Origin of the sequence: Sphingomonas sp. TZW2008, from assembly GCF_002117915.1 — a bacterium.
Classification (GTDB): Bacteria; Pseudomonadota; Alphaproteobacteria; order Sphingomonadales; family Sphingomonadaceae; genus Sphingomonas.
The window spans coordinates 1-54,022 of the sequence record NZ_BDJB01000006.1 but is presented as its reverse complement, the minus strand read 5'-3'; the positions used below and the strand labels follow the sequence as shown (position 1 = coordinate 54,022).

Annotated in this window: 63 protein-coding genes, 1 pseudogene and 1 riboswitch (1 of these 65 cut by a window edge); of the genes and pseudogenes, 35 read left to right on the top strand and 29 right to left on the bottom strand. The window is 65.3% G+C overall.

The window, feature by feature from the left end:
- A protein-coding gene (locus tag B7L05_RS08570) for a ParB/RepB/Spo0J family partition protein (protein ID WP_085809873.1) crosses the window boundary here: on the top strand, nt 1-20 show its 3' end. The gene continues 1,819 nt to the left of window position 1, outside the view; only the last 20 of its 1,839 coding nucleotides appear in the window; its start codon lies beyond the left edge, outside the window; its stop codon occupies nt 18-20.
- A gap of 191 nt (nt 21-211) precedes the next feature.
- Here B7L05_RS08570 and arsH read toward each other — a convergent pair whose 3' ends face one another.
- The 7 genes from arsH to B7L05_RS08535 form a co-directional block, all read right to left on the bottom strand.
- Nucleotides 212-967 (bottom strand): arsenical resistance protein ArsH, encoded by a 756-nt coding sequence (arsH, locus tag B7L05_RS08565; protein ID WP_041043294.1) that lies wholly within the window; start codon nt 965-967, stop codon nt 212-214.
- A complete protein-coding gene (gene arsN2, locus B7L05_RS08560) occupies nt 967-1,404 on the bottom strand; it encodes an arsenic resistance N-acetyltransferase ArsN2 (protein ID WP_052490788.1) in 438 nt (145 codons plus the stop codon). Before arsN2 ends, arsH begins: the two co-directional genes overlap by 1 nt.
- Nucleotides 1,401-2,480 carry an ACR3 family arsenite efflux transporter gene (gene arsB, locus B7L05_RS08555; RefSeq protein ID WP_058733679.1) on the bottom strand — a complete coding sequence of 360 codons (1,080 nt, stop codon included), beginning with the start codon at nt 2,478-2,480 and terminating at the stop codon, nt 1,401-1,403. Before arsB ends, arsN2 begins: the two co-directional genes overlap by 4 nt.
- A 4-nt stretch (nt 2,481-2,484) precedes the next feature.
- Nucleotides 2,485-2,928, bottom strand: a complete 444-nt coding sequence (arsC, locus tag B7L05_RS08550) for an arsenate reductase (glutaredoxin) (protein WP_058733678.1) — start codon at nt 2,926-2,928, stop codon at nt 2,485-2,487.
- Between the two features lie 11 nt (nt 2,929-2,939).
- Entirely contained in the window at nt 2,940-3,272 is a 333-nt protein-coding gene (locus B7L05_RS08545) for a helix-turn-helix transcriptional regulator (protein WP_041043227.1), read from the bottom strand.
- A 72-nt stretch (nt 3,273-3,344) separates the two neighbouring features.
- Entirely contained in the window at nt 3,345-3,827 is a 483-nt protein-coding gene (locus B7L05_RS08540) for a hypothetical protein (RefSeq protein ID WP_058733677.1), read from the bottom strand.
- Between the two features lie 69 nt (nt 3,828-3,896).
- Entirely contained in the window at nt 3,897-4,634 is a 738-nt protein-coding gene (locus B7L05_RS08535; protein ID WP_144037199.1) for a hypothetical protein, read from the bottom strand.
- A 213-nt stretch (nt 4,635-4,847) separates the two neighbouring features.
- Here B7L05_RS08535 and B7L05_RS08530 point away from each other — a divergent pair, with 213 nt between their 5' ends.
- From B7L05_RS08530 to B7L05_RS08520, 3 genes are all read left to right on the top strand, one after another.
- Nucleotides 4,848-5,234 carry a DUF3768 domain-containing protein gene (locus tag B7L05_RS08530; protein WP_041043230.1) on the top strand — a complete coding sequence of 129 codons (387 nt, stop codon included), beginning with the start codon at nt 4,848-4,850 and terminating at the stop codon, nt 5,232-5,234.
- Nucleotides 5,235-5,361: 127 nt separating this feature from the next.
- Nucleotides 5,362-5,619 carry a hypothetical protein gene (locus B7L05_RS08525; protein ID WP_041043231.1) on the top strand — a complete coding sequence of 86 codons (258 nt, stop codon included), beginning with the start codon at nt 5,362-5,364 and terminating at the stop codon, nt 5,617-5,619.
- A gap of 2 nt (nt 5,620-5,621) precedes the next feature.
- The gene (locus B7L05_RS08520; RefSeq protein WP_085809872.1) at nt 5,622-6,914 is read left to right on the top strand and encodes a Fic family protein; all 1,293 of its coding nucleotides are present in this window, start codon (nt 5,622-5,624) and stop codon (nt 6,912-6,914) included.
- A gap of 7 nt (nt 6,915-6,921) precedes the next feature.
- Here the strand turns inward: B7L05_RS08520 and B7L05_RS08515 are convergent, their stop codons facing one another.
- Both B7L05_RS08515 and B7L05_RS08510 read right to left on the bottom strand, forming a co-directional pair.
- On the bottom strand, nt 6,922-7,554 hold the full coding sequence (locus tag B7L05_RS08515; protein WP_085809871.1) for an SOS response-associated peptidase family protein: 633 nt from the start codon (nt 7,552-7,554) through the stop codon (nt 6,922-6,924).
- A 32-nt stretch (nt 7,555-7,586) separates the two neighbouring features.
- Nucleotides 7,587-8,018 carry a helix-turn-helix domain-containing protein gene (locus B7L05_RS08510; RefSeq protein ID WP_235904173.1) on the bottom strand — a complete coding sequence of 144 codons (432 nt, stop codon included), beginning with the start codon at nt 8,016-8,018 and terminating at the stop codon, nt 7,587-7,589.
- Nucleotides 8,019-8,086: 68 nt separating this feature from the next.
- Here B7L05_RS08510 and B7L05_RS08505 point away from each other — a divergent pair, with 68 nt between their 5' ends.
- From B7L05_RS08505 to B7L05_RS08470, 8 genes are all read left to right on the top strand, one after another.
- The gene (locus B7L05_RS08505) at nt 8,087-8,749 is read left to right on the top strand and encodes a cation transporter (protein WP_085809869.1); all 663 of its coding nucleotides are present in this window, start codon (nt 8,087-8,089) and stop codon (nt 8,747-8,749) included.
- A 19-nt stretch (nt 8,750-8,768) separates the two neighbouring features.
- Nucleotides 8,769-9,104 carry a hypothetical protein gene (locus tag B7L05_RS08500; RefSeq protein WP_066779386.1) on the top strand — a complete coding sequence of 112 codons (336 nt, stop codon included), beginning with the start codon at nt 8,769-8,771 and terminating at the stop codon, nt 9,102-9,104.
- A gap of 63 nt (nt 9,105-9,167) precedes the next feature.
- On the top strand, nt 9,168-10,433 hold the full coding sequence (locus B7L05_RS08495) for a TolC family protein (RefSeq protein ID WP_085809868.1): 1,266 nt from the start codon (nt 9,168-9,170) through the stop codon (nt 10,431-10,433).
- Nucleotides 10,430-11,602 carry an efflux RND transporter periplasmic adaptor subunit gene (locus B7L05_RS08490; RefSeq protein ID WP_085809867.1) on the top strand — a complete coding sequence of 391 codons (1,173 nt, stop codon included), beginning with the start codon at nt 10,430-10,432 and terminating at the stop codon, nt 11,600-11,602. Before B7L05_RS08495 ends, B7L05_RS08490 begins: the two co-directional genes overlap by 4 nt.
- A gap of 3 nt (nt 11,603-11,605) precedes the next feature.
- Complete coding sequence (locus B7L05_RS08485) at nt 11,606-14,833, top strand: efflux RND transporter permease subunit (RefSeq protein ID WP_085809866.1); 3,228 nt, start codon at nt 11,606-11,608, stop codon at nt 14,831-14,833.
- A complete protein-coding gene (locus tag B7L05_RS08480) occupies nt 14,830-15,438 on the top strand; it encodes a cation diffusion facilitator family transporter (protein ID WP_085809865.1) in 609 nt (202 codons plus the stop codon). Before B7L05_RS08485 ends, B7L05_RS08480 begins: the two co-directional genes overlap by 4 nt.
- On the top strand, nt 15,435-16,352 hold the full coding sequence (locus B7L05_RS08475) for a cation diffusion facilitator family transporter (protein WP_066779372.1): 918 nt from the start codon (nt 15,435-15,437) through the stop codon (nt 16,350-16,352). The genes B7L05_RS08480 and B7L05_RS08475 overlap by 4 nt, the downstream gene beginning before the upstream one ends.
- Nucleotides 16,353-16,676: 324 nt before the next feature.
- Entirely contained in the window at nt 16,677-17,012 is a 336-nt protein-coding gene (locus tag B7L05_RS08470) for a four-helix bundle copper-binding protein (RefSeq protein WP_085809864.1), read from the top strand.
- Nucleotides 17,013-17,048: 36 nt separating this feature from the next.
- Here B7L05_RS08470 and copD read toward each other — a convergent pair whose 3' ends face one another.
- On the bottom strand, nt 17,049-17,978 hold the full coding sequence (copD, locus tag B7L05_RS08465) for a copper homeostasis membrane protein CopD (protein WP_066779366.1): 930 nt from the start codon (nt 17,976-17,978) through the stop codon (nt 17,049-17,051).
- A 1-nt stretch (nt 17,979) separates the two neighbouring features.
- Nucleotides 17,980-18,351: a copper homeostasis periplasmic binding protein CopC gene (copC, locus tag B7L05_RS08460; protein ID WP_041043251.1), complete on the bottom strand. Its 372-nt coding sequence runs from the start codon at nt 18,349-18,351 to the stop codon at nt 17,980-17,982.
- 120 nt (nt 18,352-18,471) lie between these two features.
- On the opposite strand from copC, the gene B7L05_RS08455 reads away from it, so the two are divergent.
- The 9 genes from B7L05_RS08455 (at nt 18,472) to B7L05_RS08415 (ending at nt 25,311) form a co-directional block, all read left to right on the top strand.
- On the top strand, nt 18,472-18,744 hold the full coding sequence (locus tag B7L05_RS08455; RefSeq protein WP_041043252.1) for a hypothetical protein: 273 nt from the start codon (nt 18,472-18,474) through the stop codon (nt 18,742-18,744).
- On the top strand, nt 18,741-19,181 hold the full coding sequence (locus B7L05_RS08450) for a periplasmic heavy metal sensor (protein ID WP_041043253.1): 441 nt from the start codon (nt 18,741-18,743) through the stop codon (nt 19,179-19,181). The genes B7L05_RS08455 and B7L05_RS08450 overlap by 4 nt, the downstream gene beginning before the upstream one ends.
- The gene (locus tag B7L05_RS08445; protein WP_041043254.1) at nt 19,178-19,747 is read left to right on the top strand and encodes an RNA polymerase sigma factor; all 570 of its coding nucleotides are present in this window, start codon (nt 19,178-19,180) and stop codon (nt 19,745-19,747) included. The genes B7L05_RS08450 and B7L05_RS08445 overlap by 4 nt, the downstream gene beginning before the upstream one ends.
- Nucleotides 19,748-19,813: 66 nt before the next feature.
- Nucleotides 19,814-21,784: a copper resistance system multicopper oxidase gene (locus B7L05_RS08440; RefSeq protein WP_058733720.1), complete on the top strand. Its 1,971-nt coding sequence runs from the start codon at nt 19,814-19,816 to the stop codon at nt 21,782-21,784.
- A 23-nt stretch (nt 21,785-21,807) separates the two neighbouring features.
- Nucleotides 21,808-22,986 carry a copper resistance protein B gene (locus tag B7L05_RS08435; protein WP_174236674.1) on the top strand — a complete coding sequence of 393 codons (1,179 nt, stop codon included), beginning with the start codon at nt 21,808-21,810 and terminating at the stop codon, nt 22,984-22,986.
- Nucleotides 22,977-23,714, top strand: a complete 738-nt coding sequence (locus B7L05_RS08430) for a PepSY domain-containing protein (RefSeq protein ID WP_052490783.1) — start codon at nt 22,977-22,979, stop codon at nt 23,712-23,714. Before B7L05_RS08435 ends, B7L05_RS08430 begins: the two co-directional genes overlap by 10 nt.
- Nucleotides 23,715-23,761: 47 nt before the next feature.
- Complete coding sequence (locus B7L05_RS08425) at nt 23,762-24,361, top strand: DUF305 domain-containing protein (protein WP_201279660.1); 600 nt, start codon at nt 23,762-23,764, stop codon at nt 24,359-24,361.
- 75 nt (nt 24,362-24,436) lie between these two features.
- On the top strand, nt 24,437-24,811 hold the full coding sequence (locus B7L05_RS08420) for a DUF305 domain-containing protein (RefSeq protein WP_174236673.1): 375 nt from the start codon (nt 24,437-24,439) through the stop codon (nt 24,809-24,811).
- A gap of 59 nt (nt 24,812-24,870) precedes the next feature.
- On the top strand, nt 24,871-25,311 hold the full coding sequence (locus B7L05_RS08415) for a DUF411 domain-containing protein (protein WP_058733718.1): 441 nt from the start codon (nt 24,871-24,873) through the stop codon (nt 25,309-25,311).
- Nucleotides 25,312-25,343: 32 nt separating this feature from the next.
- Here the strand turns inward: B7L05_RS08415 and B7L05_RS08410 are convergent, their stop codons facing one another.
- Both B7L05_RS08410 and B7L05_RS08405 read right to left on the bottom strand, forming a co-directional pair.
- Entirely contained in the window at nt 25,344-25,565 is a 222-nt protein-coding gene (locus B7L05_RS08410; protein WP_058733717.1) for a hypothetical protein, read from the bottom strand.
- Nucleotides 25,566-25,980: 415 nt separating this feature from the next.
- Nucleotides 25,981-26,733 carry a MauE/DoxX family redox-associated membrane protein gene (locus B7L05_RS08405; protein ID WP_041043302.1) on the bottom strand — a complete coding sequence of 251 codons (753 nt, stop codon included), beginning with the start codon at nt 26,731-26,733 and terminating at the stop codon, nt 25,981-25,983.
- Between the two features lie 62 nt (nt 26,734-26,795).
- On the opposite strand from B7L05_RS08405, the gene B7L05_RS08400 reads away from it, so the two are divergent.
- Nucleotides 26,796-27,203, top strand: a complete 408-nt coding sequence (locus tag B7L05_RS08400; protein ID WP_041043303.1) for a MerR family DNA-binding protein — start codon at nt 26,796-26,798, stop codon at nt 27,201-27,203.
- An 11-nt stretch (nt 27,204-27,214) separates the two neighbouring features.
- Here B7L05_RS08400 and B7L05_RS08395 read toward each other — a convergent pair whose 3' ends face one another.
- From B7L05_RS08395 to B7L05_RS08375, 5 genes are all read right to left on the bottom strand, one after another.
- Entirely contained in the window at nt 27,215-27,793 is a 579-nt protein-coding gene (locus tag B7L05_RS08395; RefSeq protein ID WP_085809863.1) for a recombinase family protein, read from the bottom strand.
- Nucleotides 27,794-27,994: 201 nt separating this feature from the next.
- Complete coding sequence (locus tag B7L05_RS08390; protein WP_007406258.1) at nt 27,995-28,477, bottom strand: cytochrome c; 483 nt, start codon at nt 28,475-28,477, stop codon at nt 27,995-27,997.
- A 14-nt stretch (nt 28,478-28,491) separates the two neighbouring features.
- Nucleotides 28,492-29,727 (bottom strand): molybdopterin-dependent oxidoreductase, encoded by a 1,236-nt coding sequence (locus B7L05_RS08385; RefSeq protein WP_007406293.1) that lies wholly within the window; start codon nt 29,725-29,727, stop codon nt 28,492-28,494.
- A gap of 89 nt (nt 29,728-29,816) precedes the next feature.
- Nucleotides 29,817-30,968 (bottom strand): TDT family transporter, encoded by a 1,152-nt coding sequence (locus tag B7L05_RS08380; RefSeq protein ID WP_007406242.1) that lies wholly within the window; start codon nt 30,966-30,968, stop codon nt 29,817-29,819.
- Nucleotides 30,965-31,837, bottom strand: coding sequence for a LysR family transcriptional regulator (locus tag B7L05_RS08375; RefSeq protein ID WP_007406272.1), 873 nt, complete (start codon nt 31,835-31,837; stop codon nt 30,965-30,967). The genes B7L05_RS08380 and B7L05_RS08375 overlap by 4 nt, the downstream gene beginning before the upstream one ends.
- A 146-nt stretch (nt 31,838-31,983) precedes the next feature.
- Here B7L05_RS08375 and B7L05_RS08370 point away from each other — a divergent pair, with 146 nt between their 5' ends.
- Nucleotides 31,984-33,051, top strand: coding sequence for a molybdopterin-dependent oxidoreductase (locus B7L05_RS08370; RefSeq protein ID WP_085809862.1), 1,068 nt, complete (start codon nt 31,984-31,986; stop codon nt 33,049-33,051).
- On the top strand, nt 33,012-33,560 hold the full coding sequence (locus B7L05_RS08365) for an MgtC/SapB family protein (protein WP_179510735.1): 549 nt from the start codon (nt 33,012-33,014) through the stop codon (nt 33,558-33,560). The genes B7L05_RS08370 and B7L05_RS08365 overlap by 40 nt, the downstream gene beginning before the upstream one ends.
- Nucleotides 33,561-33,611: 51 nt before the next feature.
- On the opposite strand, the gene B7L05_RS08360 is transcribed toward B7L05_RS08365, so the two are convergent.
- From B7L05_RS08360 to B7L05_RS08345, 4 genes are read right to left on the bottom strand one after another with little or no spacing between them, the layout of a single operon-like run.
- Complete coding sequence (locus B7L05_RS08360) at nt 33,612-34,382, bottom strand: anti-sigma factor (RefSeq protein WP_007406229.1); 771 nt, start codon at nt 34,380-34,382, stop codon at nt 33,612-33,614.
- Complete coding sequence (locus tag B7L05_RS08355) at nt 34,379-34,888, bottom strand: RNA polymerase sigma factor (protein ID WP_007406239.1); 510 nt, start codon at nt 34,886-34,888, stop codon at nt 34,379-34,381. The genes B7L05_RS08360 and B7L05_RS08355 overlap by 4 nt, the downstream gene beginning before the upstream one ends.
- A gap of 1 nt (nt 34,889) precedes the next feature.
- Complete coding sequence (locus B7L05_RS08350) at nt 34,890-36,329, bottom strand: YncE family protein (RefSeq protein ID WP_007406255.1); 1,440 nt, start codon at nt 36,327-36,329, stop codon at nt 34,890-34,892.
- A gap of 1 nt (nt 36,330) precedes the next feature.
- Nucleotides 36,331-36,696 carry a DUF305 domain-containing protein gene (locus B7L05_RS08345; RefSeq protein WP_219994278.1) on the bottom strand — a complete coding sequence of 122 codons (366 nt, stop codon included), beginning with the start codon at nt 36,694-36,696 and terminating at the stop codon, nt 36,331-36,333.
- Nucleotides 36,697-36,859: 163 nt separating this feature from the next.
- Nucleotides 36,860-36,936: riboswitch (Fluoride riboswitch) on the top strand.
- Nucleotides 36,937-36,959: 23 nt separating this feature from the next.
- Between B7L05_RS08345 and B7L05_RS08340 the strand changes: the two genes are divergently transcribed.
- The 3 genes from B7L05_RS08340 (at nt 36,960) to B7L05_RS08330 (ending at nt 39,435) form a co-directional block, all read left to right on the top strand.
- On the top strand, nt 36,960-38,318 hold the full coding sequence (locus tag B7L05_RS08340; RefSeq protein WP_007406263.1) for a voltage-gated chloride channel family protein: 1,359 nt from the start codon (nt 36,960-36,962) through the stop codon (nt 38,316-38,318).
- A gap of 25 nt (nt 38,319-38,343) precedes the next feature.
- Nucleotides 38,344-38,727, top strand: a complete 384-nt coding sequence (locus B7L05_RS08335; protein WP_007406288.1) for a DUF190 domain-containing protein — start codon at nt 38,344-38,346, stop codon at nt 38,725-38,727.
- 141 nt (nt 38,728-38,868) lie between these two features.
- On the top strand, nt 38,869-39,435 hold the full coding sequence (locus tag B7L05_RS08330; RefSeq protein WP_085809861.1) for a recombinase family protein: 567 nt from the start codon (nt 38,869-38,871) through the stop codon (nt 39,433-39,435).
- Here the strand turns inward: B7L05_RS08330 and B7L05_RS08325 are convergent.
- Nucleotides 39,402-40,691 carry a transposase gene (locus tag B7L05_RS08325; protein WP_144037198.1) on the bottom strand — a complete coding sequence of 430 codons (1,290 nt, stop codon included), beginning with the start codon at nt 40,689-40,691 and terminating at the stop codon, nt 39,402-39,404. The genes B7L05_RS08330 and B7L05_RS08325 overlap by 34 nt on opposite strands.
- A 335-nt stretch (nt 40,692-41,026) precedes the next feature.
- On the opposite strand from B7L05_RS08325, the gene B7L05_RS08320 reads away from it, so the two are divergent.
- From B7L05_RS08320 to B7L05_RS08310, 3 genes are all read left to right on the top strand, one after another.
- Nucleotides 41,027-41,887, top strand: coding sequence for a replication initiator protein A (locus tag B7L05_RS08320; RefSeq protein WP_085809860.1), 861 nt, complete (start codon nt 41,027-41,029; stop codon nt 41,885-41,887).
- Between the two features lie 469 nt (nt 41,888-42,356).
- Nucleotides 42,357-43,160: an RNA replicase gene (locus tag B7L05_RS08315; protein ID WP_256926667.1), complete on the top strand. Its 804-nt coding sequence runs from the start codon at nt 42,357-42,359 to the stop codon at nt 43,158-43,160.
- A 531-nt stretch (nt 43,161-43,691) separates the two neighbouring features.
- Nucleotides 43,692-44,012, top strand: coding sequence for a single-stranded DNA-binding protein (locus tag B7L05_RS08310; protein WP_085809858.1), 321 nt, complete (start codon nt 43,692-43,694; stop codon nt 44,010-44,012).
- On the opposite strand, the gene B7L05_RS17420 is transcribed toward B7L05_RS08310, so the two are convergent.
- On the bottom strand, nt 44,009-44,170 hold the full coding sequence (locus tag B7L05_RS17420) for a YlcI/YnfO family protein (RefSeq protein WP_161604098.1): 162 nt from the start codon (nt 44,168-44,170) through the stop codon (nt 44,009-44,011). The two genes, B7L05_RS08310 and B7L05_RS17420, sit on opposite strands and share 4 nt — an antisense overlap.
- Nucleotides 44,171-44,305: 135 nt before the next feature.
- Between B7L05_RS17420 and B7L05_RS08305 the strand changes: the two genes are divergently transcribed.
- The 5 genes from B7L05_RS08305 (at nt 44,306) to B7L05_RS08285 (ending at nt 48,129) form a co-directional block, all read left to right on the top strand.
- The gene (locus tag B7L05_RS08305; RefSeq protein ID WP_085809857.1) at nt 44,306-44,497 is read left to right on the top strand and encodes a hypothetical protein; all 192 of its coding nucleotides are present in this window, start codon (nt 44,306-44,308) and stop codon (nt 44,495-44,497) included.
- Between the two features lie 3 nt (nt 44,498-44,500).
- A complete protein-coding gene (locus tag B7L05_RS08300) occupies nt 44,501-45,241 on the top strand; it encodes a ParA family protein (RefSeq protein WP_085809856.1) in 741 nt (246 codons plus the stop codon).
- Nucleotides 45,238-46,251 (top strand): ParB/RepB/Spo0J family partition protein, encoded by a 1,014-nt coding sequence (locus B7L05_RS08295; protein ID WP_085809855.1) that lies wholly within the window; start codon nt 45,238-45,240, stop codon nt 46,249-46,251. Before B7L05_RS08300 ends, B7L05_RS08295 begins: the two co-directional genes overlap by 4 nt.
- A gap of 241 nt (nt 46,252-46,492) precedes the next feature.
- Entirely contained in the window at nt 46,493-47,017 is a 525-nt protein-coding gene (locus B7L05_RS08290) for a hypothetical protein (RefSeq protein ID WP_085809854.1), read from the top strand.
- 38 nt (nt 47,018-47,055) lie between these two features.
- Nucleotides 47,056-48,129 (top strand): relaxase/mobilization nuclease domain-containing protein, encoded by a 1,074-nt coding sequence (locus tag B7L05_RS08285; RefSeq protein WP_256926666.1) that lies wholly within the window; start codon nt 47,056-47,058, stop codon nt 48,127-48,129.
- A gap of 107 nt (nt 48,130-48,236) precedes the next feature.
- Here B7L05_RS08285 and B7L05_RS08280 read toward each other — a convergent pair whose 3' ends face one another.
- The 5 genes and pseudogenes from B7L05_RS08280 to B7L05_RS08260 all read right to left on the bottom strand — a co-directional run.
- Nucleotides 48,237-49,643, bottom strand: a complete 1,407-nt coding sequence (locus B7L05_RS08280; RefSeq protein WP_085809852.1) for a hypothetical protein — start codon at nt 49,641-49,643, stop codon at nt 48,237-48,239.
- Nucleotides 49,640-51,061, bottom strand: coding sequence for an SMEK domain-containing protein (locus tag B7L05_RS08275; protein ID WP_085809851.1), 1,422 nt, complete (start codon nt 51,059-51,061; stop codon nt 49,640-49,642). The genes B7L05_RS08280 and B7L05_RS08275 overlap by 4 nt, the downstream gene beginning before the upstream one ends.
- A gap of 186 nt (nt 51,062-51,247) precedes the next feature.
- A complete protein-coding gene (locus B7L05_RS08270; protein WP_058733696.1) occupies nt 51,248-51,985 on the bottom strand; it encodes an LPD7 domain-containing protein in 738 nt (245 codons plus the stop codon).
- A 1-nt stretch (nt 51,986) separates the two neighbouring features.
- Entirely contained in the window at nt 51,987-53,807 is a 1,821-nt protein-coding gene (locus B7L05_RS08265; protein ID WP_375601253.1) for a type IV secretory system conjugative DNA transfer family protein, read from the bottom strand.
- Nucleotides 53,779-54,022: pseudogene (locus B7L05_RS08260) on the bottom strand (ATPase, T2SS/T4P/T4SS family); the annotation flags it as partial. The gene B7L05_RS08265 and the pseudogene B7L05_RS08260, both read right to left, overlap by 29 nt.

The window sequence follows — 54,022 nt, the reverse complement described above, 5'->3', positions numbered from 1 at the left end:
TCGACGAGGAAACGGCCTGAACAGCAAAGCTGGGGGTCCGGTGATAATCGGACCCCCTTTCCTCTCCTGACGAGCGCAAGGCGGCCCGTCGCCCCGGCGCGCCAGCCCTGGCGGGCTGGCGCGCCGGCTGCCCTTTCAGGTCCGCGTCGCGCCGCCCGACACGAGGTCGGGCGGCGCCGTGGCGACTTCCTTGCCGATCGGGTGGTGCGGCTCACCGCCAGCGGCCTTGTGGCGCGGTCGCGATGCTCGACAGGTCCGTCGTCGTGTCGACCGGCACGCCGGCCTGTTTGCGCTCCGAGTAGCGTTCTACGAGCTGCGTCGCGTGTGGCCGTAGCAGGACCGTGAAGCGGACCAGCTCCTCCATCACGTCGACGATGCGGTCATAATAGCTCGACGGCTTCATGCGTCCGGCCTCGTCGAACTCCTTGTAGGCCATCGCGACCGACGACTGGTTCGGGATCGTGAACATCCGCATCCAGCGGCCGAGCAGCCGCAGCGTGTTGACGGCGTTGAACGACTGCGATCCGCCAGACACCTGCATCACCGCGAGCGTACGGCCCTGGGTCGGGCGCATGCCCTTCATCTCGAGCGGCAGGTGATCGATCTGCGCTTTCATGATGCCGGTGATCTGGCCGTGACGTTCCGGGCTGCACCAGACTTGGCCCTCGGACCACAGCGCCAGTTCGCGCAGCTCATGGACGGCCGGGTGATCGTCTCCGGCCACTTGGTCGGGGAGCGGCAGTGTCGAGGGATCGAAGATCCGCGTTTCCGCGCCGAATAACTGCAGCAGGCGTGCCGCTTCCTCCGTGGCGAGCCGCGAGAAGGAGCGCTCACGCAAGCTGCCGTAGAGCAGGAGTATCCGAGGTGCCGGATCAAGCGGCCCGAGCCCTGTGGCGGGCCGCGCGCGGATATAGGCTGGATCGAGTGCCGGCAGGAGGTCGGGATCGGTGAGCGTACGAAGCGGCATCAAAGAGCTTTCACGAGAAAGGTGGCCGACGCCGGGCAGAGCGCGGTGAACTCGCGCGAGGCGGCAACCGCAGGCGGCGCCGCAGCGCGATCGGCCTCTGCATAGCCGTTCACCCGGAAAAATGGCGCCGCGGTGTCGGTCAGAAGGTGGAGCCGCTCGGCGCCGAGCCGGCGCGCCTCGCCCTCGAGCAGCGCCAGCATCGCACCGCCGATGCCGGCGCCCCGGCGATCGGCCAAGACCACCAGCGAGCGGAGCAGGCGGTCCGACCCTTCGCCCTCGATCCCGCCGAACCCGACCAACCCAGCGTCGTCGTCGAAGCGGACGAAGGCGCGGCCGGGTTCGGCGAGATCGGCGGTCGGCAGCTTGGCGGCTGCCAGCGCGCCGGCCAGATCATCCAGCTCGCCCGGCGCGAGACACGTGACGCGGAGGCCGGTCATGCGTGCGCCCCGCGCTCGTACCAGCCCCGGGATGCTTTCACGATCGAGACGACCGACAGCATCACGGGCACCTCGACCAGCACGCCGACGACCGTGGCCAGCGCCGCGCCCGACTTGAGCCCGAACAGCGAGATCGCGGCCGCCACGGCCAATTCGAAGAAGTTGGATGCGCCGATCAGCGCCGCAGGCGCCGCCACGCACCAGGCAACGCCGAAGCGGCGCGAGAGCCAGTAGGCTAGACCTGCATTGAAATAGACTTGGATGAGGATCGGCACCGCAAGCAGTGCGATCACCAACGGCTGCGCCACGATCGCCTCACCCTGGAAGCCGAACAGCAGGACGAGCGTCGCCAGCAGCGAGACGAGCGACACCGGCCCCAAGCGACCGAGCAGCCGGTCGAGCGCGGCTTGTCCGCCGTTCGTCAGCACGACACGGCGCACGAGCTGGGCGGCGATGACCGGCACGACGATGTAGAGCATCACCGAGATCAGCAGCGTGTCCCACGGCACCGTCACCGAAGCGACGCCGAGCAGCAGCCCGACGAGCGGCGCGAACAGGAACACCATGATGACGTCGTTCAGCGCGACCTGGGACAGCGTGTAGGTCGGCTCGCCCTCGCACAGGTTCGACCACACGAACACCATGGCCGTGCACGGTGCCGCAGCGAGCAGGATCAGGCCAGCGATGTAGGACGGCCCCTCCCCTGCGGGCAGAAGCGGCGCGAACAGCCAACCGATGAACAATGTGCCAAGCGCTGCCATCGAGAAGGGCTTCACCGCCCAGTTGATGAACAGTGTGACGCCCACCCCCTTCCAATGCTGGCGGACCGACCCGAGCGCGCCGAAGTCGATCTTGAGCAGCATCGGTACGATCATCAGCCAGATCAGCACCGCGACGATGAGGTTGACGCGCGCTACCTCGGCCGAGGCAACGCGCGCGAACAGGCCGGGCAAAAGGTGCCCCAAGCCGATGCCGGCAACGATGCAGAGCGCCACCCAGAGCGTCAGGTAGCGCTCGAAGGTGCCGATGCCGGCGCGCGCCGGCGCAGGTCCGGCGACAGGGGCGATCGTCGACATGGGCTCAGCCGACCCGCTCGCCGGACGCGTCCACCACCTGTTCGCCGTCCTCCTTGGCGAACGCGCCGAGCTGCCCGCTCGGCAACAGATCGAGGACGGCTTCGGACGGGCGGCAGAGCTTCACGCCCAAGGGTGAGACGACCAGCGGGCGGTTGATGAGGATCGGGTGCGCCATCATCGCGTCCACCAGCGCCTCGTCGGACAGTGTGGTGTCGCCGAGCCCCAGCTCCGCATAGGGCGTGCCTTTCTCGCGCAGCAGCTCGCGCGGCGAGATGCCCGCCCGCTCAATCAGCTCGACCAGCAGCGCGCGCGACGGCGGGGTCTTCAGATATTCGACCACGTGCGGCTCGATGCCGGCATTGCGGATCATGGCGAGCGCGTTGCGCGACGTGCCGCACTCGGGATTGTGGTAGATGACGATGTCGACGACCGAGTCAGTCCGGCTCATGGGGCGTCCTTTCAGCAGCAGGGAGCGAGTTCGGCGATGAGCGGCCCGCACAATTCGGCGTTGCCGGCACAGCAATCCTTGACGAGGAACAGCGTTAGCGCGCGCAGCCCGTCGAGGTCGGCGCGGTAGATGATCGACCGGCTGTGCCGTTCGGAGCGAACGAGGCCGGCACGGGCCAGAATACCAAGGTGCGCCGACATCGTGTTCTGCGGCACATCCAGCCGGCGGGCGATCTCGCCTGCAGCCAACCCGTCAGGCTCGTGCCGCACCAGCAGACGAAACACGTCGAGGCGCGTGCCCTGCGCCAACGCCCCCAGTGCCGCGATCGCTAACTCGTTTTCCATATATCCAGCATAGCAGATATATCATAGAGCGATAGGCCTTCTCCCTTACCGCGGTTCGAGTGAATGGGGGGCTTAGGCGGTGTGACGCGCAGGTGTGCCACGTGGCACACCCTGCCCCGCCCCGATCGTCGGCAGCCCATCGAGCAGAGCCAAAAGATCGCCCAGCGCACGCCTGCGATAGGCGTTGTACCACCGGCGCCGGCGATGCTCGGCCGCGTCGTGGATCATGTGGCAGCGCTGGCAGAGCGCGGCGAGATTGCGCGGCGCATTGTCGGTCGGGTCGTGATTGAGGTGCGCGCAGGCGATATACACCCGCGTGAGCCGGACGATCGCGGCGACGTCTGCCCCGACGACACGGATGCGCCGTCCCCGCCCGTCGCGCCACTGTCGGCGATCGGCATCCCACCAGCGACCATCGCCAAGATGGAAGACGCGCGCACCGTGCGGCCGTCGGCAATGCTCGCAGCGGCCTTTAGCGCGGCCGAACCGGATCAGCCTGGACAGCTCGGGCCAGTCGATCGGGTACAGCCAGCGATGTTCCGGCATGATCGGCATGACGATTCTATGAGTCAGGGCCGAGCGGAACGAAAGCAGAAAATCACGGTCCGCACCGCGGGCGGCACATCACTCGCGCCAGCGCTGCCCATACTGAGCTAAGCGAGCCTCGATTTCGTCGATCCGGCGCCGCTGCGCCGCGGTGAGCGCCGCCATGACTCGCTTGAAAGCGGCCGGCTTCATCGTTCGGAGCTGGCCGATATCGCTGTCGCGGCGCAGCCGCACCTTCCAGTCGGCCGGGCGATACTCCACCCCGGCCGAGCCGAGCCGCCAGAAGATCATCGCCACCTGGTTGGGGGTGAACGCACCTTTGTCGTCGACGAAGGCGATGAAGTTCTGCGCGTCGAAGTCGGGTGCCTTGCGACCGAGCTTGAGCAGCGCGGTCATGACGCGTTGCTTGCGCGCGTCCTCCACCAGGCCGCGGCGGTGACGGTCCACCAGCTTTCCCGTATCGCGTGCATCGAGCCGTCGCCCTTGCTCGTCAATGCCGGCGATCTCGAAGCGCTTGATGCACTCGGAGCCGACCAGCAACGACGCGGACGTGCCGTCGTTCTCGATCTCGAAATGGTAGCGAAGCTCCTGCTGCCCGCACAGCTCGCAGGTGCCGTCCGCCGCTTCGAGGTCGAAGAAGCGCCCCGTATAGGTCCACTCCTTGAGCGCGGCGCCAAGGGTGCTCGCGCGGCTGAGCGGTAGCAACGACGCCGACGCCCGCTCCGCCCAGTTCGACATTCGCGCTTCCCCCCGAAGTCCCCTCCCGAACCTTATCCGTTTGTCTGGCGCGGGGCGACCCGCGCCGGGGAACGCCAAGGGCGCCGCCCTTTCGTTCCCGAACGACAATCTTGCCGCCCGTGTAAGCCGCCAAGCGCGGCGCCCGGCCCCGTCGGTGCCGGCCGCGCTAGGGCGGCTCGCCCGCGCCAGCTTACCAAGATTCTCGTTCCCCTCCCCATCCCGTCCTCGCCGGACAGGCAGGGCCGTGAGGCCGAACGGCCTTGCGGCCCATGCCAACAAGGAGGATCACCCATGCCGACCCCCGAGCAGATCGACACCATCCGGCGTCTCAACGATGCGGCGCGTACCCACCCTGGCCTCGCGAGCCTCGCCAACGTTACGATGGGATTCCAGGCCCTCCCCGAGCTGGACCGTTTCGCCGCGTTGGTCGCGATCACCCGGTTCACGAAGTTCGATGGCAACAACGACCCTCATGGCGAGCACGATTTCGGCGCGATCTATAAGCTCGCAACCGGCGCGTGGACGCAGGACCGTCCGGACGATGCAAAGGCGGTTGTGCAGACGGTGTTCTGGAAGATCGACTGCTACGACACGAGCCTCACCTACGGCAGTGACGCTCCGTGGAATCCCGAGCAGACTAAACGGGTGCTGACGATCATGCTGGCCAGCGAATACTAACGCCTGTGGCGTAGCGATCCGCGCTCGATTGAGCGCGGATCAACCGTGCCGAAACGGACCTGCGCCAACGTGATTTGTTGAGAAATCGCGGGGGAGCGCGTAGGGTTAACGGCGAAAGGATGACGCGATGGCCCAGATCAATCTCGACACGCTGCGCGAGCGCATCCGCTCCATGGACTTTGAGCGTGGCACCCCCGAGCAGATCGCGCTCTGGCGCGAGGACGTAGCAGAGGCGCGCGCCAACCTCGTCATCGAGGACATGACGCCGACCGGCGACGAGGATGCCATGTTCGCCATGATGCTCGATGAGGGTGTTCCCCCTTCGCTCATGCCGTCCATCATCCTCGGCCTCTACAAGCCAGGAACCCACCAGATCGCGGCCTGACCTTGGCAGACGATCCCTACACCTATCCGGGGACCGACACGCTCCGGAACCGGCTTGGGATCACGGACGACAAGACCCTCATGGAGGCCGAGCGGAGGTTGACCTTGGCGCGCGGCGCAGAAGCCGCGCGCCTCACCTTTCCAGCGACGACGGACGGCTATCGCGCCCTACATCGGCACCTCTTCCAGGACCTTTACGACTGGGCGGGTCAGGATCGCACCGTCAATATCGCCAAGGGCGGCTCCAGTTTCGCGCACGTGCCTTACATCGCGCGCGAGCTCGATAAGCGGTTTGCCGATACGCGGGCGGGCGATGCGCTGAAGGGCCTCGCCCGCGACGAGTTTTTCGACCGGCTCGGCAACCACATCAACGAGATCAATGCCATCCACCCTTTCCGCGAGGGAAACGGGCGGACGATGCGCCACCACGCGGCGCAGCTCGCCCGCGATGCCGGCCATCCCATCAGGATCGCCTCGATCGACAAGACCGCGTGGATGGACGCGTCCCGGCATGGCTTCCTCACCGGCGATCATCGGCCTATGGCCGCGGTGCTCGCCGAGGCGGCGATCCGTCGCGACCTTGCGCCCGAAGCGCGGATCGGTCCCGCCGGGATAGCCTTGCTGCCTCAACGTGCGCCGCCCGAAGGGCAGCGCTACCGGGTGACGCTGACCAAGGCCCGCGAGGAACTGGATCGCTATCTCCCGGCCGCCCGCCAGCAGGCGGCCGACCGGCTACGCAGCCTCATTCGAGAAGGCGCCCCCTCCCCGGTCATCGCCAACGCCCGCACCGAGCTGGCCTATGTCCGCCACGCCAAAGGCCCGATCTACCAGTCACACCTTCTCACCTATCTTGGCGTGCGTCAGGTCGATGCGGTCATCACCCCGCAGCAGACTCCGCTTGAGCGCGTCCGCGAGATCGGCGCGGCTCTCGGCGTCCAGATCAATTCGCAGCAGCCAGCGCAGCTCCAGCGCGCCGTTCGCTCGCTGGAGCGGCCGATCCTGCCGCCTGGGGCTTCGCCAGGCCAGGAGCGGCTCGCCGAGCTGTTCCTGAAGAACACGGCCGAGAAGAACCACGCCGACCCACGTCTCGCGCCCGCCCAGACGATCGTCGACGACGCCATGCAGAAGGCGCGCGAGCGCGGCGAAAGCGCGCGCATGGTCAACACGGTCGGGGAATCCACTCGCCAGCTTGTCGCCGACCGGATCAAGATCGGGGCCGCGCTCGAAGGGGCGTCCGCCCCGCCTTCCTCACCGGGTACACCGCCCCCGGATCGCGGGAAGGATCGGAGCCGCTAGGCTTCGCCTAGCGTTCGGGGCGTCGGGTCGGGAAGACTGGTCCCCTCACCGTCATCTTGGCGGGGTCATAGGGCTTCTGCAGCGCGACGATCTCGTCATAGCTACCGCGCAACCAGGTATCGATGTCCTCAGGTTCGAGGATCGTAATCATCGCCTTCGGGTGGATCGGCGCGACGAGCGTGTTGGGGTCACACGTCACCATCGTAAAGCCGTTCCCGCCCTCGACACGCTGCCAGAAGCCCGCGACGGCGAATACAGGCTGGTCGGTCACGCCGAACCACATCTCCCCTTTCAGCGGCGGTTTGCCGTCGCCCAGATCGTGCTTGTCAGGCGTGAACTCGCAGAACTCGGTCAACGGCACCAGACAGCGGTTCTCCGGCTTCTCTGCCAGCCTGCGCCATTGCGGGAGGCCGAGCTGGCGCACGTTGGTCATCGGCCACGCCGCCTTCCCGCCGAGCACGTCCCAGGTCATCACGTCCCAGGCTCGCTCCCCGCCCTGTTCGCGGATGACATAGTTGCGGCTCTTGGGGCGCAGCTCGCGCGGGTCAAACCGGTTGTCGCGGGGCCGCTCGCTAAACAGCTTCGCGGCCGATCCCCATAGGGTTTCGGGCTCATTCGACATGCGAGCGCGGTTGCACATGACCTCAGATATACCGATCCGATCGACTTCGCCTAGCGAGCCACCGGGAACTCCTCGACCTCCGCGCTCGGACCCAAGGCTTCGATGATCCTGCAGTCGGCCACGGTGTTGCGGCTACAGGAGTCGATCAGCACGTCCAGCTCGCCCGCGAGCGCCGTCAGGTCGGCGATCTTCCGCGTGATCGCATCCCGATGTTGGTTGGCGATCACGTCCACGGCCATGCAGGATTGTTCGCGACGATCGGCGAGCGCCATCAACTCCCGGACCTGGTCGATCGAGAAGCCGAGATCGCGCGCCCGACGGATGAAGGACAGGCGCCGCAGATGCTCGCCCTCGTAGGTCCGGTAATTTCCGGCCGACCGCGCTGGTGCCGGCAGCAAGCCGATCTGCTCGTAATAGCGGATCGTCTCGACCTTTGTGCCCGTCGCCGAGGCCAGCTTCCCGATCGTCAGTTTCTCAGACACAGTGCTTGACCCTCTAGCGACTAGAGGGTGCATATAGGCTGCCAGATCGATTCTATCGAGGTGGCGAAATGGCCTGCACGAGCTGCGCGTCTGATAAGGCGGGCACCCTCAACGACCCGAAGTGGCGGCGCGCGCTGTGGATCGCGCTCGCGATCAATGGCGGTATGTTCGCAATCGAGATCGTCGCAGGGATCACGGGCGGGTCGAAAGCGCTCCAGGCCGACGCGCTCGACTTCTTCGGTGACGCCGCCAATTACGCCATCAGCCTTGGTGTCGCCGGAATGGCGATAGCCTGGCGCGCGCGCGCAGCGATGCTGAAGGGAGCGACGCTTGCCCTGCTCGGGCTCTATGTTCTGCTCGCGGCGGGGTGGGGTGCGCTCCACGGCGCTGTGCCCCATGCCGAGGTCATAGGCGTCGTGGGGATTGCGGCGCTGATCGCGAATGCCGTGGTCGCGGTGATGCTGTATCGCTTCCGCAGCGGGGACGCGAACATGCGTTCGGTGTGGATCTGCTCGCGCAACGATGCGATCGGCAATGTCGCCGTGGTGCTGGCCGCAGGCGGCGTCTTCGGGCTGAACAGCGCGTGGCCCGATCTAGTGGTGGCCGCGTTGATGGCCGTGCTCGGTCTGTCGGGTGGATTCCAGATCATGCGACAGGCGCGGGCCGAACTGCGATACGCTTCCACGCCTGCCCCTTCCACTTACAGGCAGCCGTTACATGGCGTTCGCTAAGCTGCTAAGGCGAAGGCCGATGCATCGGCTTTCCGCCTTGTTCCTCTGTCTCATGCTCGTGCTGTCGCTTGGGCTGGGATCGGTCGCGCATGCGACCGAAGGCGTGAGATGCGTCGATACGGCCGCTGCCAGCTCGCTTGAACATAGCGATGGCGACGGGGACCAGGTGCCGGCCGATGCCGACAAGTCCTACCCGCACCATCATGGCAGCTGCCACGGCCATCATATCGGTGTTCCGTTCGAGGCTGGTCGTGTCGCCTCCGTGAGCGGGCTGCCCATGGCGCCTGCCGCGTGGAGCGACGACCCGATGGCACGGATGTCATCGGACCCAGCTCTGCGACCTCCCCAAGCCTGACAAGCGCCTAATCCGCCGGGAGCTTCCCGCGCGGCAATCCAGGTTCGTCAGGAGTTCGTCACCATGTCCCGTTTCATTGCGGCCTTATTGGCCGTGGCGTCGTGCGCGTCGATCGCGCACGCGCAATCATCTGAGCCGGCATCGACCAGTCCCCCGCTCACGCTGGAGCGGGCGCTGGCGCTCGCCGGCGCAACCGCGCCCAGTCTCGAAGCCGCCACAGCAGGGGTCAGGGCGGCCGAGGCGGGCCGGACCGTCGCCGGCTATCGCCCCAACCCGTCGATCGTTGCCGAAACCGAGAACATCGCCGGCAGCGGCCAATATCGTGGCCTCCGCAGTGCGGAGACGACTGCAGGCTTGGCGCTCCCGATCGAGTTGGGCGGCAAGAGGTCGGCCCGGATCGCGGTCGCAGAGGCGATCGGCAATCGGGCGCGGATCGGAACGGCGCTGGCCGAGGCCGACCTCCGGCTCGCCGTCACCCAGCTCTACATTCAGGCAGCATCGGCCGAACGCCGCCTCGTCACAGCTCGCGAACAGGCCGGTATCGCCCGGGAGGCGCTCCGCGCAGCCGGTGTCCGCGTGCAGGCGGGGCGTGCGTCACCGCTCGAACAGCAGCGTGCCGATGTGCTGCGTATCAACGCAGAGACGGCGGTGGAACGTGCCCAGCGGCTTGCCGAGGTGGCGCGGGACAATCTCGCGCGTCGGATCGGCCAGCCCGTGACCGGGCCGCTCGACCTCGCATGGTATGATCGTGTTGAGGGCTTTGGACCGGCACGGCCGATCGAACCCGGTGGTACGCTGGCACTGGCGGCCGCCCGTGCCGACGCGACGACGGCCGAGGCACAGGTCCGGCTCGCCCGATCGCAGCGCATTCCCGATGTGACGTTGAGCGCCAGCGCACGACGGCTCGAGGCTACCAACGACGTCGCCGCGGTGTTCGGGGTCTCCATCCCATTTCCCGTCTTCAACAACGGCAAAGCCGCCATCGCCCAGGCGCGCGCCCAGAGCGACCAGGCGCAGGCCCTGCGGCGTGCCGCCGAGCTGGACGCGGCGCAGGACATCGCGAACGCCCAGGCGGAGGTGGCGAACGCCGCCACGTCCGCACGCAATGCGAGCGGTCCGGTGCTGGCGTCGGCTGCCGAGGCTGCGCGCATCGCCCGGATCGGCTACCGCGAGGGCAAGTTCGGCCAGCTCGACTTGCTCGATGCCGAGCGGACCCTGTCCGAGACGCGCACCGCCGCGATCGACGCGCTCGCCACCTATCATGACGCAAAGGCACGCCTGGAACGGCTCGTTGCCGCCGCGCCCTCTCCTGAGGAAAACAATCAATGACGAAGAACATCAAGCGGGCGCTGGCGCCCGTGACGCTGGCCCTCATCCTTGCGGGATGCGGCGGGACCGGCAGCGGCGGTGAAGCCGGCGAGAAGGTCGGAGCCGAGAAGGCCGAAGGTGCCGAGGCCAGCGAGGCCAAAGAAGGTCCAAAGGATGCCGTCATCCTCTCCGCGCAGCAGATCGCGGACGCCGGGATCGAGGTCACGCGGCCAACGGTCGGCGGGGAGGCTGGTGCGATCGAGCTTTCGGCAACGATCGAAGGCGATCCGCAAGGCGTGCAGGTGGTATCGGCATCGGTGGGCGGGCGGCTCGTCTCGCTGACCCGCAATCTCGGCCAGCCTGTCGGTCGCGGCGATCCGCTCGCCGTTATCGAGAGCCGCGAAGCAGCCTCCCTCAAGGCAGAGGTGGAGGCCGCTCGCGCGCGTGCCGCCCTCGCGCAAACGAACCTTCGTCGTGAGCAGCGCCTGTTCGCCGAGCGCGTCTCGCCGGAACAGGATCTTGTCGCGGCGCGGACCGCCGCGACCGAAGCCAGCATCGCGCTTCGCCTAGCGCAGCAGCAATTGTCCGCGACCGGCAGCGGGGGCGGTGCGCTCAACCGCATCGCAGTGCGCTCACCAATCGCCGGTCAGGTCATCGCGCGCTCGGCTACGCTCGGGCAGACCGTTGCAGCCGACGCCGAGCTTTTCCGGGTCGCCAACCTTTCCAAGATCACGGTTGCGACCTCGCTGGTGCCCAGCGATGCGGGCCGGGTGAAGCCCGGTGCCCGCGTCGAGGTAACAGCGGCGGGGCGCCGTCAGGAAGGGCGCGTCACGTTCGTCTCGCCCATTCTGGACGAGACGACGCGCTTGGTGCCGGTGATCGTCACCCTCGACAATGGCGGCAGCACTTGGCGCGTTGGCGAGACGGTCAATGTTTCCATCCTGGTTCCGGCAACCGGCGACCGTACCGTCGCCGTGCCGTCGGCTGCGGTCCAGATGATCGAGGACAAGTCGTTCGTCTTCGTGCGGACCCCGACCGGCTTTCGGGCAACGCCGGTGACATTGGGGCGCACCAACGGCGGCCAGGTCGTCGTGACGTCCGGGCTGACCGGTTCGGAGCGGATCGCCTCCACCAACAGCTTCACGCTCAAAGCCGAACTCGGCAAGGGCGAAGGCGGGGACGAGGACTGAACCATGATCGGTCGCATCGTCACCCTCTCCGTCGAGAAGCGTTGGCTAGTCCTGCTTCTCACCGTCGCCGCTGCGCTGCTCGGGATAGGCGCGCTGCGCCAACTCCCGATCGACGCCGTTCCCGACATCACCAATAACCAGGTGCAGATCAACGTCGTCGCCCCTGCCCTTTCCCCCGACCAGATCGAGAAACAGGTCGCGTTCACGGTCGAAACCGCGCTCGCCGGCATCCCTGGCCTCGAATATACCCGTTCACTCAGCCGCAACGGCTTCGCCCAGGTCACGGCCGTCTTCACCGAGAAGACCGATATCTACTTCGCCCGTCAGCAGGTGGCGGAGCGGCTGCGGACTGCGGAGGAAGACCTTCCCGAGGGCGTAAACCCTGAAATGGGGCCGATCGCGACCGGGCTCGGCGACATCTTCATGTGGACGGTCGAGTACCGTGAACTGGATCAGGTCCATCACCGCAACGGTGAGCCCGGTCTGCAACGCGACGGCAGCTACATCACGCCGGAAGGCGATCACCTCGTCAGCGAGGCCGACAAGGCCACCTACCTGCGCACTGTCCAGGACTGGATCGTCACGCCGCAGCTCAAGAGCACGGAGGGACTGGCGGGGGTCGACTCCCTTGGCGGGTACACCAAGGAATATCTCGTCGTCCCCGACGTGCAGCGCATGGCCGCAATGCGGCTGACGCTGCAGGATCTCACCACGGCGCTGGAGCGCAACAACACCAGCGCCGGCGCCGGTGTCGTCAACCGTAACGGCGAAGGGCTCTCTGTCCGCTCCGACGGGCGCGTGCGCAACGCCGACGAGCTTGCCCGAACCGTCGTCGCCACCCGCGAGGGTGTGCCGATCCTGCTCAACCAGATCGCAACAGTTCGGACCGGCCAGGCTCTGCGCATGGGCTCCGCGTCCGAAAACGGCCATGAGGTGGTCGTCGGGACCGCCGTCATGCGGATCGGCGAGAACAGCCGTACCGTCTCGACCGGGGTCGCCGAACGGCTGACCCAGATCGGCCGCTCGCTGCCGGTCGACGTTGTCGTGAAACCGGTGATGAACCGCACCGAGCTGGTGAACTCCACCATATCGACGGTCGCCCGCAATCTCGCCGAAGGCGCGCTGTTGGTCATCGTCGTCCTGTTCGCCTTGCTCGGCAACTTCCGGGCGGCGCTGATCGCGGCTCTCGTCATCCCGATCACGATGCTGCTCACCAGCATCGGCATGTTGGAGGCGGGCGTTTCGGCCAATCTGATGAGCCTCGGCGCGCTCGACTTCGGCCTGATCGTGGACGGTGCCGTCATCATCGTCGAGAACGCATTGCGGCGCCTTGCCGAAGCCCAGCATGGCCGGGACGGCGAACTGACGATGGAACAGCGGCTCGGGCTGGTCGCCGCGTCCGCCCGCGAGATGATCCGTCCGTCCGTTTACGGGCAGGCGATCATCATCCTGGTCTATGCGCCCTTGCTGACCTTCACCGGTGTCGAGGGCAAGATGTTCGAGCCAATGGCGCTCACCGTCATCATCGCACTCGTGTTCGCCTTCATCCTGTCGCTGACCTTTGTGCCCGCGGCGATCGCCATTTGGCTCAGCAAGCGGGTGGAGGAGAAGGAAAGCCGGGCCGTGACGTTCCTTCGACAGCGCTACGAGCCGGGGCTCGATGGGGCGATGCGTCGCCCGACGCTCACCATCGGCATTGCGGTCGGCGCTTTGGCGCTCGCCGGTGTCGCCTTCACCACCTTGGGGCAGGAGTTCCTGCCGCAGCTCGACGAGGGCAATATCCTCGTCCAGGCCGTGCGGATCCCGGGCACGTCGGTCGACCAAAGCCAGGCGATGCAGTTCCAGGTCGAGAAGGCGTTGGCCAAGGTGCCGGAGGTCCGCTTCGCCTTCTCGCGCACGGGCACCTCCGAGATCGCATCGGACCCGATGCCAGCGAACGCCACGGACACCTTCGTTATCCTGAAGCCGAAGGCGCAGTGGCCCGATCCAGGTCTCTCCAAGGAAGAGCTTGTGGAGCGTCTGGAGAAGCGTCTCTCCACCCTCCCCGGCAACGCCTACGAGATCACCCAGCCGATCCAGATGCGGTTCAACGAGCTGATCGCGGGCGTGCGCGGCGACATCGCCATCAAGGTGTTCGGCGACGATTTTGGCGAGATGAATGCGACCGCGGACCGGATCGCCGGTATCCTTCGCCGGACCCGGGGTGCCGCAGACGTGCGGGTCGAACAGACCGAGGGCCTGCCGATGCTCGATATCCGGCCGAACCGCACCGCCATGTCGCGCGTCGGCGTAACCGCCGGCGACGTGCAGGACACGGTTGCCGCAGCGATCGGTGGTCGGCAGGCTGGCATGATCTTTGAGGGGGATCGCCGCTTTCCCGTCATGATCCGAATGGCCGAAAGCTCGCGCTCGGACCTCACGGCGGTCGCTCAGGTGCCGGTACCGACTGCCGGTGGTGGCTTCGTACCGCTGTCGACCGTCGCCGATATCGCTGTCGTCGATGGTCCCAACCAGATCAGCCGGGAGAACGGAAAGCGGCGCGTGGTGGTGCAGGCGAACGTCCGTGACCGCGACGTGGCGGGCGTCGTTGCCGATGCCCGGGCGGCAATCGACGCTCAGGTAAAGCTGCCGGCAGGGACGTACCTCGAATGGGGAGGCCAGTTCGAGAACCTTGCGTCCGCTCGGGACCGGCTCGCTATCGTGGTGCCGATCTGTTTCGTGGTCATCATGCTGCTGCTCTACGGGGCGCTCGGCTCCGTTCGGGATGCGCTGATTGTGTTCACCGGCGTCCCTCTGGCGCTGGTGGGAGGGGTGCTCGCGCTTGTGCTGCGCGGGATGCCCTTCTCCATTTCCGCGGCCGTCGGCTTCATTGCGCTATCCGGCATCGCAGTTCTCAACGGGTTGGTCATGGTGACGTCCATCCATGACCTGATGCGCGATGGCATGGATCGCGCGGCTGCGGCGCATCGAGGCGCGCTGGCCCGGCTCAGGCCTGTCGCGATGACTGCGCTTGTGGCTTCACTCGGTTTCGTACCGATGGCGCTGGGACATGGAGCGGGCGCCGAGGTGCAAAAACCGCTCGCAACCGTGGTTATTGGCGGCCTCATATCCGCGACGCTGCTCACATTGTTCGTGCTGCCGACGCTCTATGCCCGTTTCGGCAGCCGAGAGCTGCCGGTCCCGGAAAGCGATCGGCAAACTGCCGCTCCTGACGAGAAGGTGCCGGCATGAGCGAAGAGAGCTTCGACCTCGACACGGCCGAGAAGCGCCGGACGCTTTGGATAGTCCTGTTGCTCAATCTGGGCCTGGCGGCAGGCTTCGGGGTGTCCGGCGTCATGGCGGATTCCAGCGCCCTGATCGCAAACGGCTTGGACAACGCCTCCGATGGCATCGTCTACATCATCAGCTTGCTTGCCCTCTCGCGCTCACAGGCGTGGAAGCGGGGGGCCGCGGTGACATCGGGCATCCTGCTGCTGCTCTTTGCCGCGGGTGTGCTGCTCGATGCCGGGCGGCGCTATTTCTCGGGAAGCGAGCCGATCGGCCCCACTATGATCGGGATGGCGATCATCGCGGCGGTCGTTAACGGGCTTTGCTTGTGGCTGTTGAAGCGATTGCGCGAGCCCGATGTGAATATGCGCGCTGCGACAACCTTCAGCCTCAACGACTTCGTGTCCAATGGGGGCATCATTCTAGCCGGCGTGATCGTCGTTTGGACGGGCCAGAACTGGCCTGACCTTATCGTCGGCATCGCTGTTGCCGCTATCGCGGTGAAAGGCGGCCTCGAAATCCTGCGAGACGCTCGCTCGGACGCGGGCACGAAAGGAGCCAATCAATGAGCGCAGGCCATGACCATGGGGGGCATGCCCACGACCACACCGCTGGCGCGAATGCCCAGATGCTGAGCTGGGCGCTGGCGCTCACGACCGCCTATCTGGTTGCCGAGGTTGTTGGTGCGTTCGTCTTCAACAGCCTCGCGCTTCTATCTGACGCAGCTCATATGCTGACAGACGTGGCAGCACTGGTGATTGCGCTGCTCGCGATCCGGTTCGGACAGAAGCCGGCCGACGACAAGCGGACGTTCGGCTATAAGCGGTTCGAGATCCTGGCCGCTGCTTTCAACGCCCTGCTGCTCTTCGGTGTGGCGATCTACGTGCTGGTGGAGGCGGTGCAGCGCTTCCGCCAGCCCGAGGCGGTCCAGTCGACCGGGATGATGATCGTCGCCGCGATCGGCCTGGTGGTGAACCTCATATCCATGAAGCTGCTCACGTCGGGCAAGGATGCGAGTATGAACGTCAAGGGCGCCTACCTTGAGGTCTGGGCCGACATGATCGGGTCGGTAGGCGTGATCGCGGGTGCGCTCGCGATCCGGTTCACCGGTTGGACGTGGGTCGATCCGATCGTCGCGGTGGGGATCGGCTTATGGGTGCTGCCCCGAACATGGGTGCTGCTCCGGGACACGACCAACGTGTTGCTCGAGGGCGTTCCTGGAGGGATCAAGCTGCCCGAGTTGCGTGCCGGCATCGCCGGCCTGTCCGGCGTGGCTGGCGTCCACGACCTCCATGTCTGGTCGATGGCCTCGGACGACATCAACTGCACCGCACACGTCACGCTTGCCGAGGGTGCTGACGCCGATGCGATCAGGAAGTCGGTTGCGGATATGCTCCATAGTCGGTTCGGGATCGAGCATTGTACGATCCAGACCGAGGCCGCGGCTGAGCAGTGCGAGGATACCGGGCACCTGCACCCGTGAGCGTGCGGTGACGATAAGGAAGCCGCGGCGCTGGACGGAAGAAGCCGACGCGGAGCTTCGCCAGCGAATTGCCGCGCGGCAGCCCTTGGCGACGATCGCGAGGGAGATGGGTAGAACGATGGATGGCGTTCGAGGGAGGGCGGCTGCGCTGCGGGTCGCCCTTCCGTCTCCTACGCGGCCCTGGCGTGAAACAGTGAAGCGGGGGCCTGCGCCGAAGCCGATGAAGGATCAGGCTAAAGGTGACGAATGAAGGCACCCGGCTGAGGGACGAGCCGGCGCCGTGCGTACTCCTCAGTGGGCGGGGGCTCACGCGGAGAATGACCGATGCACCATCAGATGAGCGCGGAGATGCAGGCTTGCATGGACGCCTGTCACCACTGTCACGTCACCTGCCTTTCGATGACCACGCAGCATTGCCTTCAGGTGGGCGGCGCACATGCCGCGCCCGACCACATCAAGATCATGCTCGACTGCGCGCAGATTTGCGCCACCTCACTCGACTTCATGGCCCGCGGGTCCGACCAGCATAAGGTCGTATGCGGCATCTGCGCTCAGATCTGCCGGGCTTGCGCGGAGAGCTGCCGGGGGCTCGACGGCATGGAAGAGTGCGTCGCCGCGTGCGAGCGTTGTGCCGACGCATGCGAGAAGATGGCCGCCTGATCGGTGACGGGCGGGTGGCGATCTGCCGCCCGCTCCTCACATCGCCGTTGCGGGGGGCTCGAGCATCCCCAGCCAGGCGACCAGCGCCAGGATCGTGACGGCACAGCTCGCCTCGATCGCGAGGCTGCGCCACAGAGCACCAAGCGCGGCCCGATGATCGCCCGCGGCAACCGAGCGCTCGAAAACCGGCGTCAGCCGGAAACGATTGAGGGAGGCCAGCCCCAGCATCGCGCCGAACAGTACCAGCTTGGCGAGGAGGAGCTGGCCGTAAAGGGTGGTCAGAAGTCTCGGTAAATTGCCGGCACCGACCAGCAGCCAGCCATTGACCAGGCCCGTCACAACGATCGTGCCGACCACGAGCGTGCCGACCAGACCGAAGCCGTGCAACGCCCGGTGGGTCAGTCTGAGATGCGCGACGTCGACGCGAACTGCCGGTCGCACCACGAGCAGCGTCAACCCGAGCAGTGCGCCGACCCAGGCTCCGGCCGCCAACAGATGCAGAATATCGGCCAGCAGATGGACCCAGCCCGTCGCGCCCTCATCCATCGCGCCATGGCCTGTCCAGGCGAGCGTCGCGAGCGCAATGCCCGCCGCGAGCGCCACCATGCCGAGCGGCGCGGTACGTCCTGCCGCGATCAGCGCGGCGATCACGGCCACAATCAGCGCGACCATGCGCGCTTCCCACGCCGTGCCCGTCGCGGAGCCGGTGATCAGCATTCCGATCGCTTCCCGATCGATCGGCCACGGCGGCGCTCCAGCCATTGCCGCGGCGAGCAGGACGAGCGCAATGCCTGAAAACAGAAGGCCGAGCAGCCCGGTCCCCACCAGCCAAGGGCGCAAGGCGAGTGCGTCTGCGCGCTCCCCGGCCTTGAGCCCGTAGAGGCTGAACGCCGACAGGCCGAACAGCCCGCTCAACGTCGCATAAAGCGCGAAGCGGACCCCGATCAACGGCCAGTCGGCATCCACCTTACTTCACCGCGAAGGCGAAGTTGCCCGACACCCGATGCGTGTCGGCCGAGACGACGTGCCATGCGACGCTGTAGCGGCCCGCGCCGAGCGGCGACTTGGGCACCACGACCAGCGTTCGGCCATCGGGTGCAACCTGGGTGGTGGTTGCAACCTTCATCGGTGGGTGCGTGGTGCCGCCATGGCCCGTCATCATCAAGTCCGCACCGGAGAATTTCGGCATCAGCCTCTCGCTGAACTGCAAAGCGACACGCGCGGGCTTGGCAACGGTCGCGTTGGGCGCGGGTGAGGCCACAACGAGCTTCGGGTGAGCCTGCGCCGCACTGGCGAGGCTCAGGAGAGTGAGGGCGGCAGGAAGGGCGAGACTACGCATGGGGTACTCCGACGAGGTTCGTGCACCCTTCTACGCGGCGCGCTGCCCGACCCCTCACCGGCGGTTGAGGGATGATGGGCAGCGATGCGTATCCGATGATAGAGGGGTGGAGTGGAAAGCATGGACGATCTAGACAGAGCATTGGCGCGACTAGCGGGCGCACCCGCCCCGGCCGCTTTGGAGGGTATCGAGGACCAAGTCCTCAGACGGATCGGCAGCCGCCCCGCCGTGCGCGGAGCCGGGCTCGGGATCGGTGTGATAACCGCCGCGGCGCTCGGTGTCGGGATCGTCGGTGCCGAGCTGCCCGCGACGGCAAGCCCTGCCGTCTCGCTCGCGCCGCTCGGCGGAGCCTCCCCCCTCGCTCCTTCCGCGTTGCTGATCGGCGAGCCATGACCTCGACCAAGCGGGTTGTCCTGTGCGCCTTGCTCGCCTTCCTGGCAGCGATTGGTGGTGTCTTTATCGGGCGCGCGCTGCTGCCGCAGCCCAAGCAACCCGGTGCGGCGCTCCACGAGGTGCTGCACCACAAGCTCGCGCTCGATGGCGACCAGCAGGCCCGATTGAAGGTGCTCGAAGACCGGTTCGCGGTGCAACGCCGCGCCCTCGAGCTGGAGATGCGTGCCGCCAATGCCCGCCTTGCCGAGGCGATCGAGGCCGAGCACGGCAATGGTCCGCGAGTGGCCGCCGCGGTCGACCAGAGCCATGCCGCGATGGGCGAGCTGCAGAAGGCGACGCTGGCGCACATCTTCGCCATGCGTCAGCTTCTCCGGCCCGATCAGACCTCTCAATTCGATGACGCGGTGGTGAAGGCGCTCACCGACGGCCAGGGGTGAGCCTCGATTGGACCGCGCTGTCGGATGGCGAACTGGCGACGCTCAGCATCGCCGGCCGACAAGCCGCTTTCGCCGAGATCGTGCGACGCTATCGGCAGCCGATGTTCCGGCTTTCGCGCGCCTTCCTCGGCGATGCCGACGAAGCGCTGGACGTGACGCAGGAAGCGTTTGTGGCCGCGCATCAGGCCTTGTCGCGCTACGACCCCAACCGATCGATGCAGGCGTGGCTAACGACCATCGCCGTCAACAAATGCCGCGATTGGGCGCGTAAGCGTGCCGTGCGCCGGTTTCTGTCGTTCGCGCTGCCGAACGACGAACAGGTCCAGAGCATCGTCGACGAACAGGTGCCGATCGACGACGCAGCCGGCGATCGGCAGGAACTCGACCGCGTGACGCGCGCCATCTCGACCCTGCCGGCTAACCTGAAGGAGCCTCTGGTACTTCGGACGATCGAAGGGCTGAGCCAGGCCGAAACGGCCGAGGTGCTGGGGATCAGCCAGAAGGCGGTGGAAACTCGCCTTTATCGCGCGCGGGCGCGGCTGCTCGAAAAACTAGGGAACCGCTGAGGGTTGGACAGATCGGCCGCGTAGAAGGGTCGACGGCCCTTCACGGCCCCATTCTTAGGAGCTTGCATGTCGCGCGTTCTCGACCGCCGCCAGGTGCTGCGCGGTGCCAGTCTGGCAGGCGGCGGCCTCGCCTTGTCGGCCTATATGCCGGCATGGGCACAGCCCGTCTCGGCCGGCATCGCCAAGCCGTTGCCCACGGTGTCGGGCGAGGACATCACGCTCAAGGTCGCGCATCAGATGATGATGATCGACGGGCGGCAGAGCCACGCCATCGGCATCAACGGCACCGTGCCCGCTCCGCTCATCCGCTTGCGCGAGGGGCAGAACGTCCGCCTCCACGTCGTCAATGAGCTCGACGAGGAAACCTCGATCCACTGGCACGGGCTGCTTCTCCCCTTCCAGATGGACGGGGTTCCCGGGATCGCCTTCCCCGGCATTCCGGCGCGATCGACGTTCACCTACGAGTTCCCGATCATCCAGAGCGGCACCTACTGGTACCATAGCCATTCGGGGCTTCAGGAGCAGGAGGGGCATTACGGCCCGATCCTGATCGACCCGAAGAACCCCGATCCGGTGAAGTTCGACCGGGAGCACGTGATCGTGCTGTCCGACCACAGCTTCCACCACCCGCACTACCTCTTCGATCGGTTGAAGAAGGAGTCGGGCTACTTCAACCGCCAGCGCCAGACCCTGGCCGGGCTTCTCGCCGGCAAGGATCAGTCGCTGAAAGAGCGGTTGGAGTGGGGCAAGATGCGGATGGACCCCGCCGACGTCGCCGACGTCACGGGCTCGGTCTACACCTACCTGGTCAACGGCTACGGCCCCAAGGACAATTGGACCGCGCTATTCCGCCCCGGCGAGCGGGTGCGGCTGCGCTTCATCAACGCCTCGTCGATGACCACCTTCAACGTCCGCATTCCGGGCCTGCCGATGACGATCGTCGCGGCCGACGGCTTGAACGTGCGCCCGGTCGAGATCGACGAGTTCCAGTTCGGCCCGGCCGAGACCTATGACGCGATCGTCACCCCGCCCGACCTGCGCGCCTATACGCTGGTCGGTGAGAGCATCGATCGCTCCGGCATGGCCCGCGCGACGCTCGCTCCGCGCGAGGGCATGGCGGCCGAGGTGCCCCCGCTCCGCAAGCGCCCGCTCGCGACCATGAAGGACATGGGCATGGGCGGCATGGATCATGGCACGATGGACCACGGCGGCATGAATCATGGCGCCATGGGCGGCGCTGCGGGTTCGATGTCCGGCATGGACCATGCTGCGATGGGGCATGGCGCGGGCACCGGCGCGATGGCGGGTATGGATCATTCCCAAATGAACCACGGCGCGGCCGGCACCGCGGCAGGCGGCATGGCAGGCATGGACCACGGCCAGGCTCAGGGCGGCGCCATGGCCGGTATGGACCATGGCTCCGGCACGATGCCGGCGATGAACGGCGATCAGATGGGCGGGATGGACATGGGCGGCATGAGCCATTCCATGCGCGATTTCAGCAATGCCCCCGAGGTTAAAAAGGGACCGGGCGTGCAGACCATCTCGCCGATGCCGGTCGATCGGACCGGCGATCCCGGGCAGGGGCTGGAGAATGTCGGGCATCGCGTTCTCACCTATCGCGACCTGATGGCGCTCGACCGCAACCCGGACACACGCGCACCGGAGCGGGAGATCAAGCTCCACCTCACCGGCAACATGGAGCGCTATATGTGGGGCTTCGACGGCGAGAAGCTGTCGGAGAACCCCGACCCGATCACGCTGCTTCACGGCGAGCGGGTACGGGTGACGCTCATCAACGACACGATGATGGGACATCCGATCCACATCCACGGCCACTTCTTCGACCTGGTGACCGGCAAGGGCGCCTATGCCCCCCGAAAGCATACGGTGCTGGTGCAGCCGGGAGGCACGGTGAGCTGGGACGTGACCGGCGAGGAAGGCGACTGGGCCTTCCACTGCCACATGCTCTACCACATGCACGCGGGCATGATGCGCGTTGTCCAGGTCCGCAAGGCCGGGGAGGCCGCGGCGTGATCCGGTCGCTCCTCCTCGCCGGTATGGCGCCGCTCGGCCTTGCGACACCCGCATTCGGGCAGACCATGGACCATTCCATGCACAACATGCCGGGCATGACGATGCCGGCAAAGCCGGCCGCCAAGCCGAAGGCGAAAGCCGCGGCCAAGTCCGCGACTAAGCGTAAGGCTCCCGTCCGACGCACCGCGCCGCGGCGCGCGCAACCGGCGAAGACGCAGGCTGCCGACCCTCATGCCGGGCATGACATGAGCGGGATGCAGGGAATGGATATGAGCGGTCAGCAGCAGGCTGCGCCCACCCAGAACCCGCACGCCGGGCACGATATGTCTGCTATGCCGGGCATGGCAGCATCGACAGGTGCGGGGCAGGACCCGCATGCCGGCCACGACATGAGCACGATGCCGGGCATGGCGATGCCCGGCGATCAGCCCGCTGCCAAGGTCGGAACCGACCTTCCCCCCGGCAACAAGCCCGCTCCCGCTCCAGCCGGGGACCACCTCGCCGATCGTTTCTGGGGCGCGGACGCCATGGCCAGCTCGCGCGAGAACGATCTACGCCGCGAGCATGGCGGAATGACCGTCTATCAGATCCTCTTCAATCTCGCCGAATATCAGGCTCGCAAGGGTGGCGACGGCTATCGCTGGGATGGCGAGGCCTGGATCGGGGGCGACATCAATCGCTTTACGCTAAAGAGCGAGGGCGAAGGCACGTTCGGCAAGCCGCTCGAACAGGCCGAGGTGCAGGCGCTCTACAGCCGCGCGCTCGATCCATACTGGAACCTTCAGGCGGGCGTTCGCTACGACTTCAAGCCCAACCCCTCGCGCACCTACGCGACGGTAGGGATCGAGGGGCTGGCCCCCGGTTGGTTCGAGGTGGAGGGCGCATTGTTCCTCTCCGACAAGGGCGACGTGCTTGGCCGTGCGGAGGGCTATTACGACCAGCGCATCACCAACTGGTTCGTGCTCCAGCCTAGGGTGGAGGCCAATTTCTCCGCGCAGGACGTGCCCGAAACCGGCACCGGCTCCGGGCTCACGGACCTCGAGGCCGGGCTTCGGCTTCGCTACGAGGGCCGGCGCGAGTTCGCGCCCTACATCGGCGTGTCGTGGGAGCGGCAGTTCGGCGACACCGCGCGCTTCACCCGCGCACGCGGTGACAATACGGGCGGCTTCAGCTTCGTCGCGGGCGTGAGGACCTGGTTCTGAGCCCGCGGCTCCGCCTCCATGTCGGGGCAAGCAAGGTTCACCGCTGGCTTGCGCTCCTGATCGGGGCGCAGGCGATCGTCTGGTTCACCAGCGGGCTCGTCATGAGCCTGCTGCCGATCGACACCGTGCATGGCGATCACCGGATCGACCGGAACGTCGAACCGGCCCTGATCGCCACTCAGGATTTCGCGCCCGTCCCTGCCCTTCTCGCATCGGCCGGAGCGCCGGTGCGTCAGCTCCAGCACCGGATGCTGCTGGGGCGGCCGATCGTCGAAGCCCAGCTCGGCGACGGCAAGGTGCGTTTGCTGGACGCCCGCACCGCAAAGCCGCTGCCCCCGGTCGACGGCCCGGCCGCAGCGCTGATCGCAAGGCAGGCGTATCGCGGCGAAACTGGTTCGGCGCCCGTCGTCGAGCGGATCGAGCGCCTCAGCACCGAGTACCGCGGTGCCCTCCCCGCCTGGCGTGCTTCCTTCGCCGATGACGACGGGACCCGCATCTACGTGGGCGCCGAGACGGGGCGGCTGACATCGGTCCGGACCGGCACGTGGCGGCTCTACGACTTCTTCTGGGGGCTTCACATCATGGATTGGACCGAGCACGAGCGGTTCAACACGCCGTGGCTCAACGCTTTCGCAGCGGGCGGACTCGTGTTCGCTGTCGCCGGGGCGATCCTGCTCTTCATGCGCTGGCCCCGTCGACGTCGCAGAAAAGCTCAAGGGGTCCGCTAGAGAGCTGCGTATCCTTCAGTGGGTGGGGCCGCACAGGAGAGCGCATCATGAACCACGACGACCCCGGCTCCAAACAGGGCGGTATGGGGATGAGCTACGGGCGCTTCGCCGCGATGATCGCGACGTCGACGGTCGTGATGTTCGGGCTCATGTACCTCAACACTTACGCGCTCGCCCATGTCGAATACAGTCAGACCCGGACGTGGATGGCGATCGTCATGGGCGCCGTGATGGCGCTCATCATGATCGGCTTCATGTGGGGCATGTATCCCGACCGACGGGCCAATCTCGGCATCGTGGCGGCCTCGATCGCGGTGTTCGCCGGTGCCTTGTGGCTTGTCCGCAGCCAGGAGACGGTCGGAGACGTTGCTTATATGAAGGCGATGATCCCGCATCACTCGATCGCGATCATGACCAGCGAGCGCGCTCACATCAAAGACCCCGAGGTGCGGAAACTCGCGGACGGGATCATCGACGCTCAGGTCCGCGAGATCGCGCAGATGAAGCGCTACATCGCCCGGCTTGAGGCGCACCCCACGCCCGACAATGCGCCCGACCTCCCCTCCTATCGCGACAAGCAGGTGCCTCCCCCGCCCCCCGAAACCGACGAGAGCGTCGGCGTCAACACGCTTCAGCCGATCCGCTGAGCAACATCGCTTGAGGGCTAATCGGTTTGAGCCCGTATCCCTGTTGAGCGGGAGTTTTGACGCAGGAGCGACACGATGAAGAAGATGATGATTATGGCCGTCGCGACCGCCCTCGGCGCGGCTCCCGCGGTCGCCCAGATGCAGGGCATGGACCATTCCGGCATGAACCACGGGCAGATGATGCGGCCGACGCCGGCGAACCCGTACCCGCAGGCCGAGATGGACATGCATCAGAAGATGATGTCGGCGATGGGTGCCGATGCCACCGAGACGTGGGTCCGCAAGATGGTCGAGCACCACCGTGGCGGCATCGCCATGTCGCGTATCGTGCTTCGCGAGACCAAGGACCCCAAGGTTCGCCAGATGGCCACCAAGACGATCGCAGAGCAGACCCGCGAGATCGGCGAGTTGAACGCCTGGCTGCGGGCGCATGGCAAGAGCGCCCAGTAATCGACTACCGTCCCTCCCCCCGTCACCGTGCGGGGGGATGGCCACCCGGGAACTCAGATATGGATCGCTTTCGCCTTCTCGCCGCCGCGCTGGCGTGCGCTACCCCTGCGGGGGCTCTCGCCGCGGGTCCCGTCCTGATGCATCGCGACCCGGGTTGCCCCTGTTGCGAGAAATGGGCGCAGCAGGTGAAGGAGCAGTTCGGCCGCGCCGTCCGCGTCGTCGACGATGCGAACCGGCCGGCGTTCATGAAGGCACGCGGCGTGCCTCAAGACCTCGCCTCCTGTCACACTGCCATTATCGACGGCATGACCTTCGAAGGGCACGTTCCGATTGCCGACATGAAGCGCGCCTTGGCCACGCATCCGAAGGGCGTCACCGGCCTCGCGGTCGCCGGGATGCCGATGGGCTCACCGGGCATGGAAATGCCGGGCATGAAGGCCCAGGCCTATGACGTGATCGCGTTCGGGCCGAGCGGCCGCAGGGTGTTCGCCCGCCATTGAAAAGGGGAGGCGCGAACGCCTCCCCTCCCAGCTTACTTCTTCTGCATGCCCGACATGTCGTGACCGGCGTGCTCGCCGTGCTTCATGTCCTTCATGTCGGCGCAGCAATCCTTCTTCGCGCCGTCCTTGTCCTTGCAGCAGTCGGCGCCATCCTTGCAGCACTCCTTCCCCGCGCAGCAGTCAGCGGCGGCAAAGGCCGTGGCGGGAACGAGCGCGAGCGCGATAGCCGCGCCGATGAACTTGATGGTCTTCATGTGTAATTTTCCTCAAACGCACTGATTGATCGGAATCCACGTCGATCAGGCGGTTCGAGGAGGTGGCGGTGCAGGACCGCCCGAGCGACCAACAAGGGCATGAGGCTCGGGTGCGGGCGGATCCGTCCGCACGGCGAGCTGCGGCGCGGGAGACGTGTGAACGTCGAGGGCCGTTGCGATGCAGGCTCCTACGCAGTCCACCGAAGGGGCCTTTTTCACGGGCGTGGGCGGCGCTCGATCGCAATCGGCTATTCCGGCATGCGCCTCCGCAGGCGGAGCAGCCTGCGCGATGGCCTCGCACATTGGGCCCATCCGCACGAACAGCATCGCGCCCAGCAGGAGCAGAGCGAGTGTGCGGGCGAGGCGGCCGAAGCTCATGCGGCCCTTCTAGGCTGCGCCGGGACGCTGCACCAGATCAGTGCGCGACGCCCAGCACCATCCAGATAGCCATGGCGACCATCATCACGTTCTCGGTGAGCGACAGGAAGCCCAGCGGCACATTGCTGTCACCGCCCACGCACGCGCATTTCAGCTCGCGCTTGTCGACATACACGGCCTTGATGACCGAGACCGCCCCGATCGTCCCGATCACCAGCGCGATCGGCACCGACAACCAGGTCAACACGCCGGCCGCCATCAGCACGCCCGCCGCGCCTTCCGCGTAGGGGTAGATATAGGAGTATGGCACCCAGCGCTTCGCGAGCAAGTCGTAGTTGAGGAACATGGTCGCGAACTTCTCGACGTTCTGGAGCTTCAACAGCGCCAGCACACACATGGAGAAGGCGATGAACCACTCACCGGCGCGTACCGTGAAGGGTGTGCCGAGCACGGCATAGCTGGCCGCCAGCGCCATTAATGCCGTCATCGCAAACACAACCGCGACCGGCCGGTAGGTCACCGCCTTGGGGTCGGCCACGGTCTTGCCGAAAAACCGGCGCAGATCGTCGTAGCCGCCTACCCGCTCGCCACCGATGAAGGTCTGGGGTGTCGTTTTGACCCCGTGCTCGGCTTTGAATGCGTCGGTTTCCTCGCGCGTCGTCAGCCAATGGTCCTCGACCTCGTAGCCGCGTCGGTGCAGCAGGTCCTTTGCCTTCAAGCCGTAGGGGCAGGTGTGCGTCGGCATCACCATGCGGTAGATCGTTGCCTTCTTGGGCGCCGCGGTCGCCATGTTCTTCTCCACCATGTTCGCGACACCTATATAGGGGCCGTACCATGGTACGGAGTCAAGGCATGGCCGACGTGACAATTGCGGGGCTCGCGCGCGAGGGCGGCGTCGGTGTAGAAACGGTCCGCTATTATCAGCGCAGAGGGTTGCTCGAGACGCCGGAGAGGCCTGAAGGATCGGGCTCGAATGGCGGTATTCGCCGCTACACAGCAGACGATGTTCGCCGGCTCCGGTTCATCCGATCGGCGCAGGCCGCTGGCTTCACGTTGGAGCAGATCGGAGAACTGGTGGCGCTGGACGCGACCGACGATCGCGCTCGGGCACGCCAGCTTGCCAACGAGCGGATCGCGGCGCTGGATGCAAAGATCCAGGAGCTGAAGCGCGTCCGCGCATCACTCCAGCGGCTTGCTCATGAATGTGGGTCGGGCTCGGAAGGCCCCTGCCCCATTCTAACCGCGTTCGACGCCGACTGATCCGGTCGGTGCTATACCCCTTCCGCGCTGATCGCCTCTTGTTCCGGCGCGGGAAGGTGGCGGTAGAGCGTCGGGACCGAGACGCCGATCGCCGGCGCGATCTCGCGCATCGGCATTCCGGAGGCCAGGAGCTTACGGGCCGCCTCGAGCCGCTTGGGCGTCATCACTGTCTTGCGGCCGCCTACCCTGCCCTCGCGCTTCGCCACCATCAGTGCGGCCGTCGTGCGCTCGCGGTTCAGGTCCCGCTCCATCTCCGCCATCGCCGCCATGATGTGGAAGACGAGCTTGCCGGCGGTGCCGGCGGTATCGATGCCATCCGTCAGCGACCGGAAACCGATGCCCCGGTCCGCCAACTCCGCCGCAAGGTCGACCAGGCCTTTCATCGTTCGGCCGAGCCGGTCGAGCTTCCAGACCACCAGCACGTCGCCGGCGCGAGCGTGTGACAGGGCTTCGGCCAAGCCGATCCGGTTCGCCTTCGCACCGCTCGCCTTGTCGCTGAAGGTCCGCTCACACCCCGCTTCACGCAGGGCGTCGAGCTGCGGCGTCAGATCCTGTTCGGGGGTCGACACCCGCGCGTAGCCGATCAGCATGGCACCTTCTCAAAACTCATCTCACGTGCCTAACACGACCGATCGCAATCGAGAATGTGTTTTGATACACGCGCCACGCCTGCTAGACGTTCTCACATGGCTGCGGATCAAAATCGATCGGGGCTGTTGAAAAAGGCCCGACACTGCTCCGGCCCCGTGTCTCGCAAGGGATGGTATTTCGGGATTATGGAAGTAGATCGGTTAGCCGGTTCCACCTGAGACATCAGGAGCCACTTTGGGGTCCGGGTCCTGCGCCTTGCCGGTCGCGGGTGCCACCTTCTGGCTCGGCATAGCGGTGAGATAAGCAACGATCGCATCGACGTCCTTCTCGGCCACTGGCGCCTTATACACCTCACGCATCTTGGTGACGGTCGCCTTCCACTGATCCGCCGATAGCGCAGGCTGGGTCAGCGCCATGCTGGCTGAGTGGCACGAGGTGCAATTGGCATTGATGACGTCGGCGTGCGGACCGTCGGGGTAGGTCGCGTCGTCGGCCGGCAGGTCGACGCTGGTCGAGGCAAGCGAGAAGCCGCGCGCTGACACGCTGGCGGCCGGTGCCGGCTCAGACATCTCGGAGATCGGAACGGGCGCCTTGCGGCTGCTCGGCGCGCCGATCGAGACGAGGATGATGCCGGTCAGGCCGATCAGGCCAGCAGCCATCATGCCGGGAGACGGAGTCTTCATGATTTGCTCGCTCCTCAGGCCGCGATGATGGTGGTGGTTTCAATGTTGCCGCGCATGAACCCGCCGGGATTCCAGATCGGCTTCATCGGCTGAGCGACACCGTTGGTGTTCCAGCAGCGCACCATGATGGGGTTAGGCCCACGTCTCAGCGGCACCCGCCCGTCCCAGCGCCGGAAGCTGTACCTGCCCTCGTCCGCTCCGAGCGTCGTCCTGTACCAGGTGCGGCCACCGTCCGACGACACATCGACCTTGGCGACGCCGCAATCGCCGCCCATTGCGATGCCGCCGACCGGGATCGACGCTTCATAGGCGATCGCCTGACCATCGGGCAGGCTGGTCATCCAGCTACGCGGGATCATGCGATTGATCGGTACGGTCGGGAAGTCCTTGGCACCGGGCGCGACATTCGCGCCGGGTGTCGCGGGGATCTTGTAGGCCTTGGCCATCCAATACTGGTCGTCAGGGCCGGGCAGTACCTCGATCGCGTTCAGCATCTTGACCCAATAGGTCGAGTACCAGCCCGGCACGATCAGCCGGCAGGGAAAGCCGTTGAGGAGCGGCAGTTGCTCGCCGTTCATGCCGAAGGCGATCATGACCTCGCCGTCGCGGGCATGGTCGATGTCGAGTGCCTTCTCGAAGTCAGGAGCGCCCGCCACGACCGGCTGATCGAGAGCGCCGAAGCGCACCTGCACCGCGCCTGCCTTGACCCCGGCGAGGTCGAGCACGTCGCGCAGGCGAACGCCGAGCCACTTGGCGTTGCCCATCGCGCCATTGCCCCATTGCGCGCCGGCGACGCGCGGCTGGAACAGCCCGCGGCTGTTGCCCGAGCACTGGTTCACCGCCGCCATCTCGACCCGTGGAAGGCGCAGCAGCTGAGCGAGGCTGATCGACAGCGGCCGATTGACGTGGCCGAAGACGTTGAGGCGGAAACTTTCGACGTCGATCGAGGTCGGTATGTCGGCCCAGTGCCAGCGGACGAAGAACTGGTCGTTGGGCGTGAACACCGACTTGTCGAAGACCTCCATCGGCGTCTCCAGCAAGGGTGGATGGACGCGCTGGAGGATCATGCTGCCCTTGCCGGGAAAGGCGCTGGTCATCGGCCGCTCGGCATTGCCGCCGGGCAGCTTCAGGTCGACGAGCTGCTGCGCCAGTGCCGGCGCGGCGGCAAGGCCGGCGGTGCCGAGCGCGGCATGGCTGAGGAAGCGGCGACGGCTGGTCTCACTCGCCAGCCCGGCGTCGAAATTGTCCATGACAAGGCTCTCCTGTGGCCAGTCACGCTGGCGGATCGAAGGGGCATTCTGCAAGTGATCGGACCGACTGATCCGATCATCATGGCGGATCAGTTCGGGGTGGCGATGCAGGGCGAGACGAACAGGTTGCCCCGCCATGCACCGGCTAGCGTCTTGGCACCGACCAGCAGCCACATCGCCGCGAGCGCAACCGTCAGCACCGTGCCGACGATACCGAAAAACATAAGGTTCAGCGTCGTGCCGAGGCGGAAGGTGGCGACGGTGTAGACGCCGAGCGGGAAGGTGTAGCCCCACCAGCCGAGGTTGAACGGCACGCCCGCGCGCCAGTAGCGGATGGTGATAAGCGTCGCGAGCGCCAGCCACCACAGGCCGAAACCCCAAAGGCAGAGCCCGGCGACAACGCCGATCCCCTGCGCGACGGTGCCGACGCCGGCTAGCCCGTGCGCGGTGAGGATCGCCGGCGCATCCGCGCCGAGCACCAGCATGCCCAGAGCACCCGTGCCGATCGGCCCCAGCGCCAGCCAGGAAGATGCCGCCATGCTTTCATGCGGCAACTTGTGGAGTGCCATGCGCAGGATGAGGATGGCGAGGATGCCAAACGCGACCGGCACCGAATAGGCCCACAGCACATAGGAGGTCGCGAGCGTCACTATCTGCGCGTGGGGATCGGTTAGATGCGGCGCGAGCAGCCCGCCGCTGGCGCCCGCCACTTCGGCAGCGACGACCGGCAGCAGCCATACGGCGGTCATGCCGTCCAGGCTGTGCTCGTGGCGGGTAAACATCAGGTAGGGGATCAGCACGCCGCAGGCGAGCGACATGGCGACGTCGATCCACCACAGGATATGCGCGACCGGCACGATGCCATTTCCGAACCGCGCGATGCCGAAGGCGAGACAGCCGTTGATGATCGTCGCCAGCCCCATCGGAATGGTCCCGATGAACATCGACACGGTGTTGTGCCCGAAGATGCGCCGCGCCTCGTGCCCGAACATCACCCAGCGCGCGCCATAGAGGCCGGCGAACAGCGCGAAGAGCGCGATATTGAAGAACCACAACACCTCGCCGACAGGTTTAAGCGAAGGCCCGATGCCGGGCACCTGCGGCAGCGCGAGGGCAAGGATGCCCGTGCCCATCGTCGCGGCGAACCAGTTGGGCGTGAACTGGCGGATCATCTCGCGGGGGTGATCGAGCCGGCTGAGCGGCTTGAGGCCGCTGAGAACGGAGTGCGTGTCGGCAGTCATGCGACCTGCTCCTTGATGAGATCCGTCAGCGCGTCGGCCGCGCGGGTGCGATAGCGTTCCTTGTGGCGCAGCGCGTGAAAGGCGCGGTCGGGCAGCCCGAGCGGCAGCTCGACGAGATCGCCAGCCTTGAGCGCGCGCGCGACGACCAATCGCGACAAGACGGCAACGCCGGCACCGGCCTCAACGGCGGTGCGCACCGCCTCGTTGGACGGCAGCGTCATCGCTATCGTCAGCTGGGCCGGATCAAACCCGCGCGTTCGCAGCACGTCCTCGAAAGTCGAGCGCGTACCCGATCCCTGCTCACGGACGATCCAGCGTGTAGTGCGCAGCCAGGCCTCGTCGATGCGTTCGGCTTCCTCGCGGCCGACCAGCACCATTGGGTCATGCCCGACATTCCAGTGGGCAAGCGCCGGTTCGTCCACCTCGCCCTCGACAAAGCCGAGTTCCGCCGCGCCGCTCAACACCTGCGCTGCCGCGCCTTCGGTGTTGTCGATCGCCAGCTCGACCGCGATCTGTGGGTGGCGTTCGTGGAAGGCGGCGAGCTTTGCCGGCAACCAATAGCTCGCGATCGTCTGGCTGGCGACGATCCGCAACGAACCACGCGCGAGCCCGGCATAGTCCGCGAGCATCGTCTCGGCATGCGCTGCCCGCCCCAGCACCGCGCGCGCTTCCTCCAGAAAGCCGCGGCCTGCCTCGGTAAGCTGGATGCCACGCCCGACGCGGTGGAACAGCGGAACGCCGTAGCGCGCTTCGAGGGCCGCAACCGCCCCGGAGGCAGCAGACTGCGTGACGTTCAGCGCCTCCGCTGCCTTGGTGACGTGTTCGCGCTCCGCGACACCGACGAATATTCTGAGCTGCTCCAAAGTCATGCAGCATATATCGCGTACTTAGATCGATACGACCAACCGTTTGATATGGTCATTCCAATCTGGATATCGGAATGGTCGGCAGCCTTTCGTCTGCGATGGTCTCGAAGACTTGAAGCGTTACGCGTGCCCGCGACGTTTGATCGTCCATGACCGATATGATCGAGCGCAGTTCTGATCCCTACAATGCCGAGCCGACGCCCGGTGCGTTGATCGAGCGGTTTCTGACGCCGCAGGCGCTGTTCTACGTGCGCAGCCACGGGCCGGTGCCGGATCTGCCCGCCAATCATCGGATCGAGGTGAGCGGGAGGGGCATGGCGAGCCGCTTCTTCTCGGTGCAGGAACTGAAGAGCACGCTTGCCACGCGCACGGTAACGGCGGTTCTCCAGTGCGCCGGCAACCGGCGTACCGATCTCCAGCAGGTCGCCAACACCTCCGGCGATCCGTGGGACGTAGGCGCGATCGGCAATGCGGAGTGGACCGGCGTACGCTTGGCCGATGTGCTCGATGCGGTCGGCGCGCCGGATGCGTCCGAGCTGTTCGTGGCGTTCACCGGCGCGGACGAGGTGGACGTGGAGGGTGAAGAAGCCTTGTTCGGGGTATCGATCGCCATGAGCAAGGCGCGGGAGCCCGACGTACTCCTCGCCTGGGCGATGAATGGCGAGCCGCTGACGCCCGAACATGGCGCCCCGCTCCGCATGGTGGTGCCTGGCTATGCCGGGGTCCGCAGCGCCAAATGGCTGACACGGATCGAGGTGCGTGAAACGCCCTCCGAGGCACCGATCCAGGCGCACGACTACAAGCTCTTCCCCGCCGCTGTGACGAGCGACACCGTCGACTGGAGCCAGGGTCTGACGATCAATGCCATGCCGCTCAACGCCGCGATCTGCTCGCCCGGTGCGGGCGAGAGTTTGGCCGCCGGAGAGGTGCGGATTGAGGGATATGCCATTGCCTATGACCGCCGTATTTCTCGGATCGAAGTGTCGGTGAACGGCGGTCGCGACTGGCAACAGGCGACCTTCGCCGATGATCCGGAGACGCGCTGGGGCTGGCGGCGCTGGATCCTTGACGCCACACTTGCCAAGGGACGCCAGCACCTTGTCGCCCGTGCCTTCGACGAGACCGGGCAGGGACAGCCCGAGCGGCCGGATACGATGTGGAATTTCGCCGGCTATCTGTGCACCGCCTGGCATCACGTTCACGTGCTGGTCGAATGATCGAAGCATCAGCGGCACCGGACGTCGCTTTCTGGATCGATGCGATTGGCCGGCTGGTGGTGGCGACCGCGGCCGGGATGGTGCTCGGCTGGGAACGCTCGCGTGAGAACCGGCAGATCATGGGCCTGCGGACGCTGGGTCTGGTCGGTCTGGCGAGTTGCATCGCCGTTCAGGCGATCGTGCATAGTGGCTTGCCGAACGTGAACGCCGATGCCGCAGGACGGGCGATGCAGGGCATTCTGTCCGGCGTCGGCTTCATCGGTGCCGGTGCGGTGCTGCGGGTCGGCCAGGGTCAGGAAGTGCATGGATTGGCGACCGCCGCGTGCATCTGGGTGACAGCCACGATCGGCGCGGCAGCAGGGTTGGCGGTGTGGCCGCTCATCATCGGCGGGGTGAGCCTTGCAATGCTCGTCCTGTTCGTCGGCGCGCCGCTGGAACGCCGCATCCGCGAGCGAGCCCGTCTGACGCCGGCCGAGACCGACAGGAAGGATGTCGAGCGCAAGCCGTGATCGCGCTGGACCGCCCGGTGCCCGTCGGCGCCGGGAGGCGGCAAGGCGCTATCAGGACACAAGCGCGGCATCTGCCTGACGCCGGACTTCATCGGCGATCGGATGCAGTTCGGCCGCGGGTCGCTCGCCCACCACACTATAGCCGATCCCGTCGACCGCCCATGTGACCCGGCCCATGGTCCCGCTGGACGTGCTGGTCATGCTCGCGGTCTTGTCGATCTGCATGGGCCTCGTCAGCACCGCAAGTTTCGACGCTTGCGGTCCGTCGTAGAGGAGCAGTGCCGCAGGGCCGTGGGGCGTCGCGACCAGTCGCCCCCCGCCATAGCGATAGCCGGCCGTGCTGAGGTCCGGGATCGTGACGCGCTCACCCAATCGAGCGGAGGTCCATCGGATCAGCATGGCGCGCTGGTCGGGGCCGATCTCCGCCGGTCGTATCCGGTCGGCGGCATAGACACGGAAATTATCACTCGCCTCGTTGGCCAGCGCCGCGATGCCCGCGCGGGGTTCGCCGCTCCACCGCGCGCTCGACCAGCCACCGCCAAACCCCAACGCCAGCAGAAGTGACGCGGCGATGGCGAGCTGCCAACGCGGTTGCCGTTGCCGTCCCCTGATCGCTGCCACGCGCATCGTCGCCGGGATCGGTTCATCCGCGACGGGGGCGAACAGGGATGCAAGGGCTCGCGCCTGCTCCGCCTGCTCTCGCACACGGGCATGCACGTCCGGCTGGCCTTCAAGATAGGCGTCGACCAGGCGCTGCCGCTCGGGCGACAGCCTGCCATCGATCCATGCGGCCAGATCGTCCTCGCCGATCGGGCTGGTCATTGCACGCTCCTCAATCGCGGCCGTTCACCCTCCCGGAGGAGGGTCGCCAGACGGTCGCGCCCCCGCGATATGCGCGACATTACCGTGCCCAGCGGCACGCCGACTACGGCAGCGACCTCCGCATAGGGCAGGCCCTCGACCGAGACCAGGAGCAGCACCGTTCGCTGTTCTTCAGGCAACGCATCAAGCGCGCGCAGCAGGTCGCGGTGGTGCAGGCCTGTGTCCTGATCGGCCGGGCGGCCGAGCGCGGCGTCGTCCACGAGGTGGAGCGGAACCGCCGTACCTCGCCGGCTATGCTGCCGCTGATGATCGACCAACAAATTGTGCAGGATCGCATAGACCCACGGGCGGACCTCCGCACCCCGTCGCTGTCGCCAGCGCCCGACCGCGCGCTCCAGGCAATCCTGCACCACGTCATCCGCCATCACCCGGTCGCGCAACCACGACCGGGCATAGCGGCGCAGCCCGGGGATCAGCGGTTCGATCGCGGCGGCAAGCGGGTCCATCTCAGTCGCGCTGCACCTGCACGATGCGCCCCGGCGCGCCGTTCACCACCTCCGCAACCGCCAGAAAGCGCCGGGGTGTCGCGGTGCTGCCCTGAACGATCTGGCGGATCGGACCCGATGCGTTGACGATCGCCGCACCTGCCGGGTTGCTCATGAAGTTCGCAAGCGGCTCTACAGCGCCGCTGCCGTCCGCATTGGCGGTCAGTACGAGCATGTAAGGCTTCTTGGGCTGCAAACCGGTAACGGCACTCTGCACGACCTGAATGATGCCCTGGTCGAAGAGGGTGATGCTGCTTGCCGTACCTTTGCCGCCAATCGGCCCCATGGTCAGATGCAGCGCCTTGCCCGCTGTGCCGAGCGGCTGGAGATTGTCGGTGCCGGGGCCTGTCGGAACTGCGTTCGACACATAGGCGATCGCCTGCGGTGCCTGTCCGACCGGCACGGTAGCGACGACCGTGTTGCCGGCAGTGTCGATCGCGGCCAGCTCATCGGAATTCTCTAGCCCGACATAAACGCGCCGGCCGTCGCCCGATGGCCAAACACCGTGCGGCATCTTGCCGACCGGAATTGTTGCCACCGGCGTGAAGTCGGACGTGCGGAACACCTTGACCACATTCTCTCCGCCGACCGTCACATACGCGAACTGCCCCTTGGCCGTGCGGGCGAAATTGACATGGTTCGTGATAGGCCCGGTATCCAGCACCTTCAGGATCGCGAAGGGTGGCCGAGCATCGAATGCGACCGTCTTGCCGATGTCCTTCAGCGTAAACCACACTTGCTTGCCGTCCGGCGTCGCGGCGATGTTGGGGCAGAAGGGGCTTGGCTGCGCCACCTGTCCGACCTGCGCGTGGGTCGCGACATCGAACACAGCCAATACCGGATTGAACGAAGAGCAGACATAGCCGTACCGGCCATCGGGAGAGAAGATCGTCATGCCCGGACCACCGGGCGTCTTGATGCGCCCCGTCTCCTTGTACGTCGTGGGGTCGAGCACGGCGATATAATCCTCGCCGCGGACCGTGACCCACACCTCCTTGCCGTCCGGCGTGAAGAACGCCTCGTGCGGACTGCGCCCGACATAGGTCGTGTGCTTGACGGTGTTGGTGGCGGTGTCGATCCACGACACGGCGTTCGATCCGATCGACACGACCGCCAAGGTCTTCCCGTCCGGCGAGAAGCCCAGGCCGTGAACCAGCACCTGTCCCTTGTAGAGCGGGGAGAAGTTCATCGGCTGGGGATCGCCGAGTTTGATGACGCCGAGCAGCCGGTTGTCGGCCGGGTCGGTCACCGACACCGTGTTGGAGAATTGTTCAGACGCATAGACGCGGTCGCGGTGGCTGACGGGCATGTCCTTAGCGTTCCACGGCGCCTGCTGGGCCATGGCGAGGCCCGGTGCGGCGCTCATCAGCAAGGCGGCCGAGCGCAGGATGGTCCGGATCATGTCAGTGCTCCATAGGGCTATGGTGGTCGCCGCCCTGCGTCGGGGCTGGCGTCGAAGGCGGTAGCGGCTGGCCGATCGCCAGCTTCATGGCGGCGATCTCCTGCTGCTGATCGATGATGATTTCCTGCGCGATGCGCTTGAGCTGCTCGTTATGGCCGTAGCGCAGCTCCGCCACCGCCATATCGATGGCACCCTGATGATGCGGAAGCATCATCGCCACGAAGTCGCGGTCGACGTCACCGGACGGCTTGACCATCATGCCCGCCATCATCCGGTCCATCGCGACAGACATCATGGTAGCGTAGCCATCGGCGGGGGCGGCCGCGACTGCGCCGGTAAGTAGGGCCGAAGCCGTCAGACCCAGCATCCAATCTCGTCTACGCATAAGCCTCCAGCGCATCGGTCTCGAAAGCGTAGACGATGCTCGTCGGGGTTTATTCCGTGGCCAAAGCCATTTTATCGGTCCTCACCAAAACGATAGTCTCATGCTTCTGCGGTTGGTTGACCGGGTCGCGGTCGGACAGCATATGCGCAGGCACGGCGATGGATTTCCGCCGGGCCATTCGGTCGAACCGCCCTCGCAAGGGCCGATGATTCCTACCAGGCGCCGCAAGGCAGCAAGGAGGAATCGTGCGCGCGACATTTCGCAATCTCTATGACCAGTTCAACATGGCAGCGTTCATTCGCGATCGCCGCACCCATGCCACGTCGGTACTGCGGTGGGCTTTGATCCTGGTCCCGATGGCCGCAGCGGTGGGAACGCTCTGCGCGGCCTTCCTGCGGAGCCTCGACGCCGTAACCCGGCTTCGCTTCGCCTTTCCCTGGCTGCTCTACCTGCTGCCGATCGGCGGGTTCGTGGTCGGACTGCTCTACCATCTGACAGGGCGCTCGGTCGAAGGCGGCAACAACCTCATCGTCGAGCAAATCCACGAACCGGGGGGCGGCGTGCCGCTGCGCATGGCTCCGCTCATCTTCTTCGGCACGGTCGTGACACATCTGTTCGGGGGATCGGCGGGACGTGAAGGCACCGCCGTGCAGTTGGGCGGCAGTCTTGCCAGCGGGTTTGGACGCGCGCTCAGATTGGATGCGGAAGCGACACGCACCCTCCTTATGACCGGGATCGCGGCTGGGTTCGGCGCGGTCTTCGGGACGCCGATTGCGGGCGCGGTCTTTGCACTGGAGGTGCTGGCGATCGGTCGGGTCGAGTATCGCGCGCTGGTGCCATGCCTGGTCGCGGCGCTGGTCGGTGACTGGACCTGTCTTGCCTGGGGCATTCATCACGGCGTCTACCATGTCGATGCGCTGGTGCCGGTCGACGCGCTGCTCGTCGCCAAGGCCGGTGTCGCCGGCATTGCCTTCGGTCTGACCGGGCTGACCTTTGCCGAGGCCAATCACGCGCTGGGCGGATGGTTGAAGCGCGTGATCCCCTATGGCCCACTACGACCCGTTATCGGCGGGCTGGCCGTGATTGCGCTGGTCTGGCTGCTCGGAACCCGCGACTATCTTGGCCTGGGTACGCTCGCCGCGACACCGGACAGCCTGACCATCGCCAGCTTCTTTGGTCCCGATACGCACTCGTGGAGCTGGGCGCTGAAGCTGCTCTTTACCGTCGTGACCCTGAGCGCGGGCTTCAAGGGGGGCGAGGTCACGCCGCTGTTCTTTATCGGCGCGGCGCTCGGCAATGCGCTCGCGCCGATGTTCGGAGTACCGTCGGGGCTATTCGCAGCGATCGGCTTCGTCGCGCTGTTCGCGGGCGCGGCCAACACACCGCTGGCTTGCACGTTCATGGGGATCGAGTTGTTCGGCGCGGCCTATACGGTGCCGATCGCAGTCGCGTGCTTCGTCGCCTACCTCTGCTCAGGCCACAACGGCATCTACCTGTCGCAGCGCGTCGCTGTGCCAAAGGTACCTGCCGCACACCTCACACCCGACGCGACCCTGCGCGATGCCCGCACGCACCGCGCTTCTCGCCGGCGCACGCGCGCCTGATCCTGTTTCCTGTCGAAAGCCCGTCATGCCCAATCGTTTCACCGTCCATCACCGCGAAGTCGGGATGCTGCGCATCTATCTGAAACCGTCCGACAAGATCGGCCCGCGTCGCTTCTGGGGGGCAAAGCCGCTCTATCGCGAGCTGATTCGCACCGCGAAGGCGGACGGCATCATCAACGCCGTCGCGCAAAATACCCATTACGGCTTCAGCAATCACGAACCGATCCGGGAGAACGGCTCGGAAATTGCCGATCCGCATCTGACGATCTGTGTCGAACTGGTCGGCGATCGCGATCAGCTCGACCTCTTCTGTCGCCGGCATGGAGATCTGATCGGCGACAAGGTGATCGTCTACAAACGACTGGAGCATTGGACTATCACGCGCAAAACTGAGCTAACCAGAGCCTGATCGGCGTTCCCGTAAAGGAACGTGGAGCGGGAAAACCGGCCCGGCACTCGATAGCTCGCCCAGAGCAGGTTTTTCTTTCCCAAAATGTGTTCCCGATTTATGATTCCCGAAACCGGCGGTTCGGGATGGAGAAACGGGAAAATGCTGATCGGCTATGCGCGCGTCTCCACAACCGACCAAGACCTGTCGCTCCAGACCGACGCCCTGACCAAGGCCGGGTGCGAGAAGCTGTTCACCGACAAGGCGAGCGGCGCGAAGGTCGATCGGCCGGGACTGGCGGAAGCGCTCAGCTTCGCGCGCGCTGGCGACTGCATCGTGATCTGGAAACTCGATCGGCTCGGCCGCTCGATCCAAGGCCTGATCGCGCTGGCGGCCGACCTGTCCGCGCGCAAGGTCGATTTCCGGTCCCTGACGGACGGATTCGACACGTCCACGGCTTCGGGTCGCCTCCTGTTCCATATCCTCGCCTCGGTCGCCGAAATGGAGCGCGAGTTGGTGAAGGAGCGGACGATCGCCGGGCTGGCCGCGGCCCGCCAGAAAGGCGGGACAGGTGGCGGTCGCAAGTCGGCGCTCACGCCCGAGAAGCTGGACACGGCGCGCAAGCTGCTCGCGGCCGGGGACAAGCCCGCCAAGGTAGCGAAGCTTCTACAGGTCGGCCTCTCGACCTTCTACCGTCATTTCCCGGCAAGTGAGCGGGAAGCCGCGTGATCGGGTCGCGCCAGCAGCAGAAGGTTCAGCACGGCCGCGCCGACCAGGAACTCCTCTTCCGCGCCCCGAATGCCGCGCAGGTGAAGCCGGACCATGCCGTGCTTCACCTTGGCATCGGCGAACAGGCGCTCGACGCCGCGCCGCAGCCGCATGGATCGCTTGAAGAGGCCGGTCCGCATTTCGGCTCGCGCGAGGTCGCGCGCGTCTTCGTCCTCCATGCGACACAAGGCGCGGTGACGCCCGTCCGTGCATCGTTTGCGCAAGGCGCACGCCCGACAGTCATCTGGCCGGGCGCTATAGCGATGAACGCCGGTCGGCCGGTGAAAACCGCGGTGTGCAAGGGCCTTGCCGTCCGGGCAGGTGAAGCGGTCGTGCTCCCGGTCGTAGATGAACGCTTCACGCGGGAATTTGCCTTTGGTCTGCTCGGAGCGCTCGATCACGGGAATGTGCGGCAACGCGCCGTGGTCGCGCACGAAGGCGAGAAATGTGGCGCTGCCATACGCCTTGTCGGCCGCAACGCGCTTGGGCCGGTAGCCGAACCGATCCGCGGCCCGTGCCAGCATATCTCTCCCGGCGTCCACCTCGTCAGCGAAGCGGGCAGGAGTTGCTTCCACATCAAGCGCGGCCCCGCTCGGGGTGTCGATCAGGACATTGAGGGCATAGCCGAACCGTCCGCGCACGGTCCGCGCCGACCAGGCCGCGGCAGGATCGGTGCGCGAGACACCCGGAAAACCTTTGCCCGTGCCGGTCAGCGGTTTTGGCGTCCTTGCCCGATCGGTCAGCCATTCGCGGACCGGGCGGGTCGCACGGCTCGCGTCTGGCAGGTTGATGGGAAGCACCTTGCGCTGCCAGCTCGCATCCGCGGCGATGAACGAGGCGTCGATCGCCGCGTCTTTGCCGGCGACCAGCCCGGCCGTAATGCAGTGCCGGACCGTGTTCTCGAACAGCAGCCGGAACACGCCGGCGTCACGGAAGCGGCCATGCCGGTTCTTGCTGAAGGTGGAGTGGTGCGGGACGGCCGCGCCTGGCAGAAGGCGACAGAACCAGCGGTAAGCGAGGTTGTAGCGCAGTTCCTCGCACAGCCGGCGCTCCGATCTGATCGCATAGATGCGGCTGATCAGCGCCATGCGGATCAGCAGTTCGGGATCGACCGATGGCCGACCGCGCGGACTATAGTGTCGCGCCAGCGCCGCCCTCAGTTCGCCCATATCGAGCAGCCGGTCGACCCGGCGAAGCAGGTGGTCGCGCGGCAACATCGCTTCTATAGTGCGGGAGCCCGGCCCCGACCTTCCACTACCGCAGGCCGTGCCCATCATGGCGTCGCTCCCATAGCTTTGGGAGCGGAACACAGGGGTAAGGTCAACGTGTCCGGTGTTTTTCAACAGCCCCGATCGTTTGCGATACGGGGTCGTGCGGTCGCTGCCACTCCTCACCCGGGTCCGCGAAAGCACGAAAGCGGGCGTCAGCTTGGCTTTCTGCCTGCCTTCTCCGAGGGGGCGAGCGCTTCGTTTCGTGCTTTCACGGACCACCGCCTCCCTTCTTTCGTGCTTTCGCGGACCTTAGCGATCGAGCTGCTTCCGGAGGTCGCTGCATGACCGGGCGCGCTGCAGGGCAAGGCGACCTGTTCGTCCTCGACAGCCCGTTGCTGACAGAGGTTCGCGGCGAGCAGTCGTTGATGGCCTACCCGTTCTTCGCGCTGACCAAGACAGCGTGGAAGCGGCCGCTGATCTACAAGACCGAGTCAGTGTCGATCGAGATCGGACCTGGTCCCCGCGGCGTGGCGACCATCTACGACAAGGAAGTGCTGCTCTATATCGCCAGCCTTCTGGTGGCGAAGCTCGATGCCGGGGAGACGGTCGCGCAGGACTTTTATTTCACCGCCCACGATCTATTCCGCGTCACCGGCGTCAACGGCTCGGCGCGATCCTATTCGCGGCTGTCGGATGCCTTGGAACGACTGCAGGGTACGCAGATCAAGACCAACATCGAGGCCGGTGGCGAGGGACAGGCGGGCTTTTTTTCGTGGCTGTCGGAAGCCCAGCTTCATTACCAAAAGAATGCTCGGGGCGAAAAGCGCCTCAAGGGCGTCAAGGTCCGACTGTGCGATTGGCTCTATCGCGCGATCCTGCGCGACCGGCGCGTTCTGGAATATTCTCCGTCCTACTTCCAGCTCGGGCCGGTCGAGCGCAGACTTTACGAAGTCGCTCGATCGACGTGTACGGCCGGGGCAGTTCAAGTGGGGCTGGACGATCTGCGTCTTCAGCTCGGCTACCAGAATTCTCTGAAGCACTTCCGGCACGTGATGAAGGGAATCTCGGAAGAGAACGCCATCCCGGACTACCACATCGTCATGGGCGATGGCCCTGCTGCTGAGATGTCGACGACCAAGCGGCGAACGACTGCGGCCACAACTGTGACGATTACCCCCAAGCCGTCGCTGTCGGCCGCCTGACAGGGCATTCCGAATCGATCTGTTCGTCCGGAGACGTGTGGTCCGGCAAAACACGAACGTGGGTCCGTGAAAGCACGAACGCCGGTCCGGCAAAGCACGAATGCGAAGCGCTGAGGTCCGCCAAAGCACGAGCTTTTTAGGGCTTGGGTCCGCCAAAGCACGAATTGTTGTTGTTCGCCGGCGCCGTGATTTCTGCAAAAATCGCCGTCGTCGAACGCGAACCGCGGGCGGCAGAAACGGGGATCGGCCGTGACCACATAAACGAATGCCCGGCACGAAGGCCGGGCACCCTGGAACGTGATGAGCGATGCTTGGCGGCATCGATCGGGACGTAAGACATCCTTCTCATACCCGTTCCCGAGCCTTGGTTCAAGGGAGCGCGCTTCGCGCCACGCTCTAGTTTTGCCTGGTCCCGGCCCCAAAAAGGGGACGGAAGATGGGAGCTGTTACACTCGCGCGGGCGAGCTTCATGGCGCTCGATCGCCTCGAACGGGCGCGGCCGAGGTCACGATCGGGCGCACCGAACCCCACGCGTGCGCATGTGCATCCGAACAGCCGCAGAGCCGGCACCTTCGAGGATGACTTCTTCTACACCTACGCCAAGGGTGAGACCGACCGGCTCTACAAGAAGGCCGTGGAGCTGCTGAAGCGCAAGAACGCCATCCGTCGTCTTGCCCGCTCCGAGGGGCGCCAGCTCACCGAGGACGAACGGCTCGTCACGCTGATTACGCCCGCGGCGGTCCGCGTCTTCGAGCAGCTTACACATCTCGCGCGCACCTGTGCCGGCAAGGTATTCCCGACCTGGGAGTGGATCGAGACGCACACCGGTCTTTCCCGCGCGAGCGTGGGGCGCGGGCTGTCGATCCTCGCCAAGATGGGCTTGCTCGACAAGCAGCGCCGGTGCGTGCCGATCGACCCTCCCGCCGATCGCCCGAAGGCTCGCAACGCACAGACGTCCAACGTCTATCGGATGAGTTTCCCCAACAGGCTTGCCCGCTTCCTTCCGCGGCGGCTTCGGCCCGTCCCGCTTCCCGACGACGTGGTGCAGCGTGAAACCGATCGTATCGAGGAGATCGAGGCAATGCGCCTGTGGCGCACGCCTCGCCAGGTTGTGGCTGAGGAGATCGAGGACGCGGGCCTGCGTCGTGTGCTGGACAGCCTTGCCATCGCGATCGAGAAGCAGGAGTCTCAAAAAAATGGTCAACCGCTCCTAGATTCATATGTTCTAAGCACAGATGGAGTTGGCCTAGACGGCCAACGCTTTAACGCCTGACGGCGAGACGGACCTGACGAAACCGAAAGAACAAACCCCACCGACAAAGCCCAGCCGAACTGCCGGACGCGACGCTACGCGTCGCGGTGCTCCCAGGAGGAGCATGCGTTTTCTGTCGCGCTCAAATGGTCACGTTCGCGCCTGATGCAGCCGTTTCTCGTCGACGAACGCCATCGTAGCGTCAGCCCCGAGCGCCTCGTTGCGCGCGATCGGACCCGACATCGTCGCTCTTCGGCGATGTCGCGATTTCTTTCTCCGCGGCAGTGGCGAGCCGGTCGACCATCACCAAGTGCGTTGCGATTCTCGTCCCGCCGGCGAAATCCGCGCGCGTCTCACGTCCGAGCCCTTTCGATCGGCTATTCCTGAACTGATGGGACAATGGGTGTTGGCCGCCTTCTACGATCAAGCAAATAACCGGCTGCGCCTACGGTTTCCGCTGTGCGGACCCTCCGTTTTTTTGCTTGATCGCGGCGTCTGCACTCCCCTTCGATACCCATCAGGAATGAGCCTGATCGATCGAAGGACAGGACCATGCAGAACATCGCGGAGTTTCGGATCATCGGCCGGGTCGGAAAGATCACGGAGCATGACAAGGTGACGAAGGTGAACGTCGCCGCCAACTACAACCGGCAGGAGAATGGCGAATGGGTGACGGACACGCACTGGAATGAGGTGACACTGTTCGGCAAGCTGATCGAGCGCGCCGCCAAGGCGCAGAAGGGCGACCTGGTTCACATCACGGGCCGCGTCCGCCAAAACTCCTACGACACGACCGAGGGCCGGCGCTACACGGTGGAGCTGATCGCGGACGGCTTCGCGGTTCTCGCCAAGGGTTCGGAGGACCGCGACTAGGCGCGGTCGGGGCCGCCTACCGGCGGCCCTTCCCGCCGGCGAAGCTCCAGCTCGACCGCCTCGCGAATGAAGTCGGCCTGGCTCTCGCTCTCCCGCAGAACAGATTTGATGCGCCCGAGCGTGCCCTTGGGAAAACGCGCAAGCGTCTGATCCTCCATCGGAGGGCGACCAACGGAACGGACCTTGCTAGACGTCATCCATTGCCCTAGTAATTACCGATACCGCATATTGACGGCATTTGCGGTATCGTATATTACAGGCTGCGCCTTTCATCAAGGCGACGGAGGAAGGCCATGTTGGGTAATCTGCTGACGATCGGGCTATTCGTCCTGATCGCGTGGGCCGTCCTAAGAGGCGGTGGCGGTTCTACCCCGCGCATCTGGAGTGGCGACACTCCGGACGAGGAGGGGCGCCGCAACACCCGCACGGATTCCAACTATCGCGGTTATGAGCACTGGAAAAACAATTCTGATCGAGGCTGGTAGGGCGTGAAGACCATCGCCATCAATGTCGAGAAGGGCGGCGCGGGCAAGACCATGATCGCGTGCCATTTGGCATGGCTGCTCGCCGACGCCGGTCATCGTGTGCTGTTCCTCGATCTCGATCGCCAGTGCAATGCGACCGACGCGCTAGCCGAGTTCGAGAGCCTCGGCACGTGCAAGCCGCTGTTCGAACCGAAATATGTGCCGCCTGCTACCTTCCCCCGGCTCGCGATCTACTCCAATCGCATGGGCGGGGAATATGACGCTGATTACCCCCGCGCGCTGTCGGCTCTGAACGCCAATTTTCCGACGCTCGATCCGTTTTTCGACTTCTGCATCATCGACACGCCGCCCTCCTGGTCATGGATCAATTTCGCGGCTCTGTTGGTGTGCAACCACTTGATCGTCCCCGTCGAACTGGGGCCGTTCGGTCCGGCAGCGACCAAGCAGGTGTCGGACTCGATCCAGACCGTGAACCAGCGTCGGAAAACGCCGATCCACGTCGTAGGGCTCGTGCCCAATCGAGTGCGCGCTAACGATACCCACCAAATGAAGATGCTGGCTGCAATCAAAGAGAAGATCGGGCGCAACCTGTTCACCAACTTCCTTCCAGAACGAGCGCACTACAGCCAGGCCATCCAAGAGCATGTGCCGGTGTGGCGGTTCGACAAGGATGTGCGGACTTCACTCCCGCCCATGCGCGCTTTTCTCGAGGAAGCCATGACCCGGATCGGGAGCCACAAATGACAGACTTCTCCGGCTTCGACGTTTTCAGCGAGAAGGCGGCCGTGGCGGACGCCGATCGCGTCCAGCTCCTCGATCCCGAGCTGGTGTACCCCGATCCTGAGAACGTCCGCAGCGAGATCGACTCGGCTAAGATCGACGAGATGGCCGAGACGATCAAGGAGCGTGGCCAACTTCAGCCCATCACCGTTGCCCCGAAGGATGCCGAAGGGCGCTATCGGATCATGTATGGCGAGCGGCGCTGGCGCGCGTGCCAGAAGCTCGGGGTGCAAGTCCGCGCGATCGTCAGCAAGACGGACGACGTCGAGCAGGTCCGGATCGATCAGTTCATCGAGAATGATCAGCGCGAGGACTTGTCGACAGCCGACATGATCCGGTTCGTCACCGGACAGGTCGCAAACGGACGTTCGCTCGCCGAGCTGGCCCGTGCGACCGGTCGCAACCGCACGCTGTTAACCCGCTATCAGGGGCTCGCGAAGGCTCCCGACTATATCGCTGCGCTGTTTGCCGACATTTCGATGCGGAGCGCGGTCGCTCTCACCCAGGCCGCGAAGACCGACGATGCGGCAACCCGCGTATTCGTCGCCAACACCGCGGTCGAGGATATGACGGTGTTGGCGTGCGAGCGGTTCGCGCGCGAGGTTGGCGCGAAGAAATCGGCGCCAAAGCCCCCGCCTACGCCTGCCCCTCAAGCCGAAACGCCCCCCCCTACCGGCGAAGATGATCCGGCAGCGGCTGAAGGAGGCGAAGCGACGGCGACGACGGATGTGATCCGGGACGACGAGGCCGATCGCGCAATGGACGAAACGCCGGTGCCTGTCGGTCAAGCGCCGACGGACAGTGCTTTGGCCGAGGCCCCTGCTCCCGGGCCTCGCTCGCCATCTAAGCCCAGGGCGGGCAAGCAGCGGGTGGAGCGCCCAACGATCGAGATCGAAGGCAAGCGTGCGATGGTCGTCGAGGCATTGCTGCACTTTGAGGACGAGGCGGAACCCCGTATCGTAAGCTGGCGCTGATCGCGCCGGCTGACGGAGAGCGTCGGTGGTGACCGACACTCACGCTCAGGTCCAATCCTTCCTTCCGCGACTTCATCACTTCTAAAACGGATTGGGTGTGCCACGTGGCACACTTGAAGGCTGATTTTGGTATGGGGTGTTGGATGGCAGGATAGGCGTTGCTGCGTTCACTGTATTACATTACCCTTGCAGGGCCATGTCGCTCGCGCCGCAATCTGCATCCCCCACCAAAGATTCAGCGATGTTGACGGCGCGCGTCGATCGCGAACTGCTTGCCGCGTTCGACGCCGTGGCCGAGGGCAGGGGAGGGCGCAGCGCGCTTCTCCGCACCGTACTTCAGCAAGCCTTAAAGCATGTAGCCGATGCCCCCCGGATCGCTCCGCGCGCCGACAGTGCCGGCAATCGCGTGTCGCTCACCTTCACGGACGCCGAAGCGGCCGTCCTCGATCATCGCGCGGCCGAGCGGGGCGTAGATCGCGCTGGATGGATCAAGGCACTGGTGCGCCGACACATCGCGCTAAAGGCCGGCGTGGACGACGGCCTGCGCGATGCCGTGGCGCCGATCCGCATGCAGCTCCAGCGTATCGGCCGCAATCTCAATCAGGCGATGAAGGCTGGTAACGCCGCGATGATGGCCGACAGTGGCCTGCAGATCGATCGCGAGCTGCGCCGGATCGCGGATATGCGGGAGGAGATCAACGTGCAGATCGCCTCGCTGGCGGACGTGCTGCGCGGTGAGATCGCTTTCTGGGAGGTCGCCGACTGATGCCGTTCGGGGATCGCGAGGACGAATTATGGGAGGCGATGAAGCCGAGCTTCAAGCCGCGCCTCGTCAGCGATCCGAACGTCAAATATGCCCGGAACGTCGTCAACGGCACGGGGCCGTTTGCGTCTAGATCGCCGGCAGCGTCGCATCATCGAGGAGACGCCCGGGCTACGCTGGCGCGTGTCGTTCGATGCACGCCCGAAGTGCTCGTCAAGGTGACCGGACGGAAGAAGGGCGCCAAGCATCTCGCTGCACATCTCGATTATATCGGCCGCCACGGCGACATCCGGATCGAGACGCGCGATGGCGAGCAGATCGCGACGAAGGAGGACGCGCAGCGGATCGCAGACGAGTGGTCCGATCCGCTATACTGGCGCCAAGGCACGACCGTGTCGGCCGTGGCAATGGTGTTTTCCATGCCGGCGGGAACCGATCCGGAGACCGTAAAGCAGGCGGTTCGTGAGGCGGCCGAGCGAATGATCGGCGACAACCACGACTATCTGATGGCGCTCCATACGGACACGCCGCGCCCGCATGTCCATCTCACGGTCCAGGCCGAGGGCCTTGATCGCAAGCGCTTTGATCCGAGGCGGGAGGATTTGTTTCGCTTTCGGGAGGCATTCGCGGAGGCGCTCCGCAGCCGCGGTGTCGAGGCCGAGGCAACGCCACGCTACACGCGAGGCCAGGGAAGGGCTGGCACCAGCATGGCGCTGACGCAGCTCCGCGCACGCATACGTAGCGGCGCTTCACGTCAGCCGACTGAGGCCGATTTACGGCAAGCGCGCGAGGCGATGCAGATCGCGCTTGGGAAGGCGCAGCAGCCCGCCTTTGTGTCCAAAACGCGGGCGCGTTGGCAGGACACCAAGCGGCGCTATGAGGCAGCGGCCGAACGGCTCGACCGCAGCCCCGATCGCGAGGACCGCAACCTCGCGCGCGACGTGCGGCAATTCCTTCAGGAGCGAGCCAGCATCGACACCGTTCCCGATCGGATGCTGCGCGAGGCAGAGGCGCGCGTGAGAGATGCGGAGAGGCGAACCAGGAGCAGCTCGGCGCAGGAACAGGAACAGGGTGTGCCACGTGGCACACCTCCGCCGCCTACCAGGAGGCGCTGATTGTCCGCCACCAGCTACAGGAAGCCCGCCTTCAATCCGACAAACTTACTTAGGGCCGTTGTGCAGGCTTGAACGCCAGTCACCGATCCCGACCACAGGCAGGGCGATTACATATAGAAGCTGTAGCTAACCTGCGGCTTTTCCGTGGGGCTTACGTACTTCATAATGTCACCGATTTTGCGCGCGCACTCCAGCGTGATCGGCAGGCGTCCGTCCATCTGAGTATTGTTCCAGTTCATCTTGGTGAGGCCCAAGATCTCCTCGCAAAGGCTTTCAAGAGAGGAGTCCTGCTCGTAAATGGTGACCTTCAGCGGCTTTGGGACGTACGCGCCGGGATAGGTCTTGTAGAAGTCGACCGTACCGCGTGTGTAGAGGATACCCTCGGTCTCTGAGATGGCGAGCATGGTGCCGCGCCTTGGAGGATAAGTGCCATCGCCGAAGAGCCTGACGTCAGTATCAGTGATCGCGACGAAATCCTTTGAACGGATGCCCTTCTCGTCCAGCGCACGCAGGAAGCCGCGGCGCTCGCTGTCGCGGAAGTGGCTGGACTTATGGATCACGATCCGAGCTGGCATGTGTTGGAGTGCACGGTCGTACTCCTCCAGCGCGTCGCGTAGGAGCTCGTAGGCCTGATCCTCGTCTAGAAAGGGATGTCGGTTCTTCTTGTCGATGGAGACCGGGGTTCCGCGTAGAATGATGCCGTGCCCAAACTCGTCGAACACCTGCGCTAGGCTGGACGAGACTGTCTCGCCGTCGCGACTCTTGTAAAAACCGACGCCGATATAGCAGGATTTCACCTTGGCGGTGTCCTCCACGAGGCGCCAAGGGATGGTGCGGTTCCCTTTGTAGTAGAGGGCCGTGCAGAAATTCCATGCCTTAGTAGCGGCGTCCTGCTGATCGCCGGAGAACTTGGTGATGAGAATGGTTTTCTCGCGTACCAGCTGCAGCGGGGTGCCGAGATGCATGCACTTAGCCTTCAGAATGCGTCTGAAGTTGTGCTCTAGCTCAGTCTCGCCGTCGTTGCTGTCCTTTGAGGAAGTAACGGAATCGAACATCTCGTTAGGCATCACGCAGACGATGACATCTACGGAGCGATTCTCGGCAAGGAACCGAACCTGCTCGTAATATAGCTCAACGGCGCGATCTACGCGATCAGCCCGCGAAGGCAGCTTGAGGACGGCCGTGATCTCAGACTTCTGGAGCGTTCGGGTGTACTGCGGGGAGTTGATGAGACGGGTGAGAAAGCCGTAGCTCTGGTTGATGCCGCCGAAGCCCCGGAAGAGGTTTAGCAGCTGTGACTCCTTCTTGCGTTCAATGCCGTTGCGGCACTGGACTAGCCATTCGTCGAGAAGGTCCACGCCCTCGCCACGGCCCACGACTCCGATCCGCAGCTCGGTCCGGCGTAGCTCGTCCCGCTTATCGTACACCCCCATGTGCTCGATGCCGGTGCGTGGGCAGATGTGGGTGCCGGTGCCGAATTCGAGGAGCGGTTCGGCGATCGTAGTCAGCTTCATGCGGCGACTCCCGTGTCGGCCTCGTCAAAGCCATCGGAGATCTCTTCCTGGTCGTCCGCGAGGTTGTCTGCATCCCCGACATTGAACTCGAGGAGAGACCCGAATGCGAGGCCGACATCGTCGTCCGCAGCGGAGAGGAAGTGAGCGACAAAGCGGACGAGGTTCCGCACGCTGGAGTTATGCTCAAGCCGCTTCTGCTGCGACAGCAGGTCGTCGTGCCAGTTCGACTGGCGCCACCCATCGTATGAGTAGAACCAGCTGGGGACGATCTGGGCGTACCACTCGTCGCCCAGCTTCGAAAAGGTGAGATTGAACGACAGGTGCTGGTGGTGGGCGACCTTGGTAGGGTCCTTCTTCTGGTATTTGACCCCGTATACGCGGCGGATCGAAGTTCGCTTTCCGACCCAAGCCTCGCGACGCTCAGTCTGCCCTTCTTCAGTCGCCGTGAAGTAGAAGAAGCGGTCGCGGGGCTGCATGCGGACATGGCGTTGTTTAAGCCGCTCGCGGGCTTCGGCAGTCAGCAGCTGCTTCAGCACGTTCACGTTGTCGATTTCCGTCGAGTCTGCGAGATCGGCGACTTCGAGCTGATCGATCGAGCCCTCGTCGACGATGCTGACGAGGCCACTCGCCTCCATGTCGTGAAAGGTGAACAGCTTGTTGTCATGACACACCCAAGCGTCAGTGTGGATGTCGTTGAGCAGGAGCGCGAGCTTAACGATTGGCGTCCTACCCCGCGGGCTGCGCTTGTAGGACAGCGACTGCCGAGCCTGCGCAACCACGGCTTTGTCGTCGATCGTCAGTTCGGCAACGTACACAACCGCCGGCAGGCGGATGTGCTGGAGGTTCGAAGTAATTGCTGTCGGGCGCGCGACAGTCTCTGAGCTGTAGCTGATGTACGCGTCAACTTCACCCAGAATGTGCTGGAACTCTCCGAGTACGCGTTCCTGCGCCGCAAGTCTCAGCTTAGCGACTTCACCGAGCAGATCGGCCAGATCGATAATGTGCTTCTTGCAATTGAACGCGAAGCTATCACCAACAAGTTCGTTGACGGCGGCCTGACTGTACGACGCCTGCTTCTTCGTCAGCATAAGAACGTAGAGTTCGTCGAAGCTGTTGAAGTAAGAGCGGTCCATGAACTGCCGAACGGTCGCCTTCACCTTCTCAAGTGAGGTGGTCGAGGTGACTTGGAAGCAGACCCGATCGTGGTCGTCGCCAAGATCGATGCCAGGGAAATTCTTCTGTTTGCGATTAAGGTTGATGAGCTGCGGCAGATTGTAAACTGACCTGAGGATCGGGATCAGCGCATCCTCTAAGGCAAGGTTGATATCGGTGCGGCCTTGGGAGGTCGCCAATTCAACCTGCAGCATGATCCGGCTCACAACATCGCGGAGCTTGTTCTCTACGTCGAGCTGCCGCATCCGATCCCCGTTTTTTTAGAATCCCCGGCTAAGCTTGGAACGCAGCGGGAACATTTCAAGAGGCGGGTGCTAGCCGGCCGTAAGCTTCATGGTTGATAACGAAAGAGTCCTGGTCGTTAGCTGCCCTGCCGATGGTGTGCCACGTGGCACACCATCGGCCTGCTTGTAGGAAGGGCTACCCCCACCTCATCGCGACCGGGACTTCTGCAAGACCTGATCCTGGGTCATCTCGCGCACCTGTTGCTCCTGCCGAGCCTTCACCTCGATGCCGGCGATGGCTTCGCCGCGACCGAGCCGCGCCGCGACATCTTCCTTGCGTTCCGCCACAAATTCGCGCCGCTTCTCGTGGTCGTTGGGGAAGCGGTCGGCTGCAACCGTCATCGCGAGCGCGACATGGCTTTGGGCCTTCCGCAGCTCCGGATCTTTTGCGTTCTGGACGTCTGACTGCCGGCGAAACCGCTCCGCCAGATCGGTTCGAGGCTCGGGCTGTTCTCTCGCGTCTCGCGCCTGGTTGGCAGTCCGCGTTGTTTGCCCTTGGTTGTCGGGAAGGCCGGCCTGCCGCGCTTGCTCGCGTTCGGCAGCAGCCTTCGTCTTGTCGTCGGGCTTGTAGCCGTCGACCTTGATACCCTGCGCAGAGGCCGCGAGGTAGGCGGCGCGCTGGAACTCGGCATCGCCGCTGACCTTGATCGACGTCCACCCGTTCTCTTTCGCGAGCCGGATCAGGTCGGGGAGGGAGTCCCGGTCCTTGGCCTTGATCCGATCCGGCGTGATTGTCGCGACCGGCTGTTTGTCGTGTGCGCTCCGATAAAGCTTGTTCCCGACCCGCAGGAACCGAGAGTCCAGCTCAGGCGGAACTTCCATCGGCCGCCTACGGCGAGCCTCGCCTTCCTTGCCGACACCGGCACCTTCGACATTCTCGACCATGTCACCGCTCCTGTTCGATTACACCAACGACCTCGTCACCACGTTGCTCGGCCGACACGTCGATGAGCATGTCAGGGTGATCCTGGGTGACGACGCAATCCATCGCGAACGTGAACGGGTCGGGGTCCGTGAGCTGATCGAACGTCGGCAGCGCGCAGTCGGGCAGGTCCTCGCCGTCGCGCAGGGTGCGGGGGATCGGAGGCACTTCCGGCGCCGGCTCGACACGCGCACGAAAGAGTCCGTCCGCATAGTAGCGGATCTTGTCGCCGTGGATCGGAGGTATGCCGCCCCGAAGGAGCAGCAATTCGCCATCCGGGAACTGCATCAGCTCTTGCGGAAGCAGGAGGGCACGACGCTGGTCCGACATGGACTTGGAGCGGTTTGCCAGAACGCCATGGATGGTGAGCGACTTCGTGACGGATTCCTGCCCGACGTAGCCGATCCGTTCGGAAAGCTCGTTTGCCACCCGTAGCTCCTTGGGAGTGAACGCGACCTCGACGCCGCAGTTGGCGACGATCTCGTTGGCGACGTGCTCGCCGTAGACGGCGCGGAGCTGCGATCGGGATTGGATGACGGGCAGGAGCCGGATGCCGTAGCCGGCGACGTAGGAAAAGGCGCTGGCGATCACTTGTGCCCGCCCGATCCGCGCGAACTCGTCGAGGATGACGAGGACTTTGAGCGGCGTTGTGGCACCGGGCAGATCGCGCACGTTCAGGTCGACAAGCTGCTGAAACAGGAGGTTGTAGAGCGGCGCGACCCGATCCAGCTCGTCGGGGGAAACGCCGAGATAGATTGACATGCGCTTGGTGCGCAGCTCGCGCAGATCGAAGTCGCACTCCTCCGTCGCCGCGTCGACGCGGGGATTGAGCCACAGGCTCAGCTTGGACGTGACGGTCTGGACGATGCCGGCGAACGTATTGTCCGCCCCCGACGTGAAATCGGCGAGGGCGTTGCGGCACCCGTGCGACAGAGCAAGCGAGCGATCGTCGAGGACGCGCTTGAAGAACCCGCGCGTGTCGCCCGTCGTCATCAGCCGATAGATCGAGCCGATGGTGAAGGGTTGGTCGGCGACCGCGAGGTAAGCACCGACACCGACGAAGGCGGTCCGCGCCGAGTCCGTCCAGAATGGTTCCCCACGTTCGGGAGGGACGAACAACATCGTTGCGATCTTTTGCAGCTCGATCACTACCTGGTCGGGATCGGTGCGATCGATGTAGCCGAGCGGGTTGTAGCGGGAGGTCCGCCCCTCCGGATCGGTCGGGTTGAACAGGTAAACCGCTTGGCCGTATTTCTTGCGAAAGCCCGCCGTCGCGTCCCAATTCTCACGCTTCACATCGAGGACGACGACCGACTCCTGCCATGACAGGAGGTTCGGAATGACGATGCCGACGCCCTTGCCCGAGCGGGTAGGGGCCTCGACGATGCAATGTTCGCTGCCGCCGAAGGTGAGGAACTTGCCACCCTTCTTACCCAGGACGATGCCGTCATCGGCGCGAAAGCCGGCGCGGCGGATTTCGCCTTCCTTGGCGAAGCGGGCGGCACCGTGGAGGGGCGGCTTCTGCTTCGCGACCCACCACAGCATCAGGCCGGCGATGATGACGCCGACCAGAGCACCCCCGGCAAGGGCCTTCAGCACCACCGGGTCATGCCGGTAATACCAGAAGAACGCCGGCATCTTGAATATGTCGAACTTTGCGCTGGGGAGTCCGAGGTAGATCCACGCGACGACCGACGTGATGAGGAAGGCGACCACAATCCCGACCGGGATGCCGAGCGCGAGGATGGCGCCCTTTTTAGGCAGCATGGCGCCCTGCCGGATCATAGTAGATCTCGGTCATTCGGAATTTGCCGTCGATCTTCTTCATCTGAACCACGACGTCGACCAGAATTTTCAGCAGCGAGCGGATGTCCTCGCGCGCCAGGTCCGCGCCGCCCTCGCTCTCCTTTACCAGCAGCGTCAGTTGCTCGAACGCCAGCTCGGCCGAGTCCGCATGTATCGTCGTGATCGAGCCGGGGTGACCGCTGTTAACGTTGCGA

Coding starts and splice junctions, on each gene's coding strand:
- B7L05_RS08360 (WP_007406229.1), bottom strand. CDS start 34,382: ATGACCAGCCCGATCGGCGAGGACGATCTGGCCGCATGGATCGATGGC.
- B7L05_RS08325 (WP_144037198.1), bottom strand. CDS start 40,691: ATGTTGCCGCGCGACCACCTGCTTCGCCGGGTCGACCGGCTGCTCGAT.
- B7L05_RS08440 (WP_058733720.1), top strand. CDS start 19,814: ATGTCGCGCGTTCTCGACCGCCGCCAGGTGCTGCGCGGTGCCAGTCTG.
- B7L05_RS08495 (WP_085809868.1), top strand. CDS start 9,168: ATGTCCCGTTTCATTGCGGCCTTATTGGCCGTGGCGTCGTGCGCGTCG.
- B7L05_RS08385 (WP_007406293.1), bottom strand. CDS start 29,727: ATGGACAATTTCGACGCCGGGCTGGCGAGTGAGACCAGCCGTCGCCGC.
- B7L05_RS08540 (WP_058733677.1), bottom strand. CDS start 3,827: ATGCCGATCATGCCGGAACATCGCTGGCTGTACCCGATCGACTGGCCC.
- B7L05_RS08335 (WP_007406288.1), top strand. CDS start 38,344: ATGCCCAATCGTTTCACCGTCCATCACCGCGAAGTCGGGATGCTGCGC.
- B7L05_RS08500 (WP_066779386.1), top strand. CDS start 8,769: ATGCATCGGCTTTCCGCCTTGTTCCTCTGTCTCATGCTCGTGCTGTCG.
- B7L05_RS08390 (WP_007406258.1), bottom strand. CDS start 28,477: ATGAAGACTCCGTCTCCCGGCATGATGGCTGCTGGCCTGATCGGCCTG.
- B7L05_RS08420 (WP_174236673.1), top strand. CDS start 24,437: ATGAAGAAGATGATGATTATGGCCGTCGCGACCGCCCTCGGCGCGGCT.
- B7L05_RS08545 (WP_041043227.1), bottom strand. CDS start 3,272: ATGGAAAACGAGTTAGCGATCGCGGCACTGGGGGCGTTGGCGCAGGGC.
- B7L05_RS08410 (WP_058733717.1), bottom strand. CDS start 25,565: ATGAAGACCATCAAGTTCATCGGCGCGGCTATCGCGCTCGCGCTCGTT.
- B7L05_RS08485 (WP_085809866.1), top strand. CDS start 11,606: ATGATCGGTCGCATCGTCACCCTCTCCGTCGAGAAGCGTTGGCTAGTC.
- B7L05_RS08400 (WP_041043303.1), top strand. CDS start 26,796: ATGGCCGACGTGACAATTGCGGGGCTCGCGCGCGAGGGCGGCGTCGGT.
- B7L05_RS08525 (WP_041043231.1), top strand. CDS start 5,362: ATGGCCCAGATCAATCTCGACACGCTGCGCGAGCGCATCCGCTCCATG.
- arsH (WP_041043294.1), bottom strand. CDS start 967: ATGCCGCTTCGTACGCTCACCGATCCCGACCTCCTGCCGGCACTCGAT.
- B7L05_RS08290 (WP_085809854.1), top strand. CDS start 46,493: ATGTTGACGGCGCGCGTCGATCGCGAACTGCTTGCCGCGTTCGACGCC.
- B7L05_RS08350 (WP_007406255.1), bottom strand. CDS start 36,329: ATGATCCGGACCATCCTGCGCTCGGCCGCCTTGCTGATGAGCGCCGCA.
- B7L05_RS08380 (WP_007406242.1), bottom strand. CDS start 30,968: ATGACTGCCGACACGCACTCCGTTCTCAGCGGCCTCAAGCCGCTCAGC.
- B7L05_RS08490 (WP_085809867.1), top strand. CDS start 10,430: ATGACGAAGAACATCAAGCGGGCGCTGGCGCCCGTGACGCTGGCCCTC.
- copC (WP_041043251.1), bottom strand. CDS start 18,351: ATGCGTAGTCTCGCCCTTCCTGCCGCCCTCACTCTCCTGAGCCTCGCC.
- B7L05_RS08450 (WP_041043253.1), top strand. CDS start 18,741: ATGACCTCGACCAAGCGGGTTGTCCTGTGCGCCTTGCTCGCCTTCCTG.
- B7L05_RS08515 (WP_085809871.1), bottom strand. CDS start 7,554: ATGTGCAACCGCGCTCGCATGTCGAATGAGCCCGAAACCCTATGGGGA.
- B7L05_RS08345 (WP_219994278.1), bottom strand. CDS start 36,696: ATGCTGGGTCTGACGGCTTCGGCCCTACTTACCGGCGCAGTCGCGGCC.
- B7L05_RS08370 (WP_085809862.1), top strand. CDS start 31,984: ATGACCGATATGATCGAGCGCAGTTCTGATCCCTACAATGCCGAGCCG.
- B7L05_RS08480 (WP_085809865.1), top strand. CDS start 14,830: ATGAGCGAAGAGAGCTTCGACCTCGACACGGCCGAGAAGCGCCGGACG.
- B7L05_RS08475 (WP_066779372.1), top strand. CDS start 15,435: ATGAGCGCAGGCCATGACCATGGGGGGCATGCCCACGACCACACCGCT.
- B7L05_RS08530 (WP_041043230.1), top strand. CDS start 4,848: ATGCCGACCCCCGAGCAGATCGACACCATCCGGCGTCTCAACGATGCG.
- B7L05_RS08405 (WP_041043302.1), bottom strand. CDS start 26,733: ATGGCGACCGCGGCGCCCAAGAAGGCAACGATCTACCGCATGGTGATG.
- B7L05_RS17420 (WP_161604098.1), bottom strand. CDS start 44,170: ATGGAGGATCAGACGCTTGCGCGTTTTCCCAAGGGCACGCTCGGGCGC.
- B7L05_RS08330 (WP_085809861.1), top strand. CDS start 38,869: ATGCTGATCGGCTATGCGCGCGTCTCCACAACCGACCAAGACCTGTCG.
- B7L05_RS08275 (WP_085809851.1), bottom strand. CDS start 51,061: ATGCGGCAGCTCGACGTAGAGAACAAGCTCCGCGATGTTGTGAGCCGG.
- B7L05_RS08280 (WP_085809852.1), bottom strand. CDS start 49,643: ATGAAGCTGACTACGATCGCCGAACCGCTCCTCGAATTCGGCACCGGC.
- B7L05_RS08375 (WP_007406272.1), bottom strand. CDS start 31,837: ATGACTTTGGAGCAGCTCAGAATATTCGTCGGTGTCGCGGAGCGCGAA.
- B7L05_RS08425 (WP_201279660.1), top strand. CDS start 23,762: ATGAACCACGACGACCCCGGCTCCAAACAGGGCGGTATGGGGATGAGC.
- B7L05_RS08265 (WP_375601253.1), bottom strand. CDS start 53,807: ATGATCCGGCAGGGCGCCATGCTGCCTAAAAAGGGCGCCATCCTCGCG.
- B7L05_RS08310 (WP_085809858.1), top strand. CDS start 43,692: ATGCAGAACATCGCGGAGTTTCGGATCATCGGCCGGGTCGGAAAGATC.
- B7L05_RS08285 (WP_256926666.1), top strand. CDS start 47,056: ATGAAGCCGAGCTTCAAGCCGCGCCTCGTCAGCGATCCGAACGTCAAA.
- B7L05_RS08505 (WP_085809869.1), top strand. CDS start 8,087: ATGGCCTGCACGAGCTGCGCGTCTGATAAGGCGGGCACCCTCAACGAC.
- B7L05_RS08395 (WP_085809863.1), bottom strand. CDS start 27,793: ATGCTGATCGGCTACGCGCGGGTGTCGACCCCCGAACAGGATCTGACG.
- B7L05_RS08270 (WP_058733696.1), bottom strand. CDS start 51,985: ATGGTCGAGAATGTCGAAGGTGCCGGTGTCGGCAAGGAAGGCGAGGCT.
- B7L05_RS08415 (WP_058733718.1), top strand. CDS start 24,871: ATGGATCGCTTTCGCCTTCTCGCCGCCGCGCTGGCGTGCGCTACCCCT.
- B7L05_RS08320 (WP_085809860.1), top strand. CDS start 41,027: ATGACCGGGCGCGCTGCAGGGCAAGGCGACCTGTTCGTCCTCGACAGC.
- arsN2 (WP_052490788.1), bottom strand. CDS start 1,404: ATGACCGGCCTCCGCGTCACGTGTCTCGCGCCGGGCGAGCTGGATGAT.
- B7L05_RS08295 (WP_085809855.1), top strand. CDS start 45,238: ATGACAGACTTCTCCGGCTTCGACGTTTTCAGCGAGAAGGCGGCCGTG.
- B7L05_RS08315 (WP_256926667.1), top strand. CDS start 42,357: ATGGCGCTCGATCGCCTCGAACGGGCGCGGCCGAGGTCACGATCGGGC.
- B7L05_RS08435 (WP_174236674.1), top strand. CDS start 21,808: ATGGCGCCGCTCGGCCTTGCGACACCCGCATTCGGGCAGACCATGGAC.
- arsC (WP_058733678.1), bottom strand. CDS start 2,928: ATGAGCCGGACTGACTCGGTCGTCGACATCGTCATCTACCACAATCCC.
- arsB (WP_058733679.1), bottom strand. CDS start 2,480: ATGTCGACGATCGCCCCTGTCGCCGGACCTGCGCCGGCGCGCGCCGGC.
- B7L05_RS08355 (WP_007406239.1), bottom strand. CDS start 34,888: ATGGACCCGCTTGCCGCCGCGATCGAACCGCTGATCCCCGGGCTGCGC.
- B7L05_RS08455 (WP_041043252.1), top strand. CDS start 18,472: ATGGACGATCTAGACAGAGCATTGGCGCGACTAGCGGGCGCACCCGCC.
- B7L05_RS08470 (WP_085809864.1), top strand. CDS start 16,677: ATGCACCATCAGATGAGCGCGGAGATGCAGGCTTGCATGGACGCCTGT.
- B7L05_RS08305 (WP_085809857.1), top strand. CDS start 44,306: ATGTTGGGTAATCTGCTGACGATCGGGCTATTCGTCCTGATCGCGTGG.